The 56,588-nt window shown below is 69.6% G+C and carries 50 protein-coding genes (1 of these 50 cut by a window edge); 23 read left to right on the forward strand and 27 right to left on the reverse strand.

Going from position 1 to position 56,588, the window contains the following annotated elements; translation table 11 throughout:
- The 5 genes in view from QQ657_RS06055 to QQ657_RS06075 are tightly spaced (each overlapping or abutting the next) and all read right to left on the reverse strand, a layout consistent with a single transcriptional unit that may run on beyond the window.
- Positions 1 to 1,731, reverse strand: the beginning of a protein-coding gene (locus tag QQ657_RS06055; RefSeq protein ID WP_284741059.1) for a DEAD/DEAH box helicase. It extends 2,934 nt beyond the left edge of the window; the window shows 1,731 of its 4,665 coding nt (coding positions 1–1,731); it begins with the start codon at positions 1,729 to 1,731; the stop codon falls past the left edge of the window.
- On the reverse strand, positions 1,709 to 2,509 hold the full coding sequence (locus tag QQ657_RS06060; RefSeq protein ID WP_284741060.1) for a DeoR/GlpR family DNA-binding transcription regulator: 801 nt from the start codon (positions 2,507 to 2,509) through the stop codon (positions 1,709 to 1,711). Before QQ657_RS06060 ends, QQ657_RS06055 begins: the two co-directional genes overlap by 23 nt.
- Entirely contained in the window at positions 2,481 to 3,779 is a 1,299-nt protein-coding gene (locus QQ657_RS06065; RefSeq protein WP_284741061.1) for an MFS transporter, read from the reverse strand. The genes QQ657_RS06060 and QQ657_RS06065 overlap by 29 nt, the downstream gene beginning before the upstream one ends.
- Positions 3,776 to 4,801, reverse strand: a complete 1,026-nt coding sequence (gene pdxA, locus QQ657_RS06070) for a 4-hydroxythreonine-4-phosphate dehydrogenase PdxA (RefSeq protein WP_284741062.1) — start codon at positions 4,799 to 4,801, stop codon at positions 3,776 to 3,778. Before pdxA ends, QQ657_RS06065 begins: the two co-directional genes overlap by 4 nt.
- Positions 4,798 to 6,048, reverse strand: coding sequence for a four-carbon acid sugar kinase family protein (locus tag QQ657_RS06075; protein ID WP_284741063.1), 1,251 nt, complete (start codon positions 6,046 to 6,048; stop codon positions 4,798 to 4,800). The genes pdxA and QQ657_RS06075 overlap by 4 nt, the downstream gene beginning before the upstream one ends.
- A 182-nt stretch (positions 6,049 to 6,230) precedes the next feature.
- Here QQ657_RS06075 and QQ657_RS06080 point away from each other — a divergent pair, with 182 nt between their 5' ends.
- The 4 genes from QQ657_RS06080 (at position 6,231) to QQ657_RS06095 (ending at position 10,210) form a co-directional block, all read left to right on the forward strand.
- Positions 6,231 to 8,072 (forward strand): Hsp70 family protein, encoded by a 1,842-nt coding sequence (locus tag QQ657_RS06080; RefSeq protein ID WP_284741064.1) that lies wholly within the window; start codon positions 6,231 to 6,233, stop codon positions 8,070 to 8,072.
- A gap of 39 nt (positions 8,073 to 8,111) precedes the next feature.
- Positions 8,112 to 8,306, forward strand: coding sequence for a DUF3046 domain-containing protein (locus QQ657_RS06085; protein ID WP_284741065.1), 195 nt, complete (start codon positions 8,112 to 8,114; stop codon positions 8,304 to 8,306).
- Positions 8,307 to 8,544: 238 nt separating this feature from the next.
- On the forward strand, positions 8,545 to 9,591 hold the full coding sequence (gene recA, locus QQ657_RS06090) for a recombinase RecA (RefSeq protein ID WP_284741066.1): 1,047 nt from the start codon (positions 8,545 to 8,547) through the stop codon (positions 9,589 to 9,591).
- A gap of 91 nt (positions 9,592 to 9,682) precedes the next feature.
- Complete coding sequence (locus QQ657_RS06095; RefSeq protein ID WP_284741286.1) at positions 9,683 to 10,210, forward strand: regulatory protein RecX; 528 nt, start codon at positions 9,683 to 9,685, stop codon at positions 10,208 to 10,210.
- Positions 10,211 to 10,310: 100 nt separating this feature from the next.
- On the opposite strand, the gene QQ657_RS06100 is transcribed toward QQ657_RS06095, so the two are convergent.
- The 4 genes from QQ657_RS06100 to edd form a co-directional block, all read right to left on the reverse strand.
- Positions 10,311 to 11,564 (reverse strand): MFS transporter, encoded by a 1,254-nt coding sequence (locus QQ657_RS06100; protein ID WP_284741067.1) that lies wholly within the window; start codon positions 11,562 to 11,564, stop codon positions 10,311 to 10,313.
- 19 nt (positions 11,565 to 11,583) lie between these two features.
- Entirely contained in the window at positions 11,584 to 13,551 is a 1,968-nt protein-coding gene (locus tag QQ657_RS06105) for a PEP/pyruvate-binding domain-containing protein (RefSeq protein WP_284741068.1), read from the reverse strand.
- Between the two features lie 213 nt (positions 13,552 to 13,764).
- Positions 13,765 to 14,370, reverse strand: a complete 606-nt coding sequence (gene eda, locus QQ657_RS06110; RefSeq protein WP_284741069.1) for a bifunctional 4-hydroxy-2-oxoglutarate aldolase/2-dehydro-3-deoxy-phosphogluconate aldolase — start codon at positions 14,368 to 14,370, stop codon at positions 13,765 to 13,767.
- The gene (gene edd / locus QQ657_RS06115) at positions 14,367 to 16,256 is read right to left on the reverse strand and encodes a phosphogluconate dehydratase (RefSeq protein WP_284741070.1); all 1,890 of its coding nucleotides are present in this window, start codon (positions 16,254 to 16,256) and stop codon (positions 14,367 to 14,369) included. The genes eda and edd overlap by 4 nt, the downstream gene beginning before the upstream one ends.
- Positions 16,257 to 16,508: 252 nt before the next feature.
- Here edd and QQ657_RS06120 point away from each other — a divergent pair, with 252 nt between their 5' ends.
- From QQ657_RS06120 to QQ657_RS06150, 7 genes are read left to right on the forward strand one after another with little or no spacing between them, the layout of a single operon-like run.
- A complete protein-coding gene (locus tag QQ657_RS06120) occupies positions 16,509 to 16,796 on the forward strand; it encodes an Rv0250c family protein (protein WP_284741071.1) in 288 nt (95 codons plus the stop codon).
- Complete coding sequence (gene sdhC / locus QQ657_RS06125) at positions 16,793 to 17,617, forward strand: succinate dehydrogenase subunit SdhC (RefSeq protein WP_284741072.1); 825 nt, start codon at positions 16,793 to 16,795, stop codon at positions 17,615 to 17,617. Before QQ657_RS06120 ends, sdhC begins: the two co-directional genes overlap by 4 nt.
- Before the next feature lie 48 nt (positions 17,618 to 17,665).
- Positions 17,666 to 19,582, forward strand: a complete 1,917-nt coding sequence (locus QQ657_RS06130) for a fumarate reductase/succinate dehydrogenase flavoprotein subunit (RefSeq protein ID WP_284741073.1) — start codon at positions 17,666 to 17,668, stop codon at positions 19,580 to 19,582.
- Positions 19,579 to 20,331 carry a succinate dehydrogenase/fumarate reductase iron-sulfur subunit gene (locus QQ657_RS06135; protein ID WP_284741074.1) on the forward strand — a complete coding sequence of 251 codons (753 nt, stop codon included), beginning with the start codon at positions 19,579 to 19,581 and terminating at the stop codon, positions 20,329 to 20,331. Before QQ657_RS06130 ends, QQ657_RS06135 begins: the two co-directional genes overlap by 4 nt.
- Entirely contained in the window at positions 20,328 to 20,777 is a 450-nt protein-coding gene (locus tag QQ657_RS06140) for a hypothetical protein (RefSeq protein WP_284741075.1), read from the forward strand. Before QQ657_RS06135 ends, QQ657_RS06140 begins: the two co-directional genes overlap by 4 nt.
- Positions 20,778 to 20,789: 12 nt before the next feature.
- Positions 20,790 to 21,320, forward strand: coding sequence for a GNAT family N-acetyltransferase (locus QQ657_RS06145; RefSeq protein ID WP_284741076.1), 531 nt, complete (start codon positions 20,790 to 20,792; stop codon positions 21,318 to 21,320).
- The gene (locus tag QQ657_RS06150; protein ID WP_284741077.1) at positions 21,317 to 22,441 is read left to right on the forward strand and encodes an amidohydrolase family protein; all 1,125 of its coding nucleotides are present in this window, start codon (positions 21,317 to 21,319) and stop codon (positions 22,439 to 22,441) included. The genes QQ657_RS06145 and QQ657_RS06150 overlap by 4 nt, the downstream gene beginning before the upstream one ends.
- Here QQ657_RS06150 and QQ657_RS06155 read toward each other — a convergent pair.
- Positions 22,428 to 23,279, reverse strand: coding sequence for a helix-turn-helix domain-containing protein (locus QQ657_RS06155; protein ID WP_284741078.1), 852 nt, complete (start codon positions 23,277 to 23,279; stop codon positions 22,428 to 22,430). The genes QQ657_RS06150 and QQ657_RS06155 overlap by 14 nt on opposite strands.
- Before the next feature lie 171 nt (positions 23,280 to 23,450).
- Here QQ657_RS06155 and QQ657_RS06160 point away from each other — a divergent pair, with 171 nt between their 5' ends.
- Together QQ657_RS06160 and QQ657_RS06165 are read left to right on the forward strand one after the other, a co-directional pair.
- On the forward strand, positions 23,451 to 24,395 hold the full coding sequence (locus QQ657_RS06160; RefSeq protein WP_284741079.1) for a DUF4037 domain-containing protein: 945 nt from the start codon (positions 23,451 to 23,453) through the stop codon (positions 24,393 to 24,395).
- Complete coding sequence (locus tag QQ657_RS06165; protein ID WP_284741080.1) at positions 24,388 to 25,062, forward strand: YoaK family protein; 675 nt, start codon at positions 24,388 to 24,390, stop codon at positions 25,060 to 25,062. Before QQ657_RS06160 ends, QQ657_RS06165 begins: the two co-directional genes overlap by 8 nt.
- Here QQ657_RS06165 and QQ657_RS06170 read toward each other — a convergent pair.
- The 5 genes from QQ657_RS06170 to QQ657_RS06190 all read right to left on the reverse strand — a co-directional run bounded on the left by QQ657_RS06170 (position 25,059) and on the right by QQ657_RS06190 (position 29,217).
- Positions 25,059 to 25,796 carry an SDR family NAD(P)-dependent oxidoreductase gene (locus QQ657_RS06170; protein WP_284741081.1) on the reverse strand — a complete coding sequence of 246 codons (738 nt, stop codon included), beginning with the start codon at positions 25,794 to 25,796 and terminating at the stop codon, positions 25,059 to 25,061. The two genes, QQ657_RS06165 and QQ657_RS06170, sit on opposite strands and share 4 nt — an antisense overlap.
- Before the next feature lie 116 nt (positions 25,797 to 25,912).
- Positions 25,913 to 26,818, reverse strand: a complete 906-nt coding sequence (locus tag QQ657_RS06175) for an amino acid ABC transporter permease (protein WP_284741082.1) — start codon at positions 26,816 to 26,818, stop codon at positions 25,913 to 25,915.
- Positions 26,815 to 27,501: an amino acid ABC transporter permease gene (locus tag QQ657_RS06180; RefSeq protein WP_284741083.1), complete on the reverse strand. Its 687-nt coding sequence runs from the start codon at positions 27,499 to 27,501 to the stop codon at positions 26,815 to 26,817. The genes QQ657_RS06175 and QQ657_RS06180 overlap by 4 nt, the downstream gene beginning before the upstream one ends.
- A 76-nt stretch (positions 27,502 to 27,577) precedes the next feature.
- Complete coding sequence (locus tag QQ657_RS06185) at positions 27,578 to 28,435, reverse strand: glutamate ABC transporter substrate-binding protein (RefSeq protein WP_284741084.1); 858 nt, start codon at positions 28,433 to 28,435, stop codon at positions 27,578 to 27,580.
- A gap of 53 nt (positions 28,436 to 28,488) precedes the next feature.
- Entirely contained in the window at positions 28,489 to 29,217 is a 729-nt protein-coding gene (locus tag QQ657_RS06190) for an amino acid ABC transporter ATP-binding protein (RefSeq protein ID WP_284741287.1), read from the reverse strand.
- Positions 29,218 to 29,502: 285 nt separating this feature from the next.
- On the opposite strand from QQ657_RS06190, the gene QQ657_RS06195 reads away from it, so the two are divergent.
- Both QQ657_RS06195 and QQ657_RS06200 read left to right on the forward strand, forming a co-directional pair.
- Complete coding sequence (locus QQ657_RS06195) at positions 29,503 to 30,177, forward strand: response regulator transcription factor (RefSeq protein ID WP_284741288.1); 675 nt, start codon at positions 29,503 to 29,505, stop codon at positions 30,175 to 30,177.
- Between the two features lie 4 nt (positions 30,178 to 30,181).
- Positions 30,182 to 31,579 (forward strand): sensor histidine kinase, encoded by a 1,398-nt coding sequence (locus tag QQ657_RS06200; protein ID WP_284741085.1) that lies wholly within the window; start codon positions 30,182 to 30,184, stop codon positions 31,577 to 31,579.
- Here the strand turns inward: QQ657_RS06200 and QQ657_RS06205 are convergent.
- Positions 31,576 to 32,502: a TAXI family TRAP transporter solute-binding subunit gene (locus tag QQ657_RS06205; RefSeq protein WP_284741086.1), complete on the reverse strand. Its 927-nt coding sequence runs from the start codon at positions 32,500 to 32,502 to the stop codon at positions 31,576 to 31,578. The two genes, QQ657_RS06200 and QQ657_RS06205, sit on opposite strands and share 4 nt — an antisense overlap.
- Positions 32,503 to 32,585: 83 nt before the next feature.
- Here QQ657_RS06205 and QQ657_RS06210 point away from each other — a divergent pair, with 83 nt between their 5' ends.
- Positions 32,586 to 33,791 carry an NAD(P)/FAD-dependent oxidoreductase gene (locus QQ657_RS06210; protein WP_284741087.1) on the forward strand — a complete coding sequence of 402 codons (1,206 nt, stop codon included), beginning with the start codon at positions 32,586 to 32,588 and terminating at the stop codon, positions 33,789 to 33,791.
- A gap of 13 nt (positions 33,792 to 33,804) precedes the next feature.
- Here QQ657_RS06210 and QQ657_RS06215 read toward each other — a convergent pair whose 3' ends face one another.
- The gene (locus tag QQ657_RS06215; RefSeq protein ID WP_284741088.1) at positions 33,805 to 34,458 is read right to left on the reverse strand and encodes a DUF4097 family beta strand repeat-containing protein; all 654 of its coding nucleotides are present in this window, start codon (positions 34,456 to 34,458) and stop codon (positions 33,805 to 33,807) included.
- A 384-nt stretch (positions 34,459 to 34,842) separates the two neighbouring features.
- Here QQ657_RS06215 and QQ657_RS56940 point away from each other — a divergent pair, with 384 nt between their 5' ends.
- Positions 34,843 to 36,204 carry a beta-1,3-glucanase family protein gene (locus QQ657_RS56940; protein ID WP_434056721.1) on the forward strand — a complete coding sequence of 454 codons (1,362 nt, stop codon included), beginning with the start codon at positions 34,843 to 34,845 and terminating at the stop codon, positions 36,202 to 36,204.
- Between the two features lie 42 nt (positions 36,205 to 36,246).
- Here QQ657_RS56940 and QQ657_RS06230 read toward each other — a convergent pair whose 3' ends face one another.
- Positions 36,247 to 36,903: a TetR/AcrR family transcriptional regulator gene (locus tag QQ657_RS06230; protein WP_284741089.1), complete on the reverse strand. Its 657-nt coding sequence runs from the start codon at positions 36,901 to 36,903 to the stop codon at positions 36,247 to 36,249.
- 82 nt (positions 36,904 to 36,985) lie between these two features.
- On the opposite strand from QQ657_RS06230, the gene QQ657_RS06235 reads away from it, so the two are divergent.
- The gene (locus QQ657_RS06235) at positions 36,986 to 38,080 is read left to right on the forward strand and encodes an FAD-dependent oxidoreductase (protein ID WP_284741090.1); all 1,095 of its coding nucleotides are present in this window, start codon (positions 36,986 to 36,988) and stop codon (positions 38,078 to 38,080) included.
- A gap of 330 nt (positions 38,081 to 38,410) precedes the next feature.
- Here QQ657_RS06235 and QQ657_RS06240 read toward each other — a convergent pair whose 3' ends face one another.
- From QQ657_RS06240 to QQ657_RS06260, 5 genes are all read right to left on the reverse strand, one after another.
- Positions 38,411 to 39,508 (reverse strand): patatin-like phospholipase family protein, encoded by a 1,098-nt coding sequence (locus QQ657_RS06240; protein WP_284741091.1) that lies wholly within the window; start codon positions 39,506 to 39,508, stop codon positions 38,411 to 38,413.
- Complete coding sequence (locus tag QQ657_RS06245) at positions 39,505 to 42,006, reverse strand: ThiF family adenylyltransferase (RefSeq protein WP_284741092.1); 2,502 nt, start codon at positions 42,004 to 42,006, stop codon at positions 39,505 to 39,507. The genes QQ657_RS06240 and QQ657_RS06245 overlap by 4 nt, the downstream gene beginning before the upstream one ends.
- Positions 42,003 to 43,286, reverse strand: coding sequence for an anti-phage 6A-MBL system MBL-fold protein (gene mblB, locus QQ657_RS06250; RefSeq protein WP_284741093.1), 1,284 nt, complete (start codon positions 43,284 to 43,286; stop codon positions 42,003 to 42,005). Before mblB ends, QQ657_RS06245 begins: the two co-directional genes overlap by 4 nt.
- A 168-nt stretch (positions 43,287 to 43,454) precedes the next feature.
- On the reverse strand, positions 43,455 to 43,598 hold the full coding sequence (locus QQ657_RS06255) for a hypothetical protein (RefSeq protein WP_284741094.1): 144 nt from the start codon (positions 43,596 to 43,598) through the stop codon (positions 43,455 to 43,457).
- A gap of 798 nt (positions 43,599 to 44,396) precedes the next feature.
- The gene (locus QQ657_RS06260; protein WP_284741095.1) at positions 44,397 to 45,116 is read right to left on the reverse strand and encodes a hypothetical protein; all 720 of its coding nucleotides are present in this window, start codon (positions 45,114 to 45,116) and stop codon (positions 44,397 to 44,399) included.
- Between the two features lie 449 nt (positions 45,117 to 45,565).
- Between QQ657_RS06260 and QQ657_RS06265 the strand changes: the two genes are divergently transcribed.
- Positions 45,566 to 46,480, forward strand: a complete 915-nt coding sequence (locus tag QQ657_RS06265) for a hypothetical protein (RefSeq protein WP_284741096.1) — start codon at positions 45,566 to 45,568, stop codon at positions 46,478 to 46,480.
- A gap of 743 nt (positions 46,481 to 47,223) precedes the next feature.
- Here QQ657_RS06265 and QQ657_RS06270 read toward each other — a convergent pair.
- The gene (locus QQ657_RS06270) at positions 47,224 to 47,712 is read right to left on the reverse strand and encodes a hypothetical protein (protein WP_284741097.1); all 489 of its coding nucleotides are present in this window, start codon (positions 47,710 to 47,712) and stop codon (positions 47,224 to 47,226) included.
- A gap of 470 nt (positions 47,713 to 48,182) precedes the next feature.
- Between QQ657_RS06270 and miaB the strand changes: the two genes are divergently transcribed.
- Positions 48,183 to 49,676: a tRNA (N6-isopentenyl adenosine(37)-C2)-methylthiotransferase MiaB gene (gene miaB, locus QQ657_RS06275; RefSeq protein ID WP_284741098.1), complete on the forward strand. Its 1,494-nt coding sequence runs from the start codon at positions 48,183 to 48,185 to the stop codon at positions 49,674 to 49,676.
- Complete coding sequence (locus QQ657_RS06280; protein ID WP_284741099.1) at positions 49,673 to 50,146, forward strand: Rv2732c family membrane protein; 474 nt, start codon at positions 49,673 to 49,675, stop codon at positions 50,144 to 50,146. Before miaB ends, QQ657_RS06280 begins: the two co-directional genes overlap by 4 nt.
- On the opposite strand, the gene QQ657_RS06285 is transcribed toward QQ657_RS06280, so the two are convergent.
- The gene (locus tag QQ657_RS06285; protein WP_284741100.1) at positions 50,143 to 50,574 is read right to left on the reverse strand and encodes a hypothetical protein; all 432 of its coding nucleotides are present in this window, start codon (positions 50,572 to 50,574) and stop codon (positions 50,143 to 50,145) included. The genes QQ657_RS06280 and QQ657_RS06285 overlap by 4 nt on opposite strands.
- A 176-nt stretch (positions 50,575 to 50,750) precedes the next feature.
- Positions 50,751 to 52,064, reverse strand: coding sequence for a DUF349 domain-containing protein (locus QQ657_RS06290; RefSeq protein ID WP_284741101.1), 1,314 nt, complete (start codon positions 52,062 to 52,064; stop codon positions 50,751 to 50,753).
- A 218-nt stretch (positions 52,065 to 52,282) separates the two neighbouring features.
- On the opposite strand from QQ657_RS06290, the gene miaA reads away from it, so the two are divergent.
- Together miaA and dapF are read left to right on the forward strand one after the other, a co-directional pair.
- Positions 52,283 to 53,209 (forward strand): tRNA (adenosine(37)-N6)-dimethylallyltransferase MiaA, encoded by a 927-nt coding sequence (gene miaA, locus QQ657_RS06295; RefSeq protein WP_284741102.1) that lies wholly within the window; start codon positions 52,283 to 52,285, stop codon positions 53,207 to 53,209.
- Between the two features lie 10 nt (positions 53,210 to 53,219).
- On the forward strand, positions 53,220 to 54,047 hold the full coding sequence (gene dapF / locus QQ657_RS06300) for a diaminopimelate epimerase (RefSeq protein ID WP_284741103.1): 828 nt from the start codon (positions 53,220 to 53,222) through the stop codon (positions 54,045 to 54,047).
- 16 nt (positions 54,048 to 54,063) lie between these two features.
- On the opposite strand, the gene valS is transcribed toward dapF, so the two are convergent.
- On the reverse strand, positions 54,064 to 56,586 hold the full coding sequence (gene valS, locus QQ657_RS06305; RefSeq protein ID WP_284741104.1) for a valine--tRNA ligase: 2,523 nt from the start codon (positions 56,584 to 56,586) through the stop codon (positions 54,064 to 54,066).
- Positions 56,587 to 56,588: the final 2 nt, after the last annotated feature.

Below are 56,588 nucleotides of genomic sequence, written 5' to 3' on the forward strand. Positions count from 1 at the left end.
CGTCATCACGGTGAACAGGCCGCGGTCGGGGATGGTGCCGCCGGAGGTGACGGCCAGCCGCTGCGAGCCGGGCCGCCCGCGCAGCTCGCCGGCGATGCGGTCCCAGGTGATCCGGGCCCGCAGCTCGCCGAACTCCTCGCTCGGGTACCGGCCGGCGAGCATGTCGAGCACCGCGTGCAGCGCGTCGTCCGGCAGCGACGCGAACGGCGCCGCCCGCCGCACCAGCGCCGCCAGGTCCGGCACCGTCCACGTCTCGAGCGCCACCATCGCGACGACGTGCTGCGCCAGGACGTCCAGGGGGTTGCGCGGGTAGCGGACCGCCTCGATCGCGCCGCTCGCCATCCGTTCGGCGACCACCGCGCAGGACACGAGGTCGCCGCGGAACTTGGGGAACATCACCCCGGAGGAGACCGCGCCGACCTGGTGCCCGGCCCGGCCGACGCGCTGCAGCCCGGACGCCACCGTCGGCGGCGCCTCGATCTGCACCACCAGGTCGACCGCGCCCATGTCGATGCCCAGCTCCAGCGACGACGTCGCCACCACGCACGGCAGCCGCCCGGACTTGAGGTCTTCCTCGACGTGCGTGCGCTGCTCCCGCGACATCGACCCGTGGTGCGCGCGGGCGATGACCGGCGGCGCGCCGGTGCTGACCCCGGACTGCCCGACGGCGTCGGCCGGGAACGTGTCGGCCGGCGTGAGCTCGGTCTGCTCGGCGGCCAGCTCGTTCAGCCGGGCGGTCATCCGCTCGGTGAGCCGGCGCGAGTTGGCGAACACGATGGTCGAGCGGTGGTCGCGGATCAGGCTCAGCACCCGTTCCTCGACCGCCGGCCAGATCGACGGCCGCTGCACCGGGTTGCCGGCGATCTCCTCCAGCGTGCCCAGGCCGCCCGGCGCGATGTCGCCGGGCGGGAACGCCTCGGTCAGCGACTCGAGCTCGTCGAGCGGGCTCGGCGCGGGCCCGCCGCGCGGCGCGTCGAGGTTGCTCATGTCCTCGACCGGGACCTCGACCCGCACATCGATGGTCTTCGCCAGCTTCGGCTGGACCACCCGCACCGGGCGGCCGCCGGCCAGGAACGCGCTCACCTCGTCGACCGGGCGGACCGTCGCCGACAGCCCGATCCGCTGCGCCGGCTTGGGGAGCAAGGAGTCGAGCCGTTCCAGCGACAGCGCGAGGTGCGCGCCGCGCTTGCCGCCGGCGACCGCGTGCACCTCGTCGACGATCACGGTCTCGACGCCGCGCAGCGACTCCCGCGCCGACGAAGTGAGGATCAGGAACAGCGATTCCGGCGTGGTCACCAGCACGTCCGGCGGGGTCTTGCCGAACGAGCGGCGCTCGGCCGCGGTGGTGTCGCCGGTGCGCATGCCGACTTCGATCTCCGGCACCGGGAGCCCGAGCCGCCGCGAGGCCTGCGAGATGCCGGCGAGCGGCGCGCGCAGGTTCCGCTGGACGTCGACGGCGAGCGCCTTCAGCGGGGAGACGTAGAGGATCCGGCAGCGTTTCGTGGCCTCCGCCGGCGGCGGCTCCACCGACAGCCGGTCCAGCGCCCAGAGGAACGCCGACAGCGTCTTGCCGGAGCCGGTCGGCGCGACGACGAGGGCGTGCTCGCCCGCGTGCGCCGCCCGCCAGGCGCCTTCCTGCGCCGCGGTGGGCGCGGCGAAGGCCCCCGCGAACCAGTCGCGGGTCGCGGGGGAGAAGAGGTCGAGCACGTCAACTGCCACGTCGTCCATCATGCGCGGGAGCACCGACAGTTTCCGGCGTGCCCGCCAGGATCACGCTCTGGGCGAACTGCGGGTACATGACGTCGACCTTCGGTTCGTCGGTGACCAGCCGGTACTCGCGGTCGAGCGGCGCCCAGTACGAGAAGGGCGCCTGGCCCAGCTTGGAGTGGTCGGCCAGCACGTACGCCTCGCCGCCCGCGTGCAGCATCGCGTGCTTGACGACCGACTGCTCGAGTGAGGGGCAGCACAGGCCCCGCTCGGCCACCAGGCCGTCCGCGCCCAGGAACACCCGGTCGGGTGAGATGTGCCGCAGCTGGGCCAGCACGCTCTCGCCCAGGATCGCTTCGTTGGGGTGGCGGACCCGGCCGCCGAGGACGATCAGGTCGATCCCCGCGAAGCCCGCGAGCTCGCGGATGGCGTTGACGCCGTTGGTGACGACGGTCAGCCCCTCGCGGTGGGCGAGGTGGCGGGCGAGCCTGCCGGTGGTCGTGCCGGCGTCGAGCAGCACGACCTCGCCGTCGCGCACCAGCGCGGCGGCTTCCCGGGCGATGGCGTCCTTCGCCGCCGCGTGCTCGCGGTCCTTCTCGAGCGGACTGCGTTCGGTGTCGAGCGCGCCGCCGTAGGTGCGGACGACGTGCCCGGCCCCGGCGAGCGAGGCGAGGTCGCGGCGGATCGTCGACTCCGAGACGCCGAACTCCTCGGCCAGTTCCGCGATGCCGCCCGAGCCGTCGCGGACGGCCTCCAGGAGCATCGCGCGCCGGTCACGGGTGCCTGGTCGAGGCTGGGACATGCGCCGAGTCTTCCACGAGAGACGGTTTCAGCCCGAAGAACGCCAGCCCGGCGGCAACGGCGAGGAACGCGGCCAGGACCACGAAGCCGGTGGTCGGGCTGCCGGTGACGTCGGTGAGCCAGCCGACCAGGTAGGGCCCGGCGAACCCGCCGAGGTTGCCCAGCGCGTTGATCAGGCCCATCGCCACGGCGACGACCTCGATGCCGAGGATCCGGCTGGGGATGGCCCAGAACGGCCCGTACGGCATGTAGACGCCGGTCGCGACGACGCAGAGCAGCACCAGTTGCACCGCCGCCGGCCAGTGCACGAGGTTGCCGAGCAGCAGCCCGGCGATGGCGACGACCAGCGGCACCGCGACGGCGAGCCGCCGGTTGCCGGTCCGGTCCGACCAGTGCGCGCACGCCACCATCCCGGCCAGCGCCAGGACGTACGGCACGGCGGACAGGAAGCCGACGGCGGTGGCCGAGCCGCCGGTCATCGTCTTCACGACCGACGGCAACCACAGGCTGAAGCCGTAGAACCCGGTGATCCAGAAGAAGTAGACGCCGATCAGCAGCCACACCTGCCGGTTCGCCAGTGCCTGCCGGTAGCCCTGCTTCGCGAACGCGGGCTTCGCCTCTTCTTCGGCCTTCAAGGTGCTTTCGAGGTACTCGCGTTCTTCGGCGGAGATCCAGCGGGCCTGCGCCGGGCGGTCCGCCACCGCGAACCACCAGACGACGGCCCACAGCAGCGGGGGCAGGCCCTGGATCACGAACACCCAGCGCCAGGACATGTGGTCGAGCATCAGCCCGGACAGCGGCGACATGACGATCGCGGAGATCGGCAGGCAGGTCATCCACAGCGCGTTCGCCCGGGCGCGTTCCGCCTGCGGGAACCACGACGCCAGCAGGATCAGCACCGCCGGCCACACACCGCCCTCGAACAACCCGAGCAGCAGCCGCGCGAGGTGCAGCTGGGTTTCGTTCTGCACGAGGCCGCACAGGACGGCCGCGACCGCCCAGGCGATCATCAGCAGCAGCACCGTCTTGCGCGCGCTCCACTTCACCGCCAGCACGGCCGCCGGGATCTGCAGGACCAGGTAGCCGATGAAGAAGATGCCGCTCGCCAGCCCCTTCGCGCTGGCGGACAACGGGAAGTCGTCGCCGATGTAGGGCAGGATCACCGCGACGTTCGTGCGGTCGAGGTAGGCCAGCATGTACATGACCACCGCGACCGGGATGACGTACGCCCAGCGCTTGCGGGGCACCCCCGCCGGCACCGCAGCCGTCATCGGTTCGGTGGGTAGATGGCGGGCAGCTTCCGCGCGTACGGCGCCAGGGTCGCCGCGGCCTTGAACGCCGCGACCATCGTGCCGTGCGACGCGCGGCCGGTGCCGGCGATGTCGAACGCCGTGCCGTGGTCGACCGACGTGCGCAGGATCGGCAGGCCGACCGTCACCGAGACCGTGCCGTCGAAGTCGTACGTCTTCGACGCGATGTGCCCCTGGTCGTGGTAGAGCGAGAGCACGCCGTCGAACCGGCCCTGGATCCCTTGGTGGAACACCGAATCCGCGGGGATCGGGCCGACCACGTCGAGCCCGGCGACCCGCGCGGCGGCCACCGCGGGCGCGATCGCGATGATCTCCTCGTCGCCGAACTTGCCGTTCTCGCCGCCGTGCGGGTTCAGCGCCGCCACGGCGAGTCTCGGTTTCTCGGTGCCGAACACCTCGAGCGCGGTGTACGCCTCGCGGATCGCGTGTTCGATGTTCTCCCGCGTGATCTGGTTGATCGCTTCGCGCAGCGAAAGATGCCGCGTGGCGAAGAAGATCTTCAGCCCCGACACCCAGAACATCGTGTTGAACCGGGTCGAGCCGGTCAGCTCGCCGAGCATCTCGGTGTGCCCGAGGTGCTGGGAGCCCGCCGCCCAGATCGCCTCCTTGTTGATCGGCGCGGTGACGACCGCGTCGACCTCGCCGGCCAGCGCGAGCCGGGTGGCCACCTCGATCGCGCCCACGGCAGCGGCGCCCGCCGTCGCGTTGACCTCGCCCCACGGCAGGTCTTCCCGGACCACGCCGAGGTTGAGGATGTCGATCACGCCGGTGGTGAACCGCGCGTCGGCGACCGTGGCTATCGGGTTGATCTCCAGGTGCAGGCCGAGGTGCCGGACCAGGCGTTCCAGCACGATCGCGTCACCGACCGCCACCCCGCGCGCCAGCTGCAGGGACTCGGGCTCGGCGAGCGTCTTGAGGGCGATCTCGGGGCCGATGCCCACGGGGTCGCCGAGGGTGACGGCGAGGATGGGGAGGTCGCTCACGGGTTGTTCCTTCCGGTGGCCAGCACGTGGTTCAGGTGTTCCAGGCAGGCGACGGCGGCGTCGCGCCCGCCGATCAGCCCGCCCTTGGTGGCGAAGGGCAGCCCGGTGTGCGGGCCGCCGGAGAGCCTCCCGGCGACCGCCAGGGGCAGGACTTCGGTGTCGATCTCGAAGCCCTCGGCACCGAGTGCTTTCGTGACTTCGACGGCGATGTCGCCGCCGGTGGCGTACAGCCCGCCGATCCGGTGCCCGCCGAGCACCAGCCGGGCGGCTTCCCCCAGTGCAGGCGGGATCTTCGCGGCCACCTCCGGATCGACCGGCGTGCCCGGGGTGGGCGCCCGGGTCCGGATACCCACGACCCGGTGCCCGGCTTCCAGGAGTTCGCCTGCCGCCGCGGCGATCGACGGGGGATCGGGCCGCTCCGGGTCGACGTCGACGTAGCGGGCGTCCAGCACCAGCTCGGTTTCCAGCACCTGGTCGCGGGTCTGCCCGGTGATGCTGCCGATCACGGCGAGCACCGGCGGGACGGTGCCGTGGCCGGGCGCGAGGCCCAGCGCCGCGGCCAGCCGGACGCCGAACGGGCCCGAGTCCACCGAGATCCACCGCGTGCCCTCGGCCGCCAGCCGGGCCGCGGCCTTGGCGACGGTGGTGAGGTGCCGGTTCGTGGTGGCGTCGCAGACGACGATCCCGGCCGGCCGGCGCAGCGCGGCCACGACCGCGTCCACGCCTTCCTCGACGATGTCCAGCGGCAGTTCGGCGATCTCCCGGCCGGTGGGCTGCAGGAGCGTGCGGATCCGCGACGACTTCACCGGGGCCAGCGGATCGCGTGCTGCGGGGCTTTCGGCCAGCGGCACGCCGTCGACCAGGTGCAGGCCGCCGAGGGTGACCCGGCCGGCGTCCGGGAACGCGGGCACGACCAGGGCCCGGGCGTCCGGCGCCGAGGCCAGGACGGCTTCGGTCTCCACGCCGACGTTGCCGCGCAGCGTCGTGTCCACGCGCTTCACGGTCAGCTCGACCGGCCCGGCCAGCTCGATCGCGGTCCGCACCATCCGCGCGGCGTGTGGTGGCGAGGCGTGGCGGGTACCCAGGTTGACCACCAGCGCGTCGATCCCGCTTTCCGCGCGGAAGCAGGGCGCGTCCGGATCGAGCGGCGCGTTGACGGAAACCGCGCGCAGCCCGAAGCGGGCGTACAGCGCTCCGGTCGCATTGCTGCCGGTCAGGTCGTCCCCGAGGACGAGCAGCTTCGGCATCGCGAACGCTCCTTTGCGCAGTTTGTGCAACTCGAATGACCGAACTGCGCAACTATCGTGCACCGCGATCACCGCCGAAGTCAAGGAGCAGTGACTTTCGCGGGTCCGCACGCACGGTGACCGCGCACATGGCAGCATCACGGCGAACGCCGTCGAGGCGGGTTTTCGTGAAGGGGAGTGCAGTGCGGATCCTGTCGGTGGACCTCGGGACGTCCAACACCGTCGCCGTCCTTTCGGCGCACGGCATGCCGCCCCGGGTCGTCGAGGTGGACGGCTCGGCCAACATGCCGTCGGCGGTGTTCGCGACCGAAGACGGCACGATCATGGTCGGCCGTGACGCCGAGCGCCGCGCCCGCCTCGACCCGACGCGCTTCGAGCCGAATCCCAAGCGCCGCATCGACGAGCAGACCCTGCTGCTCGGCACCGACGTCGTCCCGGTGACCGACGCGCTGGCCGCGATCCTGCGCCGCGTGCTCGAAGAGACCTCCCGCCAGCTCGGCGGCGAGCAGCCCGACGAGGTCCGGCTGACCCACCCCGCGCAGTGGGGCCAGACCCGCCGCAACGTCCTGATGTCGGCCGCCCGGCTCGCCGGGATGGACCGGAACATCCTGCTGGTGCCCGAACCCGTCGCCGCGGCGGCGCACTTCGCGTCGTTCCCCGGCAAGTCGCTGGCCCCCGGGCAGGCGCTCGCGGTCTACGACCTCGGCGCGGGCACCTTCGACGTCGCCGTCGTCGGCGCCACGCAGAACGGCTTCACCGTGCTCGCCGAGGACGGCCTGCCCGACCTCGGGGGCCTCGACGTCGACCAGGCGCTGATGGTGCACGTCGGGCGCGAGGTCTCGCACTCCGACCCGCAGCGCTGGCAGCGGCTGCTGCGCCCCGAGTCCACCGGGGACAGGCGCACCCGGCGCGCGCTGCAGGAGGACGTCAAGGCGGCCAAGGAGGCGCTGTCGCGGCACCCGCAGACCGAGGTGCCGATGCCCGAGCCGTTCAAGGACGTCCTCGTCACGCGCGGTGAGCTGGAAGGCCTGGTCCGGCCGGCGATGCTGCGCAGCGTCGAACTGCTTTCGCGGACGCTGCGCTCGTCCGGGCTGACCCCGGACCGGCTGGCCGGCATCTACCTCGTCGGCGGGTCGAGCCGGCTGCCGCTGGTCGGCACGATGATCGCGGAGAAGCTCGGCGTCGTGCCGGGCAGCCTCGACCAGCCGGAGACCGCCGTCGCGCTCGGTGCCCAGCACGTCGCCCGCGACGGGCTCGGCGCGCGGACGCAGAACGTCGAAGGAGCGGTGGCCGCCGGTGCGCCGCACCGCCCGCAGTACGCGCCGCCGCCCCCACCGCAGTACCCGGGCTACGCGCCGGCGAACTTCCCGCCCAGCGGCCCGCAGCCGGTGCCGGCGAACTTCCCCGCGTACTCGCCTGCCGCCGCCGCGGAGAAGGCGGAGCCTCGCGGGAAGAAGAAGCTGTTCATCGGTATCGCGGTCGCGGTCGTCGTGGTGCTCGCGGCCGGGCTGACCTTCCTCCTGACGTCGTCGTCCTCGACGGCCACCTACACCGCCGACCAGTGCAAGACGCCCGGCCAGGCCGACGACAAGGGCCTCACCGGCTGCCTGCGCCAGCTCGCCGGGAAGATCGCCGACACCGGCGACTGCAAGCCGGGCATGGGCAACGGCCCGGCGGCGCCGGCGGAGAACCTCGGGGTGGCCTCGACCTGCTCCGCGCCGGGCCGGGCGGGCACGCAGGTCACCTACGTCCAGGGCGCCGGCGCCGACGCGCTCAAGCAGTACACCGACGGCCTGCTCACCTCGGCGGGCGGCGACCGCACCGAGGCCGACTGGGGCGGCAACGGGCTCAAGGGCCACTACTCGTCGGCCGCGGGCAGGACGTCGGCGGTGCTGGTGTTCACGGTCTCGGACCGGCCGCTGGTGGGGTTCATCTACCAGCTGAACTCGAACGACCAGGCCCAGGCGACCACGCCGGACACCCTCGCCAACTACTTCGAGGCGAGCGTCCAGCCGGGCGGGTAGCGAACGGACCGTTCGCGCCGTCCGGATAGAGTGGGTCCGATGCGGATCACGGTTTTCCGGCGGCTGATGGCCGAGGAGTTCGGCCCCGGGCGAGCCCAGGTGCTGGCCAGGGACCACGTGCTCAGCGCACTCGGCGGCCGCACGGTCGACCAGGCGCTGACCGCCGGAATTCCGGCCAAAGACGTCTGGCGCGAGGTCTGCGACGCCTTCGACGTGCCGCGCGAGCGGCGCTGACCTGGGCGGATCCGCACGGGTCCTGACCCGGGCGGGCGAAAATCCTAGCGCAAGGGTGTGTCGCTGCCGACCTCGAACAGGTGTTCGTCTAAGGTGTTGTCCACATCGGGTCCAGCGATCCACAGATCGGGCGCCGCGCCTGGAATTGTCGGTCCCCGCCGCTAGCGTCGGACCGGACAGCTGAAGAACTGACACAGCGCCCTCGAGACGGGGGCTTCGACCAGCGAGGTGGACTTCCATGCCTGCAGCACCCGACAAGGACAAGGCGCTCGAGCTCGCGCTCGCGCAGATCGACAAGCAGTACGGCAAGGGCTCGGTCATGCGGCTCGGCCAGGACGGCCGCGCGCCCGTCTCCGTGATCCCGACCGGCGCGATCGCCTTGGACGTCGCGCTCGGCATCGGCGGGCTGCCCCGGGGCCGGGTCGTCGAGATCTATGGCCCGGAGTCCTCCGGTAAGACCACGGTCGCCCTGCACGCGGTGGCGAACGCGCAGAAGAACGGCGGCATCGCGGCGTTCATCGACGCGGAGCACGCGCTGGACCCGGAGTACGCCAAGAAGCTCGGCGTCGACACCGACGCGCTGCTCGTGTCCCAGCCGGACACCGGTGAGCAGGCACTCGAGATCGCGGACATGCTGATCCGCTCCGGCGCGCTCGACATCCTGGTCATCGACTCCGTGGCCGCGCTCGTGCCGCGCGCCGAGATCGAGGGCGAGATGGGTGACTCGCACGTCGGCCTCCAGGCCCGCCTGATGAGCCAGGCGCTGCGCAAGATGACCGGTGCGATGAATAACTCCGGCACCACCGCGATCTTCATCAACCAGCTGCGCGAGAAGATCGGCGTCATGTTCGGCTCCCCGGAGACGACGACCGGTGGCAAGGCACTGAAGTTCTACGCGTCGATCCGCCTCGACGTGCGCCGCATCGAGACGCTCAAGGACGGCGGCGAGCCGGTCGGCAACCGCACCCGCGTCAAGGTCGTGAAGAACAAGATGGCCCCGCCCTTCAAGCAGGCCGAGTTCGACATCCTGTACGGCCACGGCGTCTCCCGCGAGGGTTCGCTGATCGACATGGGTGTCGACCAGGCGATCCTGCGCAAGTCCGGCGCCTGGTACACCTACGAAGGCGACCAGCTCGGCCAGGGCAAGGAGAACGCGCGGAAGTTCCTGCGCGACAACCCGGACATCGCCAACGAGATCGAGAAGCGCATCAAGGAGAAGCTGGGCATCGGCGCGCAGGTCGACGCCGAGGCCGTCGAAGCCGTGCCGGCGCCGGTCGACTTCTGATCGATCGAGTTCGGGGTCCTCACCGCGGTGCGATCCACGGTGAGGTGCGGATGAACAAAGAGGAGTAGTTCAGGTGGCGAGGGCGCCGAAGATTCCGCCGGCCGAGCTGCCTCCCGAGGAGCGGTACAAGAAGGCCAAGGAGATCTGTTACGACCTCCTGGCCGTGCGTGCGCGTACTCAGGAGGAGCTCCGGCAAGCCTTGCACCGCAAGGGGTTCGACGAGGAGACCAGCGAGACCCTGCTCGGCAAGCTCGACCGGGCAGGGCTGGTGAACGACGCGGAGTTCGCCGAGCTGTGGGTGAAGTCGCGGCACGAGACCCAGGGGCTGTCCCGCACCGCGCTGCTCGCCGAACTACGGCGCAAGGGCGTTGACGACGAAGTCGCGGCGCAGGCGGCCGGTGAGGTCGATCGTGAGTCCGAGGAGCAGATGGCCAGGGAACTGGTCCGCAAGCGCCTCGGCTCCCTGGGCAACGTCGACGAGCAGACGGCGTTGCGGCGGCTGCTCGGCTTCCTGGCCCGCAAGGGCTACCCGCAGGGGCTGGCGTACACGGTGATCAAGGAGGAACTCCGCGAGTACGGCGCGGAGTCCACCCTCCTCGACGACGCCTACATCGACTGACGCCCGCCCGCCCGAGGGCGGGCATCGCAGGCGAAGCTTGACGGTGCACCACCGCCGGATCGTCGGCGGTGGGCGCCGGGGCTCGAGCGCCGGCGCCGCGTCAGGCTGACACTGTCTCTCGTTCGACCGGCTGACGGCGGTCCGAGCGGTGCTTGCGGACCATCAGCAACAGCACTGCGAGCAACCCCATCACCACGCACGTGACCACCGCCGACAGCACCAGGAACTCGTTCAGCTGCCCGGCCGCCAGGTACGCGCCCAGGGCCACCGCCACCACGGCGCACACCGCGCGGTCCACAATGGACTCCATCGACAGGAGCGTCGCGCGGTAGCGGGAGTCCGGGATCGAATCGTTCAGCAGCTGCTTCTGCACCGGGAACGAAATCCCTGTCGCCACCGCGAAAACGCACAACACGAGCACCGTCGCGAAGGAGCCCACGAACACGACCACTCCAAGACACAACGCCATCACGATCGTCAACGTGAACACCGATCCCACCGGGCCGATCGCGCGGCGGAGGCGGTGCGGGCGGGCCGCGCCCAGGGCCTCGAAGACCGTCATCGCGGCCAGGACCGCGCCGTACCAGTTCACCGACAGCGACTTCGACTCCAGGATCGGCTGGAACAAGTTCACCTGACAGATCCTGACCAGCGTGAACATCGCGATGCCCTGCACCATCAGCAGCATCAGCCACCGTGACGAGCGCAGCGCCGACAGCGCGCCACCGACTCCGGCGAGCAGCGAGGCCGTCTTGTCCTTGACGAGCCGGCCGCCCGGGATGGCCGGGAGCTTCAGCGCGAACACCAGCGCCACCGCCGCGTTGATCGCCGTCAGCCAGTACGGGGACGGGAGGTTCCACGTCATCAGCAGGCCGATCACCGGCCAGTACACGATCTTGCCCACCAGGCTGAACGCGCGGCCGACACCTTCGACCCGCAGGTAGTGTTCCCCTGCGCCGGAAGCGTGGAGGTATTCGTACAGGTACGCGCTCTGGGCGCCGGACACCAGCGACCGCGCGAGCGCGATCAGGATGAAGTGCAGCAGGAACCCGGTGTACGAGCCGAGGAACACCGGCACCAGGTTCGCGGCCACGAGCACGCCGGCGCCGGCCGCCAGCGACGTGCGGTAGTCGAACCGGTCGGCGATCATCCCCGTCGGGATCTCCAGCAGGCAGAACACGATGTAGTAGATGCTCTGGATGCCGAAGATCTCGCCGTCGGACAGGCCGACGAGCTTCTGGTACTGGTAGAAGATCGGCACCCACAGCAGCAGGCCGAAGAAGAACTGGAACCCGTAGGTCAGCCGCACGGTGCGGCGGACGGCGGGGTTCGCGGGCAGGCGAAGGCCCAGCATGGTCGTGTCTCCCGGAAACTCAAACAGAATACGGACGCAGCTGCACGAGGTGGAGGTGGTCGCCGTCGGCGAGCCACTCGACGTCCACCGGTGAGCCGAACGTGTAGTCGGGCGAGAAGTGCCCCTGCAGCAGGCGGCCGGCGATCGCGAGCCGCTGCAGCTGCGCATGGGCGGCTTCGTCGAGGTCCGCCGCCGCGTCGCCGAGCGACACCGTGCGGCCGCCGCCCTCGACCGTCGAGTACAGGTACTGCATGGGCAACGCGGAGCCGTCGACGACGTCGGTCACGTGAGGCGACACGTTGACGTACACCGTGCGGAAGTCCGCGCGGTTCATCGGGTTCGTCGTCACCAGCACACCGCCGAAGTCCGCCGCGACCTGCTCCTGGATCACCACGCCCATGTAGCACTCGTCGAGCGAGATCCCGGCCTGCCGCCGCAGCCGGACGCTGCGCACCGACACCAGCGACGCCCAGACTTCCTTGACACTGGCGAAGATCCGCTCGGCCGTGGTGACGTGGTTGAGCGACTCGTAGATCCCGGCCGCCGAGAACCCGGCCAGGTCTTCGGCGTTCGACGAGCTGCGCACGACGAAGGTCTGCACGCCGGCCAGCTGCGACACCAGCGCGGAGTCGATCTCCCCGGCCAGCGCACCCGGCATCCGGGCCGAGCGGATCAGGCTCTGCAGCTCGACGCACAGCGGCTCGATCTCCCGCGCGTCCAGCTCCAGGGCCATCTTCAGCTTGCCGATGGCCTGCTGGATCCGTGGCGAGGACTCCAGGAACCGCCGCTGCAGCGAGAACGGCAGCGCGATGCCGCGAGGTACGCGGACGTGGTCGTCGAGCAGCCGGCGTGCGGCAGCATGAAGGTCAGCGTCGGCGGGGACGTCCAGCAGCCGGGCCAGGTACGGCAGCAGGTTCTCCCGCGGCGGCCGCGGTACCTGGTAGAAGCCGAGCAGGCGTTGCGACCCGTGCGCCAGCACGTGGTGCAGCTCGCCGAGGTTGGCCGCCTTGGTGCCGTAGCGGTACCGGTCGGCCGCGCGCAGCCGCGCCAGGTTCACGATCGGGCTGCGCTCGGACTCCGGTTCCTCCAGCGTGACGCGCTGGGCGTACCAGCTCGGCGGCGCCGCCGAAGCCGGCTCGTCGATCTCCCGCAGCGTGAGCGCCTGGGTATCCACCGTGTACTCGACCCACTTGCCGTCGAGCCCGCGGCGCTCGATGTCGGCCAGCGCGCCGAGCTGGACAGCGTTCGGGATCTGCCAGCCGGTGGCCAGCACATTGGTGTGCGACAACGGTGTCGTGTGCCGGGCGTTGACGATGCCCGACAGTCGCGGGATGTCGTCGGGCACGCGGTCCATCACGATGATGTCCGACCAGTCCAGCGTGGCGGCGCGGTACTCGGCCTCGGTGCGGAACGCGCGCAGCCGGCCGGTGGCCGTGCCGGGGTTCAGCGCGACGAACGGCGCCGTCGAGAACAGCTCGTGCGCGAACACGCGGGGCAGCTCGCCCGGCGGGATCTCCCGGACGATCCGCTCCTGCAGCTGGTTGGCCGGCTTGAACAGCAGCGGCAGCGCCGGGTCGACGTACCGCGCGACGAAGGCGTGGAACTCGCGGATCAGCTCGGCCGGCATGGTGTCGACCTCGACCGTCTCCAGCGAGAGCATCTGCGGGTGCCGGGCCAGGATGCCGAGCAGGAACCGGCGGTCCGGCCCGTGGTAGAAGTCCTGGTTGTAGGAGTCGATCTCGGCGCGCACCCGTTCTTCGGGGACACCGAGGATCTCTTCCCCGATATAGATCGCGTGAAAGGAATGGCGGGCGTCGTTCAGGAAGTGGATGACCGCGTTTTCGCGGTCCACCACGACCTTGACGAAGGAATAGCCGCCGAGGGTGCCGCCCAGCTGGTGGAGGGCGGACAGGGAAAGCCGTTCGCCGATGAGTGCGGCGACATTCCGGGGGGCAGGGCTGGGGGCGACCACGCTGGTCAGGGACACCGGTTCTCCTCGCTCGAAACAGCGAGGAGGAACGATAACAGGGGGTGAATCACGGACCGTCAGGCAAATGGACCGATCACTGGCACAAACGGGCGAACGCATGACCGCCGCCACACCCGTTAGGAGCACCGTTCCACCGCGTGGGAACGGTGCTCCCGGAATCCGGACGCCGATTCCGCCGTTCGGGTCCGTAATTCCACGGGGTGATCTCGGCTACAGCTTCGCGGCTTCCGCGGCCAGCTTCTCGATCGTCGCGACGTCGAGCGAGGCCGTCAGCCACGAGCCGCCGATGCAGCCGACGTTCGGCAGCGCCAGGTACGAAGGCGCCGACGCCACGGTGATCCCGCCCGTCGGGCAGAACTTCAAGCCGGGCAACGGGCCCGCGATCGACTTCAGGTACGCGACCCCGCCGGACGCCTCCGCCGGGAAGAACTTCAACGCCGTCAGCCCGCGTTCGGCCAGCTTCATCGCCTCGGACACGGTGCTCGCGCCGGGCAGGAACGGCAGCCCGGTGTCGAAGCACGCGTCGACGACCGCGTCGGTGCAGCCGGGCGTCACGAGGAACTTCGCGCCCGCGTCGGCCGCCTGCTTCGCCTGGTCCGGCGAAGTGACCGTGCCGGCGCCGATGACGATGTCCGGCACCTCGGCCGCGACGCGCTCGATCGCCGACAGCGCCGCCGGGGTGCGCAGGGTCAGCTCGATGACCCCGATCCCGCCGGCGAGCAGGGCCCGGGCCGTGGGCACGGCGTCGGCGGCGTCGTCGATCACCACGACGGGCATCACGGGGGACAGCTCGAGCAGGTCCTGACCGGTGGTCACTGACCGACCTCCTGGGTTGCGAAAGCGGGCGTTCCGAAGTGCTCCGGAGTCAAGCCGCCGAAGACTGAAGCGCCCTGGTCGGCGGGGCCGACGGCACGGCGCAACGCGGCGAACAGCTCTCGGCCGGTGCCGGTCCAGGATGCTTCGGACGGCGGCGAGTCCACAAGTTCACGGAGGGCGAGTTCTTCGTCACCGACCAGCACATCGAGGCTGCCCGTGGCCGCGTCGAGCCGGATGACGTCGCCGTCCGCGACGCGGGCGAGCGGGCCGCCCGCCGCGGCTTCCGGCGTCACCTGGATGGCGGCCGGGATCTTGCCCGACGCGCCCGACATCCGGCCGTCGGTGAGCAGCGCCACGGCGTGCCCGCGGTCCATCAGCACGCCCAGCGCCGGGGTGAGCCCGTGCAGCTCCGGCATGCCGTTGGCCCGCGGGCCCTGCTGCCGGATCACCACGACGACGTCGCGGTCCAGCTCGCCCGCCTCGAACGCGGCGGTGAACTCCTCCTGCGTCGTGAACACCCGCGCCGGCGCCTGGACGACCCGGTGCTCGGGCGCCACCGCGGACACCTTGACCACCGCGCGGCCGAGGTTGCCCTCGACCATCCGCAGCCCGCCGTCCGCGGCGAACGGGCGCCACGCCGGGCGCAGCACCTCCTCGTCGAGGCTGCGGGTCGGCACGTCGCGCCAGACCAGCTCGCCGTCGGACAGGATCGGCTCGGCCCGGTAGCGGTGCAGCCCGAAGCCGGCCACGGTGTGGACGTCCTCGTGCAGCAGGCCGGCGTCGAGCAGCGTGCCGACCAGGAACTGGATGCCGCCGGCGGCGTGGAAGTGGTTGATGTCGGCGCTGCCGTTCGGGTAGACCCGCGCCAGCAGCGGCACGACGGCCGAGAGGTCGGAGAAGTCGTCCCAGGTCAGCTGGATGCCCGCGGCCGCGGCGATCGCGACGAGGTGCATCGTGTGGTTGGTCGAGCCGCCGGTGGCGAGCAGAGCGACGACGCCGTTGACGAACGCCTTCTCGTCGAGGATCCGCGAGACCGGCGCGTACTCCTCGCCGCGCGAGATCGCGACGGCCCGCCGCCCGGCCTCTTCGGTCAGCGCGCGCCGCAAGGACGACCCGGGCTGGACGAAGCTGGCGCCGGGCAGCTGCAGGCCCATCACCTCGACGACCATCTGGTTGGAGTTGGCCGTGCCGTAGAAGGTGCAGGTGCCGGCCGAGTGGTACGACGCCGCTTCGGCGTCCAGGAGGTCTTCGCGAGTCGCGAGACCCTCGGCGTACAGCTGGCGGACGCGCGCTTTCTCCTTGTTCGGCAGCCCGGAGTTCATCGGCCCGGCGGGCACCAGAATCGCCGGCAGGTGCCCGAAGGACAGCGCGCCGATCAGCAGGCCGGGCACGATCTTGTCGCAGACGCCCAGCAGCAGCGACGCGTCGAACATGTCGTGGGACAGCGCGATCGCCGTCGACATCGCGATGACCTCGCGGCTGAACAGGGACAGCTCCATGCCCGCGCGGCCCTGGGTGATGCCGTCGCACATGGCCGGGACGCCGCCGGCGAACTGGGCGACACCCCCGGCGGAGCGCACCGACTTCTTCAGCCAGGCCGGGTACTCCTGCATCGGCTGGTGCGCCGAAAGCAGGTCGTTGTAGGAGGAAACGATCGCGACGCCGGGAGCGCGCGCGGCCCGCAGCGCCTCCTTGTCGGCGCCGTCCATGGCGGCGAAACCGTGGGCGAGGTTGCTGCACGCGAGGCCGCGGCGGACCGGGCCTTCTTCGTGGGCGGCGGCCATGCGGCCGAGGTACGCGGTGCGCGTCGCGGCACTGCGCTCGGCGATGCGCTCGGTGACGTCGGCGACGACTCGGTGCAGCGGCGTGGTGGCGGTGGGGCTCATGTCCGGCTCCGGATCACTGGTGTGTGGTGGTCCGCGGGACGGCAGCGCTGACGCCTCTGGGTCGTGACACTGGCCACAGTACCTCGGGAAAACGCCGAATCAAAATCGATTCAGAAGATCGACCCGCGTGACCCCGATCACCCCCAGAACCGTTAGTGTGCTAGTTGTCACACTGCACGACGCACGGTAAAGCCGTGGGGCGAATGATCGTCCGCCCGGCTTCCGCCGGCCCCACCACACCCGGGAGGAATGATGTCCACCTCCGAGATCGCCGAGCTGCGGCGAACCATCGGCCAGCTCAGGCAGTGCGTCGGCGCACTGCGCTCTCGTTACGGCGACGCTTCGGCGGTCCGCCGGCTCGCCAACGACGTGGAGCGCCTCGACATCGACACCGCGGACCTCGACGGCACGCCCCTCGCGGTGCCGGCCCAGGCGAAGGCCGCGGAGCGCGTCCAAGTACCCGACACCCCCTACGATCCGGCGCTCTGGCACGGCGCCGATGACGAAGGCGTCGGCGGCTACAAGCGCGACCAGCGGTGAGCGCTCCCGCTGACAACGGCGTCGGCACCGGTGTCCGGGCCCCCAAGCGGGCCCGGATCGCCGAGCGCACCCTTCGCACGGACCGGTGGTGGCTCCAGCCGCTGCTGACCGTGCTCGGGCTGTCCGCGTTCATCATCTACGCGACGGTCCGGTCTTTCGTGCGCACCGCGTACTGGGTGCCCGACTACCACTACCTGACGCCGTTCTACTCACCCTGCCTGTCCACGTCCTGCGTCGAGGGCTCGAGCCACTTCGGACACTGGTTCGGCGACCTGCCCGGGTTCATCCCGCTCGGGTTCGTCGTGCTGCCGTTCCTGCTCGGGTTCCGCCTGACGTGCTACTACTACCGCAAGGCCTACTACCGGGCCGTCTGGTTCTCCCCGCCCGCCTGCGCGGTCGCGGAACCGCACGCGAAGTACACCGGCGAGACGCGGCTGCCGCTCATCATCCAGAACGTCCACCGCTACTTCTTCTACGTCGCCCTGGTCGTTTCGCTCATCAACACCTACGACGCGATCACGGCGTTCCACGGGAAGACCGGTGGTTTCGGGTTCGGGCTGGGCAACGTCGTCCTGCTCGCCAACGTGATCCTGCTGTGGGCGTACACGCTTTCCTGCCACTCGTGCCGGCACGTGACCGGCGGCAGGCTGAAGCACTTCTCCAAGCATCCGGTGCGCTACTGGATCTGGACGAAGGTCTCGAAACTCAACACCCGCCACATGGCGCTGGCCTGGACGACGCTCGGCACGCTGGTGCTGACCGACTTCTACGTCATGCTCGTCGCCAGCGGCGCGATTTCGGACCTGAGGTTCGTGAACTAGTCTCCGCACCCGACAACGACGTCCCCAGTTCCGAGGTGGAATTTCTTTATGACCGAGGTCGAACGCCACAGCTACGACGTGGTGGTGATCGGTGCCGGTGGTGCCGGTCTGCGCGCCGTGATCGAAGCTCGCGAGCGCGGTTTCCGCGTGGCCGTCGTGTGCAAGTCCCTGTTCGGCAAGGCGCACACGGTGATGGCCGAGGGCGGGTGCGCGGCGTCGATGGGCAACGCGAACTCGAACGACAACTGGCAGGTCCACTTCCGCGACACCATGCGCGGCGGGAAGTTCCTCAACAACTGGCGGATGGCCGAGCTGCACGCCAGGGAGGCGCCCGACCGCGTCTGGGAGCTGGAGACCTACGGCGCGCTGTTCGACCGCACCGCCGACGGCCGGATCAGCCAGCGCAACTTCGGCGGGCACACCTACCCGCGGCTGGCGCACGTCGGTGACCGCACCGGTCTCGAGCTCATCCGCACGATGCAGCAGAAGATCGTTTCGCTGCAGCAGGAGGACTTCGCCGAGACCGGGGACTACGAGGCGAAGATCAAGGTCTTCGCCGAGTGCACGGTCACCGAGCTGCTCACCGCCGACGGCGCCATCGCCGGCGCGTTCGGCTACTGGCGCGAGAGCGGCCGGTTCATCCTCTTCGACGCGCCGGCGGTCGTGCTCGCGACCGGCGGCATCGGCAAGTCGTTCAAGGTGACGTCGAACTCGTGGGAGTACACCGGCGACGGGCATGCGCTGGCCCTGCGGGCGGGCGCGAAGCTGATCAACATGGAGTTCGTCCAGTTCCACCCGACCGGGATGGTCTGGCCGCCGAGCGTCAAGGGCATCCTCGTCACCGAGGGCGTGCGCGGTGACGGCGGCGTGCTCAAGAACTCCGATGGCAAGCGGTTCATGTTCGAGTACGTGCCCGAGGTGTTCAAGGGCCAGTACGCGGAAAGCGAAGAGGAAGCCGACCGCTGGTACTCCGATCAGGAGAACAACCGGCGGACGCCGGACCTGCTGCCCCGCGACGAGGTGGCCCGCGCGATCAACTCCGAGGTCAAGGAGGGGCGCGGTTCCCCGCACGGCGGTGTGTTCCTCGACATCGCCAGCCGGCTGCCGACCGAGGAGATCAAGAAGCGGCTGCCGTCGATGTACCACCAGTTCAAGGAGCTGGCGGACGTCGACATCACGGCGGAGCCGATGGAGGTCGGCCCGACCTGCCACTACGTCATGGGTGGCATCGAGGTCGACCCGGACACGGCCGCGGCGAGCGTGCCGGGCCTGTTCGCGGCCGGCGAGTGCTCGGGCGGCATGCACGGGTCCAACCGGCTCGGCGGCAACTCGCTGTCGGACCTGCTGGTGTTCGGCCGCCGCGCCGGGCTCGGCGCCGCCGAGTACGTCGACGGCCTGGCCGAGCGGCCCGCGGCCGCGCAGTCCGATGTGGACGCCGCGGCGAAGATGGCGCTCGCGCCGTTCGACCCGCCGGAGGGCGCGTCGGCGGAGAACCCGTACACCCTGCACACCGAGCTGCAGCAGTCGATGAACGACCTGGTCGGCATCATCCGCAAGGCCGGCGAGATCGAGCAGGCGCTGGAGAAGCTGGGCGAGCTGCGGCAGCGGATCCTGCGCGTCACGGTGGAAGGGCACCGGCAGTTCAACCCCGGCTGGCACCTCGCGATCGACCTGCGCAACATGCTGATGGTCAGCGAGTGCGTCGCGAAGGCCTCGTTGACGCGGACCGAGAGCCGGGGCGGGCACACGCGGGACGACTTCCCGGGCATGGACGCCGAGTGGCGGCACAAGCTGCTGGTGTGTTCGGCCTCGGAAGGGGACAACCCCGTCGTCCCGGACATCGGCGTCGTGGTCAAGGAGCAGGTGCCGCTGCGGCAGGACCTGCTGGAGCTGTTCGAGTTCGGCGAGCTCGGGAAGTACTACACCGACCCCGAGCTCGAAGCGCACCCCGGGAGCAAGGCATGAGTTACAAGGCGAGCTTCCGCGTCTGGCGCGGCGACGACACCGGCGGCGCACTGCAGGACTTCACGGTGGAGGTGAACGAGGGCGAGGTCGTCCTCGACATCATCCACCGCCTGCAGGCGACTCAGGCGTCGGACCTCGCCGTGCGGTGGAACTGCAAGGCGGGCAAGTGCGGCTCGTGTTCGGCGGAGATCAACGGCAAGCCGCGCCTGCTGTGCATGACGCGGATGTCGACGTTCACCGAGGAAGAGGTGATCACGGTGACGCCGATGCGGACGTTCCCGGTGATCCGCGACCTCGTCACCGACGTGTCCTTCAACTACACGAAGGCGCGCGAGATCCCGTCGTTCACCCCGCCCGCGGACCTGAAGCCCGGCGACTACCGGATGCAGCAGGTGGACGTCGAGCGGTCGCAGGAGTTCCGGAAGTGCATCGAGTGCTTCCTGTGCCAGAACACCTGCCACGTCGTGCGCGACCACGAGGAGAACAAGGAGTCCTTCGCCGGGCCGCGGTACCTGATGCGCATCGCCGAGCTGGAGATGCACCCGCTCGACGTCGCGGATCGCCGTGACGCGGCCCAGGAGGAGCACGGCCTCGGCTACTGCAACATCACCAAGTGCTGCAGCGAGGTCTGCCCGGAAGGCATCCACATCACCGACAACGCGCTGATCCCGATGAAGGAGCGCGTCGCGGACCGCAAGTACGACCCCATCGTGTGGCTGGGCAACAAGCTCTTCCGCCGGGACAAGTGACGCTCTTCCGTTCGACGCTCGCGAACCGCGTGCCGGCCGCCCTCGAGGCGGCGGTCGCCGGTTCGCGAGCGTCGTTACGGGGCTCGCTCGCCCGCGGAACGGCGGACGCCTACAGCGATATCGATGTCGAGTGGCTGGTGCCCGCGGCCGCGTTCCCGGACTGCCTCGACGTCGCGCCGCTGCTGTCGGCGGTCCAGCCGGTGGCCGAGGGGGAGTGGTCGCGTCCGGCCAGTGCCCTGGCCAACGCGCTCGGCGCGGTGAAGGCCGTCGCTCGTGGGCGGTCCGACGACGCTCGCGGCCTGCTCGACCGGGGCTTCGAGCGGATCGGCTCGGCCGAGCGGGCCACCGGTGAGTGGGCCGCGGACATCGCCCGGCTCGCCTCGGCGTGCTCACGGGCCGAGCCGGAGCTGGCCGGGTATGCGGCGGAGATCGCCGCACTCGCGTGACAGGGTGGGGCCATGGAGATCGAGTTGCTGCCGCCGTCCGCGGCCGACGACCTGCCCCTCGTCAGCCGGGTCACCGCGCTGGTCAACCACGTCTACGCCGAGTCCGAAAAGGGGCTGTGGCAGGGGAGTACCGACCGGACGTCCGTCGATGAAGTGGCCGGGTTCGTGCGCGCCGGGGAGATTGCCGTGGCGCGGGTCGAGGGTGACTTCGCCGGTTCCGTGCGCGTCCAGCGGCTCGATGAGGCGACCGGCGAGTTCGGCATGCTCGCCGCCGACCCCGCGCGGCGCGGGCTCGGCATCGGGCGGGACCTCGTGCGGTTCGCCGAGCAGGCGAGCCGGGACGCGGGCTGTCGCGAGATGCAGCTGGAACTGCTCGTGCCGCGCGAGTGGACGCATCCGGCGAAACAGTTCCTCGCCGAGTGGTACGACCGGCTCGGCTACCGCGTGACGCACCGCGCTGACCTCGCCGAGGACTACCCGCACCTCGCGCCGTCGCTGGCCACGCCGTGCGATTTCCTCGTCTATCGCAAGGAACTCGCGTGACGCTGCTCGCCGGGGCGTGCGTGTTCGACCCCGAGACCGGCGAGACGACGCGCGCGGACGTCCGGCTGGACGGCCCGCGGATCGCCGACGTTGGGCCGGGCCTCGACGGCGAGGACCGGGTCGACTGTTCCGGCGGGCTGCTGATCCCCGGCCTCATCGACTGCCACGTGCACGTCGCGTTCCGGCGGCCCGAGTCCCTGCCGCGCAGTGCCCGCATCCTCGAAGCCGTGCCGGTGCTGCGCCGGTTGCTGACGCGGGGGATCACCACCGTGCGGGACGCCTGGGGCGCCGACGCCGGCTTCCGGCACGCCCTGCGGGAAGGCTGGATCACCGGCCCGGACCTGCTCGTCAGCCTGCGTCAGCTGGGGCCGACCGGCGGGCTCGGCGACGTCTGGGACCCGGCCGCGGGCGCCGTCGACAACTACGGTGACCCGTCGCTGCCGGATCCGCTGTTCGACGGGCCGGACGCCGCTCGCGCCGCCGTCCGCCGGATGGTGCGCGCGGGCGCCGACTGGATCAAGGTCGGCGCGAGCGGGTCGATGCGGGCGGTCCGTGCGGGCGTGGACGTCCGACCGACCGACGACGAGCTCGCCGCCGTGGCCGACGAGGCCGCCCGCTGCGGCCGCGACGTCCTGGCCCACGCGCACACGTCGGCGGCGGTGGTGTCGGCGGCCCGTGCCGGGGTGCGCAGCATCGAGCACGGCACGTTCCTCGACGACGACGCCGTCGCGGCCCTGACGGACGCCTGGTACGTGCCGACGCTGTCGCCGATGAGCGACACCGAGTTCGCCGGCACGCACCGGCGTTCACTGCGCCTCGCGGTGGAGGCGGGCGTCCGGATCGCCGCGGGGTCCGACCTCGCCCCGCGTCCCCATGTCGACTTGACGACCGAGCTGCGCTTGCTGGCCGCGGTCCTCGGCGACGCGGCGGCTTTGAAGGCAGCCACGTCCGAGGCCGCCCGCTTGCTCCGGCTCGACGACGACCGTGGCCGCGTCGAGCCGGGCTTGCGCGCGGACCTGGTGCTGCTCGACGGCACGCACCTGGACGTGACGGACCTGCCGGGCCGCATCCGCGCCGTCTGGCACGACGGGGAACGGGTCGGCGGACTCAGTTCGCCATGAGATCGAACTCCTCGGCCAGCCGGACCAGGAACTCCCGGGACTCCCGTTCGGACAGAGCGGCTTGCTCCAGCCGGGTGCGGAGGACGTAGAAGGCTTCGACAGCCACGCGTTCGTCGATGAACAACCCGGTGGCGAAGGTCTCTTCGTAGGCCACCGGTGGGTGCTCGGCGAACTCGAGGATCGTGAACCGGCTGCCGATGAGGTGGAACGGCGGCGCGGACGCGGGCACGACCCGGATGGTGCAGTGCGGGAGGTTCGCGGCCAGCACCAGGTACTGCAGCTGCTCGTGCATCAGCGCCGGGTCGCGCAGGATCGATCGCAACGTGTGCTCGTAGACGAAGTAGAGGCACTGCGGTGGGTTCCGGCGTTGCAGCAGCTGCTGCCGATCGATCCTCGCCTGGACGAGCAGCTTCAGCCGGTCCGTGGTGTAGCGCCCGGACAGTTCGTAGATCGTGCGCACGTAGTCTTCGGTCTGGAGCATGCCGGGCAGGGCCATCGGGCTGTTCGAGATCACCGCCGTCGCCAGGTTTTCCTGGACGATGAGGGACTTCATCGGGTCGACGAGCGGGTCGAAGTACGGCCGCACCCAGTACAGCTCGCTCGGTGGCCGGGTCAGGTGCAGCAGCCGTTCTCGTTCCGCGGCCTCGGTTCCGCAGTGCGCGAGGTAGATCGCCGCGTCGATGGGCGAGATCCGCCTGCCGTTCTCCCACCCGGACACCTTCGACGCCGACCAGTGGGCGCGCCGGGCGACCTCGCGCAGCGACATCTGTCTCGCCTCGCGCTGGGCCTTCAGTTCGACGCCCATCTCCCGGGTGCGCACCGTGCTCTTTTCGGTCATGCCCGCACGTTAAAGGCAACCACCGACAAAATGTCTCGTGCCGCGCGGGGGTTCACCGGAACGGATGTTGCTGTTCTGCCTGTGCGACAACGGGTTTCGCGCGCGAAGCGCTGCGAAGCACCTTCGCATAATGAAGCGCGCTTCGCACCATTACTGAGCCACAATGCGTTCATGAAGTTCATTCCCGGAATCGAACTGAGCCGCCGGTTCTACGCCGAAGCGGTCGCTCCCGTCGTCGGCGGGCCGCACACCGCCGCGCTGGTCGGGCCCGGTTCGGAAGTCCTCGGCTTCGACACCGGCCGCTCCGCCGACCACGACTGGACCGCCCGCGTCTTCCTTTTCCTGCCCGAAGTCCGCGCCGTGGACGTGCCGGCCACCTTCGTCGGGCACCCGGTGAAGCTGGTCGTCGCGACACTCGACGGCTGGACGCGCGGCTTCCTCGGCTTCGACGCGCGGCACCCCGAACCGCGCGACTGGCTCGCCACCCCGACCCAGGTCTTCGCCGAGTTCACCGGCGGCGCCGTCTTCCACGACGACCTCGGGTTCGAACCGCTCAGGCAGCGCCTCGCCTGGTACCCGGACGACGTCTGGCGGTACGTCCTTGCCTGCCAGTGGCAGCGGATCGGCCAGGAGGAGGCCTTCGTCGGGCGGTGCGGGGAAGTCGGCGACGAGCTGGGGTCGGCCGTCGTCGCGGCGCGGCTCGTGCGGGACCTCATGCGCCTCTGCCTGCTCATGGCGCGCCGGTACCCGCCCTACAGCAAGTGGCTCGGCAGCGCGTTCGCGCGGCTGCCCGCGGCCGCGGCGCTGTCGCCGCACCTCACCGGCGCCCTCGCGGCGACGACCTGGCCGGAGCGCGAACGGCACCTCGTCGCGGCCTACGAGTATGTCGCCGGGCTGCACAACGCGCTCGGCCTCACCGGCCGGGTGGATCCGCGGGCCAGACCGTTCTTCGACCGGCCGTTCCTGGTCATCGACGCCGGCCGGTTCGTCACGCCGCTGCTGGCCGGAACGTCCGCGATGCACCCGATCGGGGCGATCGACCAGTTCGTGGACAGCACCGACGCGCTCGGGCACCGCGAGCTGACCCGCGCGGTGGTTGACTGCGCGCATGGCTGAACCGAAACCGCGGGACCTGGCCGTCCTGCTGCTGACGCTGACCGTCGTGACCGGGGTCGTCGACGCCGTCAGCTTCCTCGGGCTGGGCCGGGTGTTCGTGGCCAACATGACCGGCAACGTCGTCTTCCTCGGGTTCGCGGCGGCGGGGGAGGCGACGCTGTCGGTGCTCGCGTCGCTGACCGCGGTGCTGGCGTTCCTGGCGGGCGCGCTCGCCGGCGGGCGGCTGGCCCGCCGCGAGGACGACTACGACGCCCTCCGCCAGGCGACCGCGGCCCAGGCGTCGTTGATCGCGGTGGCGGTCGTGCTGTCCGCGACCCTCGGCAGCGGCACGCGCCTGGGCAGCGAGCTGCTGATCGTCGTGCTGGGCGTGGCGATGGGCCTGCAGAACGCGGCGGTCCGCCGGATCGGCGCGCCCGACCTGACGACGACCGTCCTGACGATGACGCTGACGGGCTTCGCGGCGGACTCGAAGGCGGCCGGCGGGCCGGGTTCGCACCCGCTGCGGAAGGTGGTCGCCGTGGCCGCGATGCTGGTGGGCGCCTTCGCGGGCGGCCTGCTCCAGCTGCACGTCGCGATGTGGGTGGCGCTCACGCTGGCCCTGGTGCTCGTCCTCGGTGTGCTGGTGGCGCTGCACCTGGGCCGGAACCGGCGGACGGTGGCCGGCTAGCCGAGCGCGCGGCCGCCGTCGACCAGGAGGCGCTGGCCGGTGATGAAGCCCGTGTCCTTCGAGGCGAAGAAGCTCACCGCCGCGGCGACGTCCTCCGGGGTGCCCAGCCGGCCCACCGGCACGCCCGCCAGGTAGGCCTCGCGCTCGGCCTCCGGGACGTCCGCGTGGCGCTCCACCGGGACGAAACCCGGGGCCACCGAGTTGACCGTGATGCCGTCCGGGGCCAGTTCGCGGGCCCACGCCCGGGCCAGGCCGACCTGGGCCGCCTTGGCCGTCGCGTACGCCGAACGGCCGGGTGGCGGGCGCTCGGCGACCTCCGAGTCGATGTGGATGATCCGGCCGTAGCCGCGGGCGCGCATGCCGGGGAGCACCGCGTGGCCGAGCAGCACCGGGGAACGGACGAAGAAGTCCAGGTGGCCCAGGTGCTCCGCCCAGTCCACTTCGGACAGGAAGACGTCCGGCTGCGGGCCCGTCGCGTTGAGCACCAGCACGGTGATCGGGCCCAGCAACGCCGTCACGGCGTCGACCAGCTCGCCGACCTGGTGCCGGTCGGTCACGTCGGCGGCGAAGGCGGCGGCCTTGCCGCCCTCGGCGAGGACCCCCTCCGCGGCGGTCTTGAGGTCGGGGTCGTCGTGCAGTGCGTTCACCGCCACCGCGAACCCGTCGCGGGCCAGCCGCCGGGCGATCGTCCGGCCCAGCCCTCGGGAACTTCCGGTCACCAGTGCGACACCCATGGTCTCGACGCTAGGGGAGACCCCCTGGTACGACAACCCCCGGCGAGCCCCGATCGGGGCAAAAGAAAAGCGGGTGAGCACGCCGCCGCGCACTCACCCGCTTCGGGAACCGAAGGTCAGACCGCACGCCCGGTGTTGAAGTCGGTCTTGTCCACGATCGACGAGGGCGCCTCGTCCAGCGGCTTCGCGCCGCGAGGAGCCTTCTTCCGGCGGGACAGCTTCCGCTCCAGGTACGAGGCGAGCCGCGTCAGGAGCAGGTTCAGCACGATGAAGATGATCGCGATGACGATCAGCGTCGGGATCGTGTTGTTGAAGTTGCCGGTGATCGGCCCGGAACCCCGGATGAGCTCGTCGTAGCCGATGGTCAGCTGACCGGCCAGGGCCGTGTCCTTCAGGATGACCACGAGCTGGCTCACCAGGGCCGGGAGCATGAGCGTGATGGCCTGCGGCAGCAGGATGTTGGTCATCAGCTGGGTCTTGCGCAGGCCGAGGGCCGAGGCGGCTTCGGTCTGTCCCTTCGGGAGCGAAAGGATGCCCGCCCGGAACACCTCGGCCAGCACCGAGCCGTTGTAGAGCACCAGGCCCGTCACGGCGGCGAAGAGCGGCCGGGTGTCCGCGTCGATGCCGGTGTAGTACGCGTAGAACGACGCGGCGAACACCATCAGCAGCAGCACCGGGATGGCCCGGAAGAACTCGACCACCGCGCCGACCGGGATCCGCACCCACTTGTGCGCGGACAGCCGGCCGATGCCCAGCAGCGCGCCGATCGGCAGGGCGATCACGATCGCCAACGCGGCGGCCTTGAGCGTGTTCAGCAGGCCCGGCAGCAGGAACTGGGTCCAGGTCGAGCCCTCGACGAACGGCTTCCAGAGCGCGCCGGCCCACTGGCCCTTCTCGTCGAAGCCGCGGTAGACGAACCACGCCACCAGGAGCAGCACCAGTACGAACAGCACCGTGTACAGCCAGTTGCGGGCGCGCGCCTTCGGGCCGGGGATGTCGTAGAGGACGGACTGCGTGCTCATCGCTTGACCTCGGCTTTCTTGGCGACCCAGCCGAGCAGCAGGCCGAGTGGCAGGACGATCGCGACGAACACCGCGGCGAAGACGAGGAAGACCAGGAACAGCGAGTCCGACTCGTTCTCGACCATCGTGGACATCAGGGCGGCGGCTTCGGCCACGCTGATCACCGAGGCGACCGTGGTGTTCTTCAGCAGCGCGATCAGGACGTTCGCCAGCGGCGCGATCACGGCGCGGAACGCCTGGGGCAGCACGATCATGCGCAGCACCTGCAAGAAGCTCAGGCCGAGCGCGCGTGCCGCCTCCGCTTGGCCGACGGGCACCGTGTTGATGCCGGAGCGCAGCGATTCGCAGACGAAGGTCGACGTGTAGACGATGAACCCGAGGATCGCCAGCCGGAACGCGTTGTCGTCCAGCGACGTCGGCGAGTCGGGGTTGGCCAGGTTGATGCCGAGGGTCGAGGAGAGCCCCAGTGACGTGAAGACGATGATCACGGTCAAGGGGGTGTTCCGGAAGATGTTGATGTAGACCGTCGCGAACCCGCGCATGATCGGCACCGGGCTGACGCGCATCCCGACGAGGACGGTGCCCCAGATGAGCGAGCCGATCGCGGAGAAGAACGTCAGCTGGATCGTCTTCCAGAACGCGCCGACGAGGTCGTAGTCAGGATTGCTGAGGAAATCGAACACGGGTTGTCCAACCTGGCCTCGGAACGGGAACGGTGCGCCGCTTGCACGGCGCACCGTTCGACTTCAGAACCGGATATCAGGGAGCGATCGCCGGCACGGCCGGGATCTTGTAGCCCGACGGGCCGACGTTGGTCTCCAGCGACTTCTGCCAGGAACCGTCCTGCTCCATGGCCTGGATGGCCTTGTTGACGGCGGCCTTGCCGTCCGCGTCGTCCTTCTTCAGGCCGACGCCGTAGTTCTCGTCGGAGAAGCCCTTGCCGACCAGCTTCAGCTTGCCGGGCTGCTGCGCGGCGTAGCCGGCGAGGATGACGTCGTCGGTGGTCATCGCGTCGACGGTGCCGTTCAGGAGCGCGGTCACGCAGTCGGTGTACTTGCCGACCTCCTGCAGCTGGACGTCCTTGGCGTACTTCGTCTTCACGTTCTGCGCCGGGGTCGAGCCCTTGACCGAGCAGAGCTTCTTGTTGCCGGTCAGCGACTCGGGACCGGTGATGTCGGTGTTGTCCGACCGCACGAGCAGGTCCTGGTGCGCGATGAAGTACGGGCCACCGAAGGAGACGTCGTTCTTGCGCTTGTCGGTGATCGAGTAGGTGGCGACGATGAAGTCGACCTCACCCTTCTTGATCAGGTCCTCGCGCTGCGCCGACTGCGCTTCCTTCCAGGTGATCCCCGACTCTTCGACGCCGAGCTGCTTCGCGATGTACTTCGCGACGTCGACGTCGAAGCCGGCGTAGGTGCCGTCCGGCTTCTTCAGGCCGAGGCCCGGCTGGTCGAACTTGATGCCGATGACCAGCTTCTTGTTGTCCTTGGCCCGCTGGACCAGGTTCTTGTCGCCGCTCGCGCCGCTGCCGCTGCCGGAGCCGCCGCCGCAGGCCGTCAGGGCCAGCCCGGCGGCCATCACGACCGCGCCGACCTGCAGAACTCGGTTCAACCGCATCGTCTCTCAGGTTCCTTCCGAATCTCGTCCGGCCTCGGGGCCGGGGAAAAGTGCTAGTGGGTGAGGATCTTGCCGAGGAAGTCCTTCGCGCGCTCGCTCTTCGGCGCGGTGAAGAACTCTTCGGGCGTCGTGTCTTCGACGATCTCGCCGTCGGCCATGAAGATCACCCGATCGGCTGCCCGGCGGGCGAAGCCCATCTCGTGCGTGACGACCAGCATCGTCATGCCGTCCTTGGCCAGGCCGGTCATGACGTCGAGGACCTCCTGGACCATCTCCGGGTCCAGCGCCGAGGTCGGCTCGTCGAACAGCATGACCTTGGGCCGCATCGCCAGCGCCCGCGCGATCGCGACGCGCTGCTGCTGGCCACCCGAAAGCTGCGCCGGGTACTTGTCGGCCTGGTTGGCGATGCCGACGCGCTCCAGCAGCTCCATCGCCGTCTTGCGCGCTTCGTCCTTCGAGGCCTTGCGGACCTTCGTCGGCGCCAGCATGACGTTCTCGACGATCGTCTTGTGCGCGAAGAGGTTGAACGACTGGAACACCATGCCGACGTCGGCGCGCAACGCCGCCAGTGCCTTGCCCTCCGCGGGCAGCGGGACGCCGTCGACGGCGATCTCGCCCGAGTTGATCGGCTCGAGCCGGTTGATCGCCCGGCACAGGGTCGACTTGCCCGACCCCGACGGGCCCAGCACCACCACGACCTGGCCGCGAGGTACCTCGAGCGTGATCTCCCTGAGCACGTGCAGGTCGCCGAAGTACTTGTTCACGGCGGACGCCTTGATCATCGGCGCCGCCACCTCCGCGGTCATCTGGCCTCCAGGGTCGTTCGAATGCGGCGTGGGTCACCCGCGATGGCGAGAACCTACCGTTGCTTTACCGGCTCGCAAGGCGGCTTGAGCAATACTTAGGGTTTCAACTGCGTATCGATGTCCATTTTGGGGTGATCAGGGGTACCGTAGCCCCCTGATCACCCAGCGTGACTGCCCGGGTGGCTCGTGCGCGCGGTGCCGCGAGGTCCTAGAGTTCGGCGCTACCGGCCGGTGGAGCAGGTCACCATGGGAGGCGGACGGGTGCGGGTGCTGCTGGTGGAGGACGACGACCGGGTCGCGGGTGCGCTCATCCCGGCGCTGGCCCGCCGCGGCCTGGCGATCGCCCGGCTCGCCACCGGCGCCGGTGTCCTCGAGCGCGTCCACGAGGTCGACGTCATCCTCCTCGACCTCGGTCTGCCGGACATCGACGGCGTGACGTTGTGCACCCAGATCCGGGCGATCAGCGACGTCGCGATCATCGTGGTGTCGGCCCGCGGCGAGGTCGACGACCGGATCCGGGGCCTGCGCGCGGGCGCCGACGACTACCTGGTCAAGCCCTACGACGTCGAGGAGCTGCTCGCCCGCGTCGAGGCGGTGCGCCGGCGGCGTCCGGAACACGCCGTCGCCGAGCCGGTCGTCATCACGGTCGGGGACGTCAGCGTCGACCTGGCCCGGCACGAGGTGCTGGTCGACGGGACCGCGATCGCGTTGTCCCGCAAGGAGTTCCAGGTGCTCGCCCTCGTGGCGGGCGCGCGCGGCGCGGTGTGCTCGCGCGAGCACGTGCTCACCGAGGTGTGGGGGCACCGGGGTCCCGCGGAGAGCCGGTCGCTCGACGTCCACGTCGCGACGCTGCGGACGAAGCTGGGCCGCCCGGCGCTGATCGAAACGGTGCGCGGGGTCGGCTACCGGCTCGGCGGCCAGACCGCCCGGAGCTGACGGCGTGCGCGTCCGGCTGCAGGGCATCGTGCTGACGCTGGTCGCGCTGCTGGTGTTCGGCCTGGGCATCCCGCTGGCCATCTCGATCGCCGCCGGCGCGCAGCAGGACCTGTTCCTCGACCGGCTGACCGACACCGCCCGGTTCGCGTCACTGGCGCAGCGCCCGCTGCTGGACAACAAGCCGTACCTGATCGAGCCCGACGTGCGCCGCTACACCGAGGTGTACGGCGTCCGGGTGGTGGTCGTCGACCAGGACGGCAAGCCGGTCGTCACCTCGCTCGGCCCGGCCGCCGCGCGGATCGACCTCCAGGACGAGCGGATCAGCGACCCCGTCCACGAGGCGCTGGCCGGCCGGCGGTCGCAGCCGGCCGGCGTGCTGATGCCGTGGGACTCGACGCCGCTGGTGCTCGCCGAGCCGGTGCTCGCCGACGGGGAGGTGCGCGGGGCGGTGCTCACCGTGTCCGCCACCGATTCCGAGCGCGCCGCCGTGCTGTGGTGGTGGCTGCTGCTGGCCGCGGGCGGGATCCTCGCCTTCGTGGTCGCGCTGGGCGTGGCGATCCCGGTGGTCCGGTGGATCCTCAAGCCGGTGAAGCGGCTCGACGACGCGACCGGCGCGCTGGTGGCCTCGGTGGTCAGCGGGCGCGAGGCCGAGCCGGTGGGGGAGGGCGGCGGCCCGCCGGAGCTGCGGCAGCTCGGCCGCTCCTTCGACCGGATGGCCGAGAGCGTGTCGGGCGCCCTGGCCGCGCAGCGCGCGTTCGTCGCGGACGCTTCGCACCAGCTGCGCAACCCGCTGACCGCGTTGAAGATCCGGCTCGGGAACCTCGACGGCCACGTCGACGACGAGCCGGCCGCCGCCGACCTCGAAGCCGCGCGCGTCGACGCCGGGCGGCTGCACCAGATCCTGGACGGCCTGCTCTCGATGGCCCGCGCCGAGGCGTCCGGCGGGGAGCTGGACCCGGTGGTGCTGGACGAGGTCGTCGCCGAGCGGGTCGCCGACTGGTCGGTGGTCGGCGAGGCCCGGGACGTGCGGCTGGTCGTCGTCGCGGCGGGCGACGGCGCCCGGGTCCGCGTGCCGCCGCGTGGCGCCGAGACGATCCTGGACGCGCTGCTCGACAACGCGCTGAAGTTCACCGCGGCGGGCACCGAGATCCGGGTCGCGGTCGAGCGCGACGGCGACCGGGTCCGCCTGTCGGTGCGCGACCACGGGCCGGGGCTGCCGCCCGAAGAGCTCGACCGCGCGCTGGACCGGTTCTGGCGCAGCCCGGCGCACCAGAACGTGCCGGGGTCGGGGCTGGGCCTGGCGATCGTCAGCGAGCTGACCGCGCACTCCGACGGCGAGCTGGCGCTGGACCTGCCCGAAGGCGGCGGCCTGCGGATCGCGATGACGTTCCCGGCGGCCTAGGTCTTCTTCGCGCGGTAGTAGCGCAGCGCGCCGGGGTGCAGGGGGATCGGCTGGGTCTCGATGCCCGGGTGGACGTCGATCGACAGCGCCGCCGGGTTGGCCATCGCGAGCTGCTGGCGGGCGTCGAACAGGCCGCGGACCAGCGCCTCGGCGACGTCGTCGCTCATCGACTTCGGGACGACGAGGAAGTTCGGCACCAGCAGCGTCGTCACCGGGCCCTGCTGGTTGTAGGTGGTCGCGGGGATGGACGCGGTGCCGTAGACCTGGTTGACCTCCTGCATCTTCGGCATCACGTCGGCGATGTCGAGCAGGCGCAGGGACTGCTTGTCGTTGTACTTGACCAGGCTGGGCGTCGGCAGGCCGCCGGACCAGAAGAACGCGTCGATGTCGCCGCCGAGCAGCGCGTTGATCGAGTCGTCGAGCCCGCGGGCGCTGGTGGTCACCGACCCGGTGAGCCCGGTCGCCTCCAGCAGCCGGGTGGCGATGTACTCGACGCCCGAGGACGGCGAGCCGATCGCGATCTTCCGGCCTCGCAGCTGCTCGACGGTCCGGATGTCGGAGTCGGTGCGCACGACGATGTGCAGGTAGTCGTCGTGGATCCGGGCGAGGGTGGCCAGCCGCGGGTCCTGCTTGTACCGGTCGGCGGCGACGTCCGCGGCGACGAACGCGACGTCGGCTTTCCCGGCGAGCACCTTGTCGAGGTTGTCGGGTGAGCCCTGGGTCTGCAGCACGGCGGGCCGCTCGATGTCGAGGCCCGAGGCCCACGCCGTGGCGAGGGTCTGGGCGAGCTTGTCGTAGACCCCGCCCGGGTTGCCCGCGGCGATCCGCAGCTTGAGGTCTCCGAAGCCGGCGCTGCAGGAGGCCACCACCAGCAGCAGGGCGGCCGCCATCGCGAGCGCTCGCCCCCGCCGCGTCCTGGCCACCGCCCGATCGTGCCAGATCCGGCGGCCCGGTGGTTGGCGGCGGGTGAACCGGGCACTCCCTGCGCAGACGGAGGGAGACCGGCATGGACGTCGTCGTCGTGGGTGGCGGGCTGGCGGGGTTGAGCGCGGCGCGGCGGTTGTGCGGCGCCGGGGTGGCGGTGACGGTGCTGGAGGCGGGCGACGACGTCGGCGGCCGGGTGCGCACCGACGTCGTCGACGGCTTCCGCCTCGACCGCGGGTTCCAGGTGCTGCTGCCCGCGTACCCGGCGCTGCGGCGGCTGGCCGACGTCGGCGCGTTGCGGCCGCGCCCGTTCACGCGCGGCACGATCGCGATGACCGGCTCCGGGCGCCGCTGGCTCGCCGGCCCGTGGCACGGCCTGCCCGCGGTGCGCGGCGCCGCGGGGTTCGTCGCGGGCCGGCCCGCCGACGGCGCGCGGATGGCCGTGCTCGCGGCCCGGGACGTGCTGAAGGCCGACCGCGCCGACCGCGGGCGCAGCACCGCCGAGGAGCTGCGCCGCTGGGGTCTGACGCGATCCACGGTCGAGGAGGTGCTGCGGCCGTTCCTGGCCGGCGTGTTCCTCGACCGGGACCTGGCGACGTCGGGCCGGCTGTTCCACTTGATCTGGCGCAGCCTCCTGCGCGGCGGGGGCGTGGTGCCGGCCGAGGGCGTGCAGGCCCTGCCGCGTCAGCTGGCGGCCGGGCTGCCGGTCCGCACCGGCGTCGAGGTCGACGCGATCACGGAGGACGGCGTGCGCACGCGCGACGGCGAGGACATCCCCGCGCGGGCCGTCGTGGTGGCGACCGACGGGGACACGGCCGCGCGGCTGCTGCCCGGGGTCGAGGCGCCGGGCTGGCACGCGGTGACGACCTTCTACTACCGCGCCGGGGTGTCGCCCCTGCGGTCGCCGACGCTGCTGGTCGACGGCCTCGACGAGCTGCTGGTGAACACGGCGGTGCTCAGCGAGGTGGCGCCGGGGTACGCCCCGCCCGGCTCGGCGTTGATCACCGCTTCGGTGCCCGGCCGCGCCGAGCCCGGTCTGGAGCCGCGGGTGCGGCAGCGGCTGGCGCGGATCTACGACGCCGACACGCGGGGCTGGGAGCTGCTGCGGACGTACGCGATCCCGAAGGCGCTACCGGTGTTCGGCCCCGGCGCCCCGCTGCGGCGCCCGGTGCGGGTCCGTCCGGGGCGGTACGTCTGCGGCGATCACCGCGACACGCCTTCGGTGCAGGGCGCCCTCGTCTCGGGTCAGCGCGCGGCCGCGGCGGTGCTGGCCGACTTCAGGGCCTGAGTCCACAGTGGACTCAGAGGGCGTGCGCGACGATGTCGCCGTGGGACGTCGTGGCCCGGATGGCGAGTGCGGGTGAGCCGTTGTTCTTGAGAGTGTTCTCGATGCGGCCGTGGGTGGTCTCGGCCTCGAGGGTGGCCGAGACGCCGGCGCCGACGGTGATGGTGCCGGACCGGGTGGTCAGCCGCACGGTGCCGCGGGTGGCGTCGGCGATGCGGATGTCGCCGCGGGCGGTGCTGATGTCGGCCGGGCCGTCGAGGCGGCCGATTTCGATGTCGCCGTCGGTGGCGGTGAGGTGGACGCTGCCGGCTTCGGCGAGCTTGATGTGGTGGTAGGCGCCGAAGAAGGTGACTGCGCCGAGGCGGCCGGTCGCGTCGAACTCGGCACCGGCCGTGGCGGCTTCCACGTGGGAGCCGCTGGGCAGGGCGACGGTGACGGCGATGGCGCCCGACGGGCCGAGGTTCCGGCCGCGTGGGGCGTGGACGGTCAGGACGCCGTCGGCGCAGGTGACGGTGGTCCGTCCGGCCGCTTCGACGTCACGGTTCCTGGTGGGGTCGGCGGGGCGGACGTCGACGGTGGTGTCGGTGCGGTCGCCGGCGGCGAGGTGGACGCGTCCGGCGGCGAAGTCGAGGGTCGCGGTGATCGGGGCGGGGGTGGCGAAGCTCGGCATCGGGTTCTCCTGTGGTTCTCCGGTGGGGACGGGAACCACAGTCGCCGGGCGGGCTGACACCCGGCGGCCACCGCGCTGACACGCCGGGCCGGCACCTGACGGTGGGCGTGCGCCGGTCGTTCGGCCATGGCTGACTCCTGGGTGAGCCGGCCCCTGGGCGGGTGGCGGCGCCACGCAGAGGATTCGAGGTGAAACCGGTTCCGAGGATCGCTCCGCGACCCGGAACTGTCAAGGGTTGACAGGCCGGGGGCGGTGGTATGAACCTTTTCACCGATCGTCCCCCGCCGGCCCTCGAGGGCATCCGCCCGGCGCTCAGGGGGCGAGCCGGACGACGCCGTCCCCTGACCGGCGGCGGGTCCGCCCTTTCCCGGCCAGGGAGGAACCATGCCCTCGAACGCCCTGCCGTGGCGCCACCGCCGCGGACCCGGAACCCGCTTGGCGACGCTCGCCGCGGCGCTGGCGGTCGCCGTGCTCGGCTTCGCCGCGCCGTCGGCGAACGCGGCGGACAGCCTGATCTCGCAAGGAAAGCCCGCCGCGGCGTCCTCGGTGGAGAGCGCCGGAACTCCCGCTTCCGCCGCGGTGGACGGCAATACCGGCACGCGCTGGTCGTCGCAGTTCAGCGATCCACAGTGGATCCAGGTCGACCTCGGCGGCGCGGCGACCGTCAGCCGGGTCGTGCTGAACTGGGAAGCCGCCTACGCCACGGCCTACCAGATCCAGTTGTCCGACAACGGTTCCACTTGGTCCACTGTGTACCAGACGACGACCGGGACCGGCGGCACGCAGACGCTGGCCGTGACCGGGGCCGGGCGGTACGTGCGTCTCGCCACCACCGCGCGAGCCACCCCGTACGGCGTCTCGTTGTGGGAGTTCCAGGTGTTCGGCACCGGCGGCGGGACCACGCAGCCCGGCGCCGGCGTCCCGCCCGACTCGTTCTGGGGTGACACCGCGAGCATCCCGGCCGCGCGCAACGTGCTGACGGTGAAGGTGCTCAACCGGACCAACGGCAAGTACCCCGACAGCCAGGTGTACTGGAACTTCGGCGGCCAGACGCACTCGATCGCCGAGCAGCCCTACATCGACATGCCGGCCAACTCCGCCGGGCGGATGTACTTCTACCTCGGCACCCCGAACGGCCAGTACGCCGACTTCATCGAGTTCACCGTCGGGCCGGACGTGTTCAACGGCAACACCACCCGGGTGGACGCGTTCGCGCTGAAGCTGGCCATGCGGCTGCACGCGCACGACGGCTACGACGTCCAGGTGGGCGACGACTACGGGACCTTCCAGGAGGACCGGGCGGCGACCTTCGCCAAGTTCCAGGCCGAGGTGCCGACGGAGTTCAAGGGCCTGGCGACGGTGAACGCGCCGTACCGGATCCCGGCGCCGGGCAGCGCTCCGGACTTCCGCGCGGGCGGGCAGTACGCGAACTACTTCACCGCCTACGCGCAGTCGGTGGGCGTCAACGAGCCGACGTCGAACATCACCGGGTGCGCCGGCTCGCTGGCCGGGAACCCGAACATGTGCGCGGCGCTGAACCGCCACACGGCGCAGCTACCGGCGTCGCAGCAACAGGACCCGGCGAACTACTACAAGGCCGCGCCGGCGAACTACTACGCGAAGTACTGGCACGACCACGGCATCAACCACCTGGCGTACGGCTTCCCGTACGACGACGTGGCGGGCCAGTCCTCGTTCGTCTCCCACGGAGACCCGCAGTGGCTGCTGGTGGCCGTCGGCTGGTGACCGGCTCTCGGTGTGGCGGCTTCCGGGCCGTCACACCGAGGCTCAGCGCAGGGTGGCGATCCCGGCCAGGAAGATGTCGACGCCGGCGAGGAACTGGTCGCGGTCGTCGTGCTCGCGCAGCTGTGCCGACGCCTTGTGCACGAACGGATATCGCTGCGGGTCGAGGTCCGCCCACTGCGCGGCGACCTTGGCCAGGAAGGCCGAGCGGTCCGCCTCGCCGAGGGTCAGGACCCGGGCGTTCGCGGCGTTCTGCCCGGCGACGCCGAGGACGTAGTTCACGAGCGCGCCCGCGGCGTCGAAGAGTGCTCGCTCGGGTACGCCGAGCGCGTCGAGCAGACCGCCGATGCGTTCGTAGACCGCCAGCAGCGCGGGGCGCCACGGCTCCCGCGAGAGCTGCGCGCCGACCCAGGGGTGCGCGTCGATCGCGTCGAAGAGGCCCAGTGCGACGGTGCGCAGCGCTTCTCGCGGCTCCGCGTCGACGACGATGCCGGTCATGACGCTCGCGATGACGTCGTCGGTGGCCGCCGCGAGCAGGTCGCTCTTGTTCGCGACGTGGTGGTAGATCGCGCCGTAGCCGGTGCTCAGGTGGGTGGTGAGCGCCCGGAAGGTCAGCGCCGTCTCGCCGCCGTCGTCGAGGAGCTCTTTCGCGGCCTTGACGATCAGCTCCTGGGAGAGCCCGTCGGTGCGCCTCTTCGTCATGACCGCATCATCGCACGGTTGGATCGCCAATCCAAAGTCGTGCTAGCTTGATTGGAGCGACGATCCAATCTTGGGAGAAGCGATGACAGTCACGATCATCGGAGCGGGCCTCGGCGGCCTGGTGCTGGCCCGCGTCCTGCACCGCCACGGCATCCTGGTCACGGTCTACGAGGCGGAGCCTTCACCGGCCGCGCGCCGCCAGGGCGGGATGCTCGACATCCATCCGTGGAACGGCCAGCCGGCGCTCGAGGCGGCCGGCCTGATCGAGGGGTTCCGCGAGCTGGTCCTGCCGGGCCGCGAGTCCTACCGGGTCGTCGACCGGAACGGAGCCGTGCTGACCGACCGGCCCGACGACGGAACGGGTGAGCGCCCCGAAGTCCAGCGCGGCGAGCTGCGGCAGCTGCTGCTGGATTCGTTGCCCCAGGGCGTCATCCGGTGGGGTCACAAGGTCACCGGCGTGCGTCCGCTCGGCGACGGGTGCCACGAGGTGAGCCTGGCCGACGGCGCGAACGTCGTCACGAGCCTGCTCGTCGGCGCGGACGGCGCGTGGTCGCGAGTGCGTCCCGTGCTCTCCGACGCGAGTCCTTCGTACGTCGGCTTCACGGTCGTCGAGACGTTCCTGTTCGACGGCGACGCCCGCCATCCCGCGGCCGCGAAGGTGGTCGGCGCCGGGTCGCTGTTCGCGCTCGCGCCGGGCAAGGGAATCCTGGCCCACCGCGAAAGTGGCGGAACTCTGCACGCGTACACGCAGCTGCGGAAGCCATCGGACTGGCTCGACGGCACCGATCCCGCGCGGGTCATCGAGGAGTTCGCCGACTGGGCTCCCGAGCTGACCGCGCTGATCACCGGCAGCGACGTGCCGCCGGTCGTGCGCCGCCTCTTCACACTGCCGGCCGGGCATCGCTGGGACCGCATTCCGGGCGTGACCCTCCTCGGTGACGCGGCCCACCTGATGCCTCCGAACGGCGAAGGAGCCAACCTGGCGATGCTGGACGGCGCCGAGCTCGGCCAGTCCTTGGCGGCGCACCCGGACGACGTGGAGACGGCGCTCGCGGAGTACGAAAAGGCGATGTTCGAGCGCGCGGCCGCGGAAGCGGACGACGAGGACATCTACGCGGTCATGTTCGGCGATGACGCACCCCACAGCATGGCCGCCCTGCTGACCGGGGCCGAGTAGCAGGTGGGAGCAGGTCTACCCTGATCGGTGATGACCGAGACACAGGCACCCAGGGCGTACCAGATCCGCACCTAGGTCTGCATAGATTTGCAACCGACGTTACATGGTCGGGCGGTCACAGATCTCAAGCACTGCCGACGCGCGCTCGATCATCAACCGCATCAACTGAGGCGAGCCGCCGGCGACAGGCGCGGCGGCAGCGGTGGTGAACGCGATGTACGCGGTCGGGGCGCTGATCCGGGATCTGCCGATCACGCCGGCTCGGCTCTTGGGGAGAGCAAGAAGCCGAGGTGGGCAGCGGTTCCGGGTGGCGTCAGCACTCAATCTCGTTCAGCACAGTTCCGGGCAGTAGTACGGGAGCAGCGCTCGGACGAGTTGCTCACCGCGTCGGGCCAGGCGATCGACGTTGGTTGCGCTCATGGCGGAGAAGTTTGTGCCGTAGTCTGCGACGTCTGCGCGCGGGACGAGATCGGCGATCGGCATAGGCAGCCGGCTGTCGTTCATCCCGAGGTAGGCCATGACAAACCCTTGGATCTGGCCGTTCGCAGCCCATTCGTGAAGACGCGAGCGAGCTGCGTCCTGGGCTTTCCGGTGTACGACCTCGAAGGCACGTTTCGCCCGTGCGGGAAGAAAATGCGGAGATCGCTTGACCATCTGACCGCGGCCGGCGTCGCAGCACACGATGTACGGCACACGTTCAACGTGCTCGGAGAAGGCGGTCGACCTGTTCGGGTCAAAAATCGAGAGGCCGAGGTTGTCGTACACGCCGCCGTCGGTGAGAAGAACGGTTTCACGTTGTCGACGGTCGTCCCGTTCGAACGTGTACTCGCGCTCGACAGCAGGCAGGAACAGAGGAAAGGCCGCGGATGCGGCGACGGCAGATGCGACCCGGATCGGTTCGGTGATGGTGCCGTAGCGCGAGCAACTGCTGCGTGCGCTGCCGAAACGGACCGCGTTGGTGGTGTAGAGGTCGGTGGCGCTCAGCACGACACGAAGGTGTGGGTGAGTCACACTGGGCATCGTCTTATCTGCGAAAACCATCTCTTGCAGGGCAACTGCCAGTGCATCGGTCCTGTTGGCCCGCCGCGCGAGAGGAGGATTCGGCACTCCTGGCAGGATCCTCATAGCGGTTGCCGTCGCGGCGCGCATGTTTCGCACGATCGCCGCCGGACGGAAGACACGACGGACCATCTCGCCCTGGAGGCCGTGCCGGAGAAGTTCGACCACCTCGGCATCGAACTGACCAAAGTCCTCCGGGCCGTAGGCCCACAAGGCGGCCAGGAGCGCGCCTCCGGACACCCCTGAAACAACCTGCACTCGTTCCAGGAGGTCACGGTCATGCAGGGCCCGAAGGCAGCCGAGGTGGAACGCAGACGCGCGAAATCCGCCCCCGGAAAGCGCAAGTCCGATCACCTGTCGATCAGTCATCTCACCGTGCCCCTCAGTCGATGCCAGAGGCGAAGCAGCCAAGATCGGCGAGCAGGGAGGTGCTCGCTGTCGTCAAGCGGTCGACGTGGCGACCACCAGGTCATTCCGTCGGGAAGTGGCGGGAGCTCGGATTCGTGCTGGTCATGTGGAGCCGTGACGTCCTCGACGACCATGACATAAGCCTCGGGCCATGTTCCGTTGTCCAACCACTCTTCCCAACGGCTGTAGCCGCCGAGGATCAGCATCGAGGCCCGTGGCGGTGTGTCAGGAAGCGGAGCGACCAACTGCCTTATCCCTTTGTTGTCAAGGTCACTGGGGCGGGCTTGGCCGTAGGGATGTGTGTGCCACATGCCGACGAACGATGTGACACGCGCAGTGGCGTCGACGCGAGCGGAGATTTGGTCGGCGACGCCTTCGGAGCCGTGCCGGAAGTAGATCTCTGACATCACGGAGTCGGGTGGCGGCGAGGTGGCTTCGTCCACCCACAGGATATTGGCCGCAGAGTCGAAAGCTCCGAGGAGCGCTCCGCCCGTCTCGACCCGCGCGGTCCGCGTCCGTCGGCCTTTTCTTGCTTCTCCACGCATTTCCGCTGCAGCCAGCGGCGAAACCCGGACTTCGTACTCGGCGCCTTCCGATCGCATGACGGTGTCATTCGGCCAGCAGAACCATGTGGGGCCAGTGTCGGAGTCGGTGCCAGGGGGCTTCGGCATGGGTACGACCAGTGCGTGCATCGAGGCTGTGGCCTCGGAATCGCGGAGTGAGGACAGCACGCCGGAGAGCAGTTGCCCGGCAAGGCCGGTCACGTCGGCGTGTGAACCTACAAAAGTGATGTCCGAGCATCCCGGCTCTGGCTGGAAGAAGGTGGTACGGGGAGGATCGGGGTAGAAGTCCTCGAGGACCTCGGTGAGGGCTGTGGTCGGCTGCGCGCGTAGAGCCAGGCCCAGCCGGCGTAAGATGTCAGCTCCGCCGCCGCTGGCGCTGGGGTGGGCGATGGTCGCGATCCCATGCGCTGCTTGGTGCCCGATGAGGACGGACGCCAAGGTGGGCCACTGCTTTCGGTGGATGGTGCGGTGTCGTTCCAGAAAGGTGCGGACGGCTCGGTCTGCTGTGGCGTCGATGACGAGGTCGACGTCGGGCGGCGGCGTCTCGTCGGTGAGCACGTCTCCCACGATGTTCCCCAGCAGCTTCTCGATCGCCACCACAGGGTCGATCGAGCGCAGATGGTTCGTCAGTGCCGTCACTTTCAACTCGGCAATGTCGCTATCGTCGTAGGGCTGGCGCACGAGGACCCCGGGGTTGACGAGGCCGCGGTCGGCGATGATGATCTTCTGGACTCCGGCGCGGACGCATGCGGCGGCGATGGGAGCGCCTAGCGCGCCCGCGCCCAGGACCATGACCCGCTTGCCTAGCAGCCATGACGCCGATGATTCCCTGTCCCGTCGCAAGATGACTTCGGGTCTGGCTTCCAGCATGGTCGTCCACAACGCGGAAGCGCCAGCCAGCTGCGGGAGAATCGACGTTGAGCCACCTTGGGTGCGGCTCGCACCTCGCGCGGTACTGGAGATGAAAGCCGGGGGAATGTACCAAGCTGCCAGATGTGTCTTGCGTTCGATGGAGCCGGAGACCCCTAGAGCAGGGGTACCGAGCACGACATGCAACGCGCTCTGCTGTTGGGCACGCCGATTGCCGCGTTGTCCGGTCATCAGCCGATTCACTTTGGTAACCGACGTCAGTAGTCGTTCAACTTCCGCCTTCGTGACGCCTTGCTCCATGAGAAGCGCCAGCACCTCGTCAGCAGTGTCCGGATACTCCGATGCAATCGCGTCCGGTAGGAGGACTGCTGGAGCGACCTGGAGACGAGAAGGGGAATGCCCGGCGTCGATAGCGCGGAGCACCTGCCTTTCCGTGAGTGAACCGGAGTTGCCTAGCTCGATCCACTGGATCAGATCCTGCCGCTGTGGCGCCACCTGGCGCAGCACGGCGTAGCCCACCCAGGCCGAGCCGTGCGGCACCGACGGTGTGTCCCTCCTTGCCACGATCACACCCTCACCTCTGGGCGCGGCGAGCGGCGGGTGGATCGGTTGACCCACGGCATCGAGTGTTCCGGCGGCTGCGTGTTCCAGCCATTGCACGAGCCGCTCTACCAACCCTGCCATGCCATCGGATGGGTCCCATTCGGCGGAGGGGGACACGTAGAGGCAGATCTCGTTACCCCAGTAGACGTGAGGCGTGCGAGCCCATCGTTGGTGCAGCACCGTCACGCGAGGCACGACGAACGGGAACTGTGAGGGCACAACGATGACGAGTCGGACACGCCGCGGCAGTTGAACGCCCGGGCCGGGAGGGATGTCAGAACAGCCGAGCGACACCGTGATGTTCAAGAAAGAGGCATCTTGCTGATCCCGCAGTACCCGAAGGGCGCCGTTGACCGCCGCGATCCGCCGGAGCTGCTGAAGAGCGTCCTCTTGTCCTTTAGTACGTGATGAAGCTGCTTTCACGCCTTACCGAATCCCACGCCAGGTGCGGGCTTGCCGTCGGTGCCACGAACTTTCTTGACCGCGGCCCGGGCCTCCGCCACGCCGGCCGCGGCACCCGCTGCCACCGCAGCGGTCATGGCCAGCGATTTCAGCAGCGATTGGGACGATCCGGCCCGGGCCATCTCGACGGCCTCATCGGCGGTCTCGTCCACAGGGATGTCCAGCAGTTCGAGGCCGACACCCAGGGTCAGCCCGAAGACCACTGGTCGCGGAGCTTCGGCCGTAGGGTGTTCACCGGTGCAGACGACCTCGTTCGGCGCGATCTTGTTGTACTGTTCCCGCGCGAGCAGGTGGGGAGGGTTGTCACCACCTTTGTCGGCATCCCGGAACGGTTGCGAGCTGGCGATCACGTAGGCATTCGACCCCGCGTGGGCCTGCAGTTGATCGACTATGTCCTGCTTGAGTTCTTCGTCGCCGCTTTCGTCCGGTGCGTACATCACCTTCCGCGAACAGTGGTGAGGAGCGAGCAGTACGTCCCAGTCCAGCGTTTCAGGGCGGTCGTGGCCTTCGCTGTAGTCGAAGACTTTATTGATCGTCACGTAGGAGAGGTCGCCCAGCAGCAGGAACCGACCCGCCGTGTCGTCCTCGCCGTAGAGGGTCACCTGCATGGCGAGCGAGGTTTCGTTGCGTTCGCCGGCGCAGTCGTCCTTGAAGGGTGCATGCACGAAAGCCTGAAAGAATTTGCTCTCGTCCTGACCATCCAGGTCGGTGATCGTGTGGCCGGGCCCAGTGATGTACTTGCTCGATAACCCTTCGTAGCCGTACTGGCCGCCGTCTTCGTCGTGACCGATGATCCGGATCCGGTCTCCGCTAGCTGGCTCCTGGCCAACTTCGTGCGCACGTTTTGTCGCCATGACTCGGCGCACTGCCTCTTCGTGCACTCGCTGGGCTTCGTCGCTAAGGTCGTCGTCACCTGCTGCTTCCCGCCAGGTGCGCGGCGTAACCCACAGTTCACCGATGAGAATGCCGCTGTCCAGCAGATCGCCGAACCCGCAGATGTGATCGAGGTCGGCATGCGTCAGGGCGAGTGCGGCTAGATACGGTGCGTCATCTTTGGTCGGCAGCGTTTCGACCAAGCGGTCGATGACCGCCGCCACAACGGCGTCCGGCTCGTCCGCTTGGGCCTGGTCACGAAGGTCGATCTGTACTACAACGCCGGGGCGGACGACGATCGTGGTCGAGTCACCCGTTCCGACCGGCCAGAAGACCGCTCCTTGGTCAGGAAGCTTCGTACTTGTCATGGCTCCACCTCTCGAGGCCGCGGGCCTCCTGTCTGGCGCTGCCTCGACAGAGCCTGTTGCACTGGCGCGAGATGAGGCGCCGAGCGTTATGGGCGGGAGAGTAGACCTGGGCACCGACAAAAAATGTCCGCTGAAGACGCCTTCTTCTAGAGAACTACATTCAGTAGCTTATTGATGGCGGACGGTGTTGAGTTCGACGTTGCGCTCTGTGTCGCCTATCGACACCGCGACGTCGGACGCGATCACTTGGATGGCGACCATCGGCAGGGTCTCCGTCTGCGTCGGGTTCACTTTCGGCTCTTCGGCGCCCATCGCCGCTCCTTTCGCGGCGCCGGGTGCAGGGCCTCGACTACTTGGCGAGCGACAGAGGCCTCTTGTAACCCCGGCTCCCGGAACTTTTCGGCGAGCTTCTCGCCGGGGAGAGGAGCGGCCAGGTAGGCGGCGGCTTTACCTGGTCAGGTGAGGGTTACCCTGGGGCACGATGAGCGAGAACTAGCAGTCCAGGACGTACTCCATGCGGACCTAGGTTTGTATGGATTTGCAACTCGCTGACAGGCAAGCGCATGGTGGACGCCGCTCCGGTCCGTGACTTGTGCGCGCCTCCCCGAGACATTGCTGTGCTCCCGGCGTCTAACGGGGTCGTCAACGGTCCAAGGCCGAGCATTTGGGCTGGACGCGGTGCAGTCGGCGAAGAGGTAGGCGGACGTAGCCGAAGGAGTTGCTCATCGTGAATTGGGGAGTTGGGTGTGTTGGTACCCGTGGTGCCGGCTCGGCCCAGCACAGGGTGTATCACGGCAGATCTGGAAGTAGATCGAGGACTACGTGTGGTCGGGTGTCGGGGCTGGCGGACGCCCTGATCGTCATGATATGAGGGCTACCTGTCTGCGCGCAGCGCCAGACCGTGGTACGTCTCAAGTTTCGCGCTACGCCGCCTGGCCGCAGTTGGCCGACACGGCCGCGTGGATCTGCACTGCATAGCAGAGTGAACTCGTCGGGCGTGGTCGATGCCGGATTGCAACTGTCGGGCATCCGAAACGTTCAAGGTAGTCGAGAACGACGTTCTAAGGAATCCGCCGTCAGGAGTTCAGGCTGGGTCGACGTGCACTATCTCTAATTCTCTCCTCGGGAGTCTGTGTCGGGGGCTCGCTTATGATCGAGGTGCGCCGCAATTTTACTAGCAGTCTTCTGGTGTGCGGCGATCCCAGTCAGTAGTCCCGCAATCAGAATAGGTGGCCAAATATAGTGGAACCAGCTCCATGTGGAGAAATATTGAAATCCAAGCCCGACGCTTCCTATTGTGGCAGCGAAGATCGCTCCTCGTATGTCTTTCGAGAGTCGTTGTCGGTATTCGGAAACCATGGCGGTCTGGTCGTCGGTGTACTGCCCAGGTCGCATATGCTGCCTTGCCCACATGATCGCAACAGCGGCGAGCAGTGCAAGCATGACGAACGCGATAAGCCATCCCTTGATCGACGCAGCTGCAATCTGCGGGTTCTCCGGTTTGATCACCAAAAACCCGAACAGTACAAACTCTAGCATTCCGATCATGAACGGTAGTAGGAAATCGAGTCCCAGTGGTGCTGTCCCTGGGAGGATCAGCCCACCAACCATCAAGCCCATGTAGATGTTCGCTGTGATCAGTAGGCTGACGCAGAGGAGCATTACGCGCAGCGGCAGCTCGGCATCAGGCCCCTGAAAGGTGAAGATGTTTGCAGCAGCCAGGCCGGCGACGCCGATCGCAACACCAACCATCGCCGCATGTAAGTTCATGTAGTGATCAAGCAGGTATCTGGACTTCCGTTCCTGTACAAGATCACGTGTGAGTCGCATTTGATCACGTCCTCCCGGACTGCGAGGCAGCTCGACGGGGCTAACATCTTGTGGTTCATGGAGTCCGTTACAAGCAGGGCGCCTTAGGTCACGTTCCTGGCAGCAGTGACGGCCCTGGAGGCGCTTCACGATGGCCTTCGTGGGAACTGTCAGCAGGCCGGGTTGAGCAGGTTGCGAGGCGGCGATCCAGTGGATCCATGCGCTACGGGGCGTCGAGCTGGGCGACGAGCGTTCCTCTGCAAGGGCTTGGCGCCACGGGAGGCGGCCAGCTCGTTCGTAGGCTTCGGCACTCTCGTCATGATGACATTTTCTCCGAGCTCCGCGTGCCGATTGTCGCAGGTACTGCTCCACTGCCGAGCTTCCTCGAATCGGTGGGGATCGATGGGAAGCTGTAACAGTGGCGTGCAGTCCATCGACTCCAAGGCCGGAACACGTCCGAACGAGAGTCGATGCTCATGACTAGCTCTTCTGGGCCCGCGAGTACCGGTGGAACGATCGACTACAGTACTGTTGCGGGCTTCTACTCACAGTTGGCAGGCGTTCTTGCCGGTTTTGCTTTCGCGGGGCTTGTCGCCTTGGTGGCGGCGCAGTTGACCTCCGGAAATCGGGCAGGTGTCGTGCTGCAAAGTTTCGCGCCTTTGATCTCTTCGTTCATTGGTCTCGTGGCCACAAGCCTGAACTATGCGATCATCTCGAGCGAAGGGCACACGGCTCGAGGTGCAGGACTCGAAACGGTTGGCGGTCTCGGTTTCTGCGTGGCCGGCCTGATGCTCTTCTATTCGATTCTCGTGCTGCTTTACGGTGTGGCAACGGATGCGGCAAAGGGGGAGTCGGGGTGGACATCAGCGATCATCGCGAGGACGGTTCGGCTCGTCCGAAAGTGTATAACCCTAGGATTGGCGCCGTTAGTCCTGTTCCTTATCTATGGCGGAGTTGCTGACCAGGAGGTGTTTTGGTATTCCGGTGAGGGTGGTTTACACTGGCCCGACTATGTGGGGATTTCTCTGGTGTTCCTGGTGTTTTCTGTGGGTTGCACATTCTTGCGCTCTGCTAGTGGCCTGAGGGAGCGGCAACCTCCCTCGGAGGTGCTCGTTATCCGTATTTCAAGTGTGGCTACGACGATTGCGCTACTGTCGGTAGCGGGAACGTCTATAGTATTCATTTTTGCGAGCACTGGTTCCAGTTTGCCTGAGTGGATAGTGGTTATCGAGGAGGTAGTCCTCGCACTGATGGTTGTTGCGATAGTGGTTTCGTCGTCGCAATTCATTCTTGAAGAGGGAAGGCTATCGGGAGTTATTGGAGATGCTTCCGAGGTCGAGAGTGGCAGCAAGATCGAACCTGATGACCTGGCCGAAGTCGGGTGATTTCTTGATCTGTCTTGAACCTAGCGAGTGTTCTGTCCGGGAACGTTGGTCGGGATTGGTGACGCGAATTGTGTCATGCCAGATGACCTTCGTGTGGCTCAGAACTGCTGGATGGTGAATACGGTTCGGGAGCGCTCGCCGGCCGATCCTGAGGTCGGTGACTGCAGCGCATCGTGCGAAGAGGAACGGGCTCAGCGTTGCGGCTGCGTCGGGCGATGGTGGCTCTGGCCTCCGCCCGGTGGTGGCCCAAGCGGTTCGCCGTATGTAGTGGTGATTGGCCCTTGGTTGCGCCACGTTTCCCTGAGATTGGACGGATTCAGCATCCTGCCTACGGCGGCAGTACTTATGAAGTCGGTCAAGGGAACGGCTTGTGTCGCCTCTCACCACACGTGGAGGAGTAGACGTGCGAGGGCGGGATGGCTTGCGCCCAGCGGACGTTGCCGGTGCAGCCGAGGTCGAAAGGGCGGCTTCAATTGCGGCGGTGTGCAACGCGATCGTGAGACGCTCGCCTGGAAGGCGGTGGGTCGAGAGCGACTTCGGCGGCCGGTTGCTCGGCCCGGCGTCCGAACGCCCGCGGCGGCCGTTATCGAACCAGCGCGTCGACGGCTCTTCTTGGCTCTGAGGAGCCAATGACGGTCAGCCGTGGTCTGTAGGCGCCTCGTGCTCGAACACATTCACCTCAAACGGTTGCCGTCATCTGACGAAACAGCGGGATTGCCGCACTTCGTCTGCTCCGCTCTCGGCTAGATAGGCGGTTCGTCAGAGAAGGCGCTTGGCGGTGCGCTACTCCACGGATCGATGGCTGAACGGGCCTTGTTCGCGGCCTCCTGCTGGGCTTTTGCCTGTCGTGTCCGGGGAAGGTCTTCGACTGTTCCGTGCCTGGCCAGCATGTACAGCCGGCGAAGCCTGCCGCGATGGGTCGCGGGGTGGTCCCACCGGTCGAAGTAGTCGCTGTCGCCGTCGTCCACGTCGTCGGGATCGACGTCGCCGATCCGGCAGAGCGCCTCGAACACCACCTCGACGGTCTGCCACTCGGGCAGGTGCCGAGCCGTCAAGACGCGACGAACCGTCTCGTGGTTCGCCGTGGCCTTCCGATCGTCATCCTGGGCGATGACGATCGCGATTCGCCGTGTCGCGGGTTCGTTCGCGGCGACGTAGAAGCGCCACAGCATGTCGAGCAGCGGTCGGTGGTCCTCGGCGACATTGGTCGGCTTGGACAGGCGAGGAGGCATCGAAATCTCCCTGGCGTCGTCCCGCGAAGACTACCAACATCACCGGAAAACTGCCATTGACTACCTTTGACTACCGATGGAGAGCGTTCGGCTCGCCACTGGTTCGTCGACGCCTAATGTTGAACAGCACTCATAACCGCAGGTCAACATGGGTGCATGAGATTTGAGGAGCAGTGGCACGAGGTGTTGTCCGAACGGAACGGCCTCCGTTGCGAACTCGATGAGTTGACCGACGCCGTGCTTCGCCATCACGACGATCACCACGTCGGAGCCGTTAGATGGTGCGAAGCTCTTACTTGCCGGCTCTTGTCCCGACGGGTCGGAAGACGATCTCGCGATCGCGACGAGCGGCAGTGGCGAGGGAGCTCGTCGTAAACACGGTCCAGCTGGGGGCCCTCGTAGACCTAGAGGCGACCGGACCTGGGAGGGACGCCAAGACGCAGGTGGGCGCAGGTCTACCCTGGAGCACGATGACTGAGAACCAGCAGCCCAAGACGTACTCCATACGCACCTTCGGCTGCCAGATGAACGTGCACGACTCGGAGCGGCTCGCCGGGCAGCTCGAGGAAGCCGGGTACGCCCCTGTCGAAGACGGGGCCAAGCCCGATCTCATCGTGTTCAACACCTGCGCCGTCCGGGAGAACGCGGACAACAAGCTCTACGGCACCCTCGGCCACCTGCGGCCCGACAAGGTCGCCAACCCCGACCTGCAGATCGCCGTCGGCGGGTGTCTCGCGCAGAAGGACCGCGGGGAGATCGTCAAGCGGGCGCCCTGGGTGGACGTCGTCTTCGGGACGCACAACATCGGGTCGCTGCCCACGCTGCTGGAGCGCGCCCGGCACAACGCCGAGGCCGAGGTCGAGATCCTCGAATCGCTCGAGACCTTCCCCTCCACTCTGCCCGCGCGGCGCGAATCGTCCTACGCGAGCTGGGTGTCCGTTTCGGTCGGGTGCAACAACACCTGCACCTTCTGCATCGTGCCCGCCCTGCGCGGCAAGGAACGCGACCGGCGGCCCGGCGAGATCCTCGCCGAGGTCGGGGCGCTCGTCGCCGAAGGCGTGCTCGAAGTCACGCTGCTCGGCCAGAACGTGAACTCCTACGGCGTCGAGTTCGGCGACCGGCTGGCGTTCGGGAAGCTGCTGCGCGCGACCGGGGCCATCGACGGCCTCGAGCGCGTGCGCTTCACCTCGCCGCACCCGGCCGCCTTCACCTCGGACGTCATCGAGGCGATGGCCGAGACGCCGAACGTCTGCCACCAGCTGCACATGCCGCTGCAGTCCGGCTCCGACCGGGTGCTGCGCGAGATGAAGCGGTCCTACCGCTCGGCGCGGTTCCTGAAGATCCTCGACGAGGTCCGCGTGGCGATGCCGGACGCGGCCATCACCACGGACATCATCGTCGGCTTCCCCGGCGAGACCGAGGAGGACTTCCAGGCGACGCTGGACGTCGTGGCGCAGGCCCGCTTCTCCAGCGCCTTCACCTTCCAGTACTCGATCCGCCCCGGCACGCCGGCCGCGACGATGCCGGACCAGCTGCCCAAGGCCGTCGTGCAGGAGCGCTACGAGCGCCTGGTCGAGCTGCAGAACGCGATCTCCTGGGAAGAGAACAAGAAGATCGTCGGCCGCCGGGTCGAGCTGCTCGTCGCCGCCGGCGAGGGCCGCAAGGACGCCGAGACGCACCGGATGAGCGGCCGCGCCCGCGACGGCCGCCTGGTGCACTTCACGCCGTCCGGCCCGCTGGTAAATCGCGCGGTGCGCCCCGGCGACGTCGTCGAGACAGTCGTGACCTACGGCGCCCCGCACCACCTGGTCGCCGACGGCGATCTGCTGTCCCACCGGCGGACGCGGGCCGGCGACAACGCGGAGGCGGGGCTCCGGCCGAAGACGAGCGGCGTCACGCTGGGCTTGCCGGGCTTCGGTGCCCCGGCCGCCCAGCCGGAGCCGGTGAGCGGGTGTGCGCTGTGACGGAGTCCAAGGGCAACGGTGAGCTGGCCGAGCTGGCCGCCGAGATCGACGAGGTGGGCGACCGCGCGTCGCGCACCGTGGAGCTGGGCCGGCGCGGCTTCACCATCGCGGTGTTCACGTTCGTGCTCCTGGTCTGCCTGCTCCTGCCGTGGGTCGGCGACCACGCGGGCTGGCAGGTGCTGGCCGGCGAGGGCGGCGGCATCCCGCAGCTGTTCGCGGCGACGTCGACCGCCGTCGGCATCCTCGCGTCGGCGCTGGCGCTGGCGACGCGCCGGTGGTGGCTGTCCTGGGTGTGCGCCGCCGGCGGCTGGTTCGCTTCGGTGGACGGGCTGCTGGCCATCTGGTCGCAGCAGTCGTCGCACGCCGGCGGAGCCGCGGGCGGCGGACCCGGGTACGGCCTGATCATCGCCTGGATCGCGATGATCTGCCTCGCGGTCTCGTGGATGCGGACCGCGTTCTCGCGGAACTAGATCACCACGATGCCGATCACGCTCGAGATGGCGCTGACGTAGAGCTCGGTCTCCGGGTGGTAGACGCGCAGCGTCAGGCTGGCCCGGATGCTGAAGCTCAAGCTGAACACGAAGTTCCCGTTCGGCCGGCAGGTGCCGGTGCTCAGGTTGACCCAGACGCCGGCCCGCAGCTGCTGGACGATCACCGGCTCGCCGCCGGTGACGCTCTCCTGCCCGCCGAGATCGGCGAACGAGCCCTTGATCTTCGTCTCTTCGCCGACCTTGACGCGGTTCTTGTCGGCCTTGGCCTCGACCTTGGCCTTGTGCTTCTTGTGCCCCTGGACGGCGGCGGGGGCCGGACCGCCGGCCGCGAGCGCGACGGCCGGGGCGGCGAGCGCGACGGTGCAGGCGATGACCAGTGCGGACACGAGGTTCGATGTCTTGCTCATGATCGAAGTGGAGCACTGGTGACGCCGGAAAGCGCCGGATGCCACCTGGCCGTGCAGCGCGTCACACCGCTTCGGGTGACGCGTTAACCGTCCGATTACCGTCGCCAGATGCCGTTAAGGCCACCTTACGGGCGTCAGACGCCCGTAAGGTGGCCTTAACGGCACTTCGGCTCGGGTCAGCGGTCAGCGACCGCGGCCTCCGCGGCCTGCAGCCACTCGCGCCACTGCGCCGCCTGCTCGTCGGCCTTCTTGGCCCGGCGCTCGTCTCCCGCGGCACGTGCCTTCGACGCCTGGGACTCGAACTGCTCGACGCGCTCGCGGAACTGGGCGGCCCGGGCCTGGGCCTCCGGGTCCGTGCGGCGCCAGCGGTTGTCCTCGGCCGACTTCACCGCGTCCTGGACCGCCTTCAGCCGGCCGTCGAGCTCGCGGATCCGCTCACGCGGGACCTTGCCGATCTCGTCCCACTGCTCCTGGATCTTGCGCAGCGCGTTCTTCGCGGCTTCCAGGTTCGCGGCTGCGTCGATCTTCTCGGCCTCGACCAGCAGCTCTTCCTTGCGGGTCGCGTTCTGCGTGAACTCCGCGTCACGCTCGGAGAACACCGCGGACCGGCGGGCGAAGAACTTGTCCTGCGCCGCGCGGAACCGCTGCCACAGCGCCTCGTCGCTGTCCTTGGGCGCGCGGCCGGCGGCCTTCCACTCGGTCATCAGGTCCTTGTAGCGGCCCGCGGTCTCGCCCCAGTCCTCGGACTCGCTGATGGCCTCGGCCTCGGCGATGAGCTCTTCCTTGCGCGTCTTGGCCGAGGCGCGCTGCTTGTCCAGCTCGGCGAAGTGGGAGCCACGACGCCGGTTGAAGCCCTCGCGAGCCTTGGAGAACCGCTTCCACAGCTCGTCGTCGGTCTTGCGGTCGACGCCCTTGACCGTCTTCCACTCGTCCAGGATCGCGCGCAGCCGGTCGCCCGCCGCCTTCCACTGGGTGGAGTCGGCGGCGATCTTCTCGGCCTCCTCGGCCAGCTCCTGCTTCCGGGCGACGGCGGCCGCCCTGGCGACCTCCCGCTCCTGCTTCGCGCTGGCCAGCGCCTTCTCGGCGTGCCCGATGACGTACTCCAGCCGCGCGGCGAGCGCGGCCAGGTCGCCGACCAGGGCAGCCTCGGCCAGCCCGTCGCGGATCTGCGTGGCGCTCGACAGCGCGTGCTTCGGGTCGCCGGCCCCGGAGGCCAGCCGGGTCTCCAGCAGCTCGACTTCGGTGCGCACGTCGTCGAAGCGGCGGGCGTAGTGCACCAGTCCCTCGTCGGGGCTGCCCGCCTGCCAGACGCCGACCGCGCGTTCACCCTCGGCGGTGATGACGTAGACGGTGCCCTCGTCGTCGATGCGGCCCCAGGTGGACGGGGTGGGCTCGGCGAGCGGCACGGGCGGGGCGGCGTGCCCGGCGTGCAGCGCGTGCGGCACCGGGTGCGGGGCCGGGGTACCGGTGGAAGTGTTCTCCTGGGCCATCGCAGGCTCCTTATCGCCTGTACGCCCGCTGGTGCGGGCGCCCCGCCGCGGGAGCGGGGCCGGGTAGTGCGGTCGTCACGGGCCGTGCTCGGATGCTACGGCCCCAAGCGGCATTCAAGCAGCTCAGCGCGCACCGTGGTACTGGATGGGCCACTCGAAGCTCGTGATCCTACTTCCGGTGGACGCTCCGTGGCGGCCCGCCGGTATCGTCAGCCGCCGTGACCAGCCCCGCCGCGCCGCCCGGAACCCGTCCCGTGGCGGTGGTCGGGCCGACGGCCACCGGCAAGACCGCGCTGGCCGTGGAGCTGGCGCTGGAGCTGGGCGGCGAGGTCGTCAACGCCGACGCGCTGCAGCTCTACCGGGGGATGGACATCGGCACCGCCAAGGCCACCGACGCCGAGCGCCGCGGTGTCCGGCACCACCTCCTCGACGTCCTGGACGTCACCGAGACGGCGTCCGTCGCCGCCTACCAGCGCGACGCGCGCGCCGAGATCGAGCGCCTTCTGGCCGCGGGCAAGGTGCCGGTGCTGGCCGGCGGGTCCGGTCTCTACGTCCAGGCCGTGCTCGACGACCTGCGGTTCCCCGGTACCGACCCGGCCGTGCGAGCCCGGCTGGACGCGGAGGCGGTCTCGCTCGGCACGCCCGCGTTGTACACCCGGCTGGGTGAACGCGATCCGGCCGCCGCGGCCGCGATCCTGCCGACCAACACGCGCCGGATCGTGCGTGCGCTCGAGGTCATCGAGCTCACCGGCGAGCCCTTTTCGGCGAACCTGCCGAAGCCGGGTCCGGCCCGCTACGACACGGTCGTGATCGGCGTCGACCGGACGCCCGAGGAGCTCGACGAGCGCGTGAACGAGCGCGTCCGGCGGATGTTCGAGGCCGGGCTGGTCGACGAAGTCCGCGCGTTGACCGGGCGCGGCCTGCGGGACGGGAAGACGGCGTCGCGGGCGCTCGGCTACCAGCAGGTGCTCGCCGAGCTGGACGGCGAAGGCGACTTCGAGGCGGCCGCCGCGGCGACGGCGCAGGCCACGCGGCGCTTCGTCCGGAAGCAACGGTCCTGGTTCCGGCGCGACAAGCGGATCCAGTGGTACGACGGCGCGGAGCCCGGGCTGGCCGCACGCGTCCTGGATACCCTGGGCCGGTAATCTTGCCCCTATGGGCGGAATCGAGTTCCTCAAGGGGCACGGCACACAGAACGACTTCGTGCTGCTCCCCGACGCGGCGGGCCGCCTCGACCTGACCGAGGCCAGGGTCGCCGCGCTGTGCGACCGCCACCGCGGTCTCGGGGCCGACGGCGTGCTGCGCGTCGTCCGCGTCGCCGCGCTGGACGTCGAGTCCGCGGGCGAGTGGTTCATGGACTACCGCAACGCCGACGGGTCGATCGCCGAGATGTGCGGCAACGGCACGCGCGTCTTCGCTCGCTACCTCGTCGAATCGGGCCTGGAGACCGAGGGCGAGTTCGTCATCGGCACCCGCGCCGGCGACCGCCCGGTGGTGGTGCACCCGGATCGCACGGTGACCGTCGGGATGGGTCCGGCGACGATCACCGGCACCTCGGTGACGGTGGTGGCCGGCCGGCCGTTTTCCGGCGTGGCGGTGAACGTCGGCAACCCGCACCTGGTGTCGCTGATCGACGACGACGTGGCGGACCTCGACCTGCGCGACCAGCCCGACTTCGACCACGACGTCTTCCCGCACGGGGTCAACATCGAGTTCGTCAACCGCCTCGGCGAGGGTGCGCTGCGGATGCGCGTGCACGAGCGCGGCGTGGGGGAGACCCGGGCGTGCGGCACGGGCACGGTGGCCGCGGTGGCCGCGGCCTTCCACCTGGCCGGCACGGATACCGGCGCGTCCACAGTGGACGTCCCGGGCGGCCGGGTCGAGGTGACGGTGTCCCGCGGCGCGTCGACCCTGTCGGGCCCGGCGGAGATCGTGGCGCGCGGCGAGATCGACGAAGCCTGGTGGGCCGCCGCCGGTTCCTGACGGCGACCCACCGGCGTCAGCCGATCCTGGCTTCGAGGGCGAACTCGCCTTCGGCCGTCTTGACATCCGCGATCGTCCCGGCGATGCGGATGTCCGGCTCGATGGCCGCGAACCGCGTCAGCGCTTCGGCCGGCCCGGTCACCGTCAGCGTCTCCACCGGCGTGCGCATCGACACCTTCGCGTCCGTCTTCGCGCGGCGCACCGCCGCGATCACCTCGCCCGCCAGTGTCAGCAGCTGCGGATCACCGTCGGACACCGACAACGTGGGCCAGGACGCCCGGTGCACCGATCCCTCCTGCCACCACGACCAGACCTCCTCGGTCGCGAACGGCAGGAACGGCGCGAACAGCCGCAGCACCGCGGACAACGCCGTCACCAGCGCCGCCTGGGCCGACGAAGCTCCCGCCGGACCGCTGTCGCCGTACGCGCGGCCCTTCACCAGCTCGACGTAGTCGTCGCAGAACGTCCAGAAGAACGTCTCCGTCACCTGCAGCGCCCGCGCGTAGTCCAGAGCCTCCAACGCCGCCGTCGCCTGCTCGATGACGACAGCCAGCGAAGCCAGCAGCGCCCGGTCCAGCGGCTCGGTGGCCACGGCAGACGGCGAAGGCACACCCAGGCCCAGCACGAACCGGCTCGCGTTGAGCAGCTTCGTCGCCAGGCGGCGGCCGACCTTCATCTGGCCTTCGTCCACCGCCGTGTCGACGCCGGGGCGCGCGCTCGCCGCCCAATAGCGGACCGCGTCGGAGCCGAAGCGCTCCAGCATGTCCGCCGGCGTCGTCGCGTTGCCCTTGGACTTCGACATCTTCTTGCGGTCCGGGTCGAGCACCCAGCCCGCGATCGACGTCTCCCGCCACGGCAGCACGCCGTGCTCCAGCTCCGCGCGCACCGCCGTCGAGAACAGCCAGGTGCGGATGATCTCGTGCGCCTGCGGCCGCAGGTCCATCGGGAACACCCGCGCGAACAGGTCGTCGTCGAGGCTCCACCGGCCGACGATCTGCGGGGTGAGCGACGACGTCGCCCACGTGTCCATCACGTCCACTTCGGCGACGAACCCGCCCGGGACGCCGCGCTGGTCCTCGGTGAAGCCCGGCGGGACGTCGCTGCTCGGGTCGACCGGCAAGGCGGTGTCGTCCGGCAGCAGCCGCGCGTCGTAGTCCGGCTCGCCGTGCGCGTCGAGCCGGTACCACAACGGGATCGGCACGCCGAAGAACCGTTGACGGCTGACCAGCCAGTCGCCGGCCAGGTTCTCCACCCACGACGAGTACCGCACCTTCATGTGCTTCGGCACCCAGTTCAGTTCCTCGCCCCGGGCCAGCATGCGGGCCCGGAACGCCTCGTCGTTCCCGCCGTTGCGCAGGTACCACTGCCGGCTCGCGACGATCTCCAAGGGCTTGTCGCCCTTCTCGTAGAACTTGACCGAGTGCGTGATCGGCCGCGGTTCCCCTTGCAGGGCACCGGTTTCCCGCAGCAGGCGCACCATGATCTCGCGTCCCGTGTGGACGGTCTTGCCCACGAGTGGCGCGTACGCCTCCGCCGGGACGCCGTGGGGCGCGTCGGGCAGGAACCGGCCGTCGCGGCCCAGCACCACCCGCGTCGCCAGGCGCAGCTCACGCCACCACGTGACGTCGGTGGTGTCGCCGAAGGTGCACACCATCGCGATGCCGCGGCCCTTCTCCGGGTCCGCCAGGTGATGCGCCACCACCGGTACCTCGACGCCGAACACCGGCGTCCGCACCGTTTTCCCGAAGAGCGGCCTGAAGCGTTCGTCGTCCGGGTGGGCGACCAGCGCGACGCACGCGGGCAACAGCTCCGGCCGGGTCGTCGCGATCACGACGTCCGAGCCGTCTTCGGCCGTGAACGCGAGGTCGTGGAACGCGCCCTGGCGTTCACGGTCCTCCAGCTCGGCCTGCGCCACCGCCGTGCGGAAGCTGACGTCCCAGAGCGTCGGCGCTTCGGCCTGGTACGCCTCGCCGCGGGCGAGGTTGCGCAGGAACGCGCGCTGCGAGATCAGCCGCGAATCGCGCCCGATCGTCTGGTAGGTCATCGTCCAGTCGACCGACAGCCCGAGCTGCCGCCACAGCTGCTCGAAGACCTTTTCGTCGGTCACCGTCAGGGTTTCGCACAGCTCGACGAAGTTCCGCCGTGAGATCGCCACGACGTCCTTGCCCGGCTTCTCCGGCGGCCGGAAGTCCGGGTCGTAGGGCAGCGACGGCTCGCAGCGGACGCCGAAGTGGTTCTGCACCCGGCGTTCGGTCGGCAGGCCGTTGTCGTCCCACCCCATCGGGTAGAACACCTCGAGCCCGCGCATCCGCTTGAACCGCGCGAGGACGTCGGTCTGGGTGAAGGAGAAGACGTGCCCGATGTGCAGCGACCCGCTGACCGTCGGCGGCGGGGTGTCGATCGAGTAGATCTCGTCCCGGGTTTTGCTTCGGTCGAACCGGTAGGCCTCGGTGGACTCCCATACGGGTACCCACTTGGCCTCCAGACCGTCGACACCGACCTTGTCCGGGACCTTGGGGCTCGTGAAGGGAGTTGTCATGA

It is taken from the genome of Amycolatopsis ponsaeliensis (genome assembly GCF_030182635.1).
Taxonomy (GTDB): domain Bacteria; phylum Actinomycetota; class Actinomycetes; order Mycobacteriales; family Pseudonocardiaceae; genus Amycolatopsis; species Amycolatopsis ponsaeliensis.

Excerpts from the sequence above, each read along its gene's own strand:
- valS (WP_284741104.1), bottom strand. The coding sequence starts at position 56,586 with ATGACAACTCCCTTCACGAGCCCCAAGGTCCCGGACAAGGTCGGTGTC.
- QQ657_RS06260 (WP_284741095.1), bottom strand. The coding sequence starts at position 45,116 with ATGCGACTCACACGTGATCTTGTACAGGAACGGAAGTCCAGATACCTG.
- QQ657_RS06230 (WP_284741089.1), bottom strand. The coding sequence starts at position 36,903 with ATGACGAAGAGGCGCACCGACGGGCTCTCCCAGGAGCTGATCGTCAAG.
- edd (WP_284741070.1), bottom strand. The coding sequence starts at position 16,256 with ATGAGCCCCACCGCCACCACGCCGCTGCACCGAGTCGTCGCCGACGTC.
- QQ657_RS06145 (WP_284741076.1), top strand. The coding sequence starts at position 20,790 with ATGGAGATCGAGTTGCTGCCGCCGTCCGCGGCCGACGACCTGCCCCTC.
- QQ657_RS06085 (WP_284741065.1), top strand. The coding sequence starts at position 8,112 with ATGCGGATCACGGTTTTCCGGCGGCTGATGGCCGAGGAGTTCGGCCCC.
- QQ657_RS06170 (WP_284741081.1), bottom strand. The coding sequence starts at position 25,796 with ATGGGTGTCGCACTGGTGACCGGAAGTTCCCGAGGGCTGGGCCGGACG.
- QQ657_RS06290 (WP_284741101.1), bottom strand. The coding sequence starts at position 52,064 with ATGGCCCAGGAGAACACTTCCACCGGTACCCCGGCCCCGCACCCGGTG.
- recA (WP_284741066.1), top strand. The coding sequence starts at position 8,545 with ATGCCTGCAGCACCCGACAAGGACAAGGCGCTCGAGCTCGCGCTCGCG.
- QQ657_RS06240 (WP_284741091.1), bottom strand. The coding sequence starts at position 39,508 with ATGACTGATCGACAGGTGATCGGACTTGCGCTTTCCGGGGGCGGATTT.
- QQ657_RS06190 (WP_284741287.1), bottom strand. The coding sequence starts at position 29,217 with ATGATCAAGGCGTCCGCCGTGAACAAGTACTTCGGCGACCTGCACGTG.
- mblB (WP_284741093.1), bottom strand. The coding sequence starts at position 43,286 with ATGACAAGTACGAAGCTTCCTGACCAAGGAGCGGTCTTCTGGCCGGTC.
- QQ657_RS06285 (WP_284741100.1), bottom strand. The coding sequence starts at position 50,574 with ATGAGCAAGACATCGAACCTCGTGTCCGCACTGGTCATCGCCTGCACC.
- QQ657_RS56940 (WP_434056721.1), top strand. The coding sequence starts at position 34,843 with ATGCCCTCGAACGCCCTGCCGTGGCGCCACCGCCGCGGACCCGGAACC.
- QQ657_RS06215 (WP_284741088.1), bottom strand. The coding sequence starts at position 34,458 with ATGCCGAGCTTCGCCACCCCCGCCCCGATCACCGCGACCCTCGACTTC.
- miaB (WP_284741098.1), top strand. The coding sequence starts at position 48,183 with ATGACTGAGAACCAGCAGCCCAAGACGTACTCCATACGCACCTTCGGC.
- QQ657_RS06160 (WP_284741079.1), top strand. The coding sequence starts at position 23,451 with ATGAAGTTCATTCCCGGAATCGAACTGAGCCGCCGGTTCTACGCCGAA.
- QQ657_RS06235 (WP_284741090.1), top strand. The coding sequence starts at position 36,986 with ATGACAGTCACGATCATCGGAGCGGGCCTCGGCGGCCTGGTGCTGGCC.
- QQ657_RS06075 (WP_284741063.1), bottom strand. The coding sequence starts at position 6,048 with ATGCCGAAGCTGCTCGTCCTCGGGGACGACCTGACCGGCAGCAATGCG.
- dapF (WP_284741103.1), top strand. The coding sequence starts at position 53,220 with ATGGGCGGAATCGAGTTCCTCAAGGGGCACGGCACACAGAACGACTTC.
- QQ657_RS06130 (WP_284741073.1), top strand. The coding sequence starts at position 17,666 with ATGACCGAGGTCGAACGCCACAGCTACGACGTGGTGGTGATCGGTGCC.
- QQ657_RS06270 (WP_284741097.1), bottom strand. The coding sequence starts at position 47,712 with ATGCCTCCTCGCCTGTCCAAGCCGACCAATGTCGCCGAGGACCACCGA.
- QQ657_RS06060 (WP_284741060.1), bottom strand. The coding sequence starts at position 2,509 with ATGTCCCAGCCTCGACCAGGCACCCGTGACCGGCGCGCGATGCTCCTG.
- QQ657_RS06255 (WP_284741094.1), bottom strand. The coding sequence starts at position 43,598 with ATGGGCGCCGAAGAGCCGAAAGTGAACCCGACGCAGACGGAGACCCTG.
- QQ657_RS06210 (WP_284741087.1), top strand. The coding sequence starts at position 32,586 with ATGGACGTCGTCGTCGTGGGTGGCGGGCTGGCGGGGTTGAGCGCGGCG.
- QQ657_RS06120 (WP_284741071.1), top strand. The coding sequence starts at position 16,509 with ATGTCCACCTCCGAGATCGCCGAGCTGCGGCGAACCATCGGCCAGCTC.
- QQ657_RS06135 (WP_284741074.1), top strand. The coding sequence starts at position 19,579 with ATGAGTTACAAGGCGAGCTTCCGCGTCTGGCGCGGCGACGACACCGGC.
- QQ657_RS06265 (WP_284741096.1), top strand. The coding sequence starts at position 45,566 with ATGCTCATGACTAGCTCTTCTGGGCCCGCGAGTACCGGTGGAACGATC.
- QQ657_RS06165 (WP_284741080.1), top strand. The coding sequence starts at position 24,388 with ATGGCTGAACCGAAACCGCGGGACCTGGCCGTCCTGCTGCTGACGCTG.
- QQ657_RS06185 (WP_284741084.1), bottom strand. The coding sequence starts at position 28,435 with ATGCGGTTGAACCGAGTTCTGCAGGTCGGCGCGGTCGTGATGGCCGCC.
- QQ657_RS06175 (WP_284741082.1), bottom strand. The coding sequence starts at position 26,818 with ATGAGCACGCAGTCCGTCCTCTACGACATCCCCGGCCCGAAGGCGCGC.
- QQ657_RS06100 (WP_284741067.1), bottom strand. The coding sequence starts at position 11,564 with ATGCTGGGCCTTCGCCTGCCCGCGAACCCCGCCGTCCGCCGCACCGTG.
- QQ657_RS06065 (WP_284741061.1), bottom strand. The coding sequence starts at position 3,779 with ATGACGGCTGCGGTGCCGGCGGGGGTGCCCCGCAAGCGCTGGGCGTAC.
- QQ657_RS06155 (WP_284741078.1), bottom strand. The coding sequence starts at position 23,279 with ATGACCGAAAAGAGCACGGTGCGCACCCGGGAGATGGGCGTCGAACTG.